At 72.2% G+C, this 55,028-nt stretch carries 55 protein-coding genes and 2 pseudogenes (2 of these 57 only partly in view); 26 read left to right on the top strand and 31 right to left on the bottom strand.

What is annotated here, in order from left to right; all coding sequences use genetic code 11:
- Positions 1-389, top strand: the 3' portion of a protein-coding gene (locus tag LH62_RS02605) for a histidine phosphatase family protein (protein WP_052213639.1). 205 nt of this gene lie to the left of the window's left edge; only the last 389 of its 594 coding nucleotides appear in the window; the start codon falls outside the window, past its left edge; its stop codon occupies positions 387-389.
- On the opposite strand, the gene LH62_RS02600 is transcribed toward LH62_RS02605, so the two are convergent.
- Entirely contained in the window at positions 361-2,982 is a 2,622-nt protein-coding gene (locus LH62_RS02600; RefSeq protein WP_043359045.1) for a DUF2339 domain-containing protein, read from the bottom strand. The two genes, LH62_RS02605 and LH62_RS02600, sit on opposite strands and share 29 nt — an antisense overlap.
- Positions 2,983-3,202: 220 nt before the next feature.
- Between LH62_RS02600 and LH62_RS02595 the strand changes: the two genes are divergently transcribed.
- Genes LH62_RS02595 through LH62_RS02575 form a run of 5 tightly spaced genes read left to right on the top strand, consistent with a single transcriptional unit; the run spans position 3,203 to position 6,500 of the window.
- On the top strand, positions 3,203-3,892 hold the full coding sequence (locus tag LH62_RS02595; protein WP_043359044.1) for a 50S ribosomal protein L25/general stress protein Ctc: 690 nt from the start codon (positions 3,203-3,205) through the stop codon (positions 3,890-3,892).
- 12 nt (positions 3,893-3,904) lie between these two features.
- Positions 3,905-4,480: an aminoacyl-tRNA hydrolase gene (gene pth / locus LH62_RS02590; RefSeq protein WP_043359043.1), complete on the top strand. Its 576-nt coding sequence runs from the start codon at positions 3,905-3,907 to the stop codon at positions 4,478-4,480.
- Complete coding sequence (locus LH62_RS02585) at positions 4,480-4,938, top strand: hypothetical protein (RefSeq protein WP_043359042.1); 459 nt, start codon at positions 4,480-4,482, stop codon at positions 4,936-4,938. Before pth ends, LH62_RS02585 begins: the two co-directional genes overlap by 1 nt.
- Positions 4,939-4,950: 12 nt before the next feature.
- The gene (gene ychF, locus LH62_RS02580; RefSeq protein WP_043359040.1) at positions 4,951-6,045 is read left to right on the top strand and encodes a redox-regulated ATPase YchF; all 1,095 of its coding nucleotides are present in this window, start codon (positions 4,951-4,953) and stop codon (positions 6,043-6,045) included.
- 11 nt (positions 6,046-6,056) lie between these two features.
- A complete protein-coding gene (locus tag LH62_RS02575; RefSeq protein WP_052213638.1) occupies positions 6,057-6,500 on the top strand; it encodes an MgtC/SapB family protein in 444 nt (147 codons plus the stop codon).
- Positions 6,501-6,518: 18 nt separating this feature from the next.
- On the opposite strand, the gene LH62_RS32280 is transcribed toward LH62_RS02575, so the two are convergent.
- From LH62_RS32280 to LH62_RS02565, 3 genes are all read right to left on the bottom strand, one after another.
- On the bottom strand, positions 6,519-6,641 hold the full coding sequence (locus tag LH62_RS32280; protein ID WP_255359978.1) for a hypothetical protein: 123 nt from the start codon (positions 6,639-6,641) through the stop codon (positions 6,519-6,521).
- Between the two features lie 84 nt (positions 6,642-6,725).
- Positions 6,726-7,169: a hypothetical protein gene (locus tag LH62_RS02570; protein ID WP_043359038.1), complete on the bottom strand. Its 444-nt coding sequence runs from the start codon at positions 7,167-7,169 to the stop codon at positions 6,726-6,728.
- 38 nt (positions 7,170-7,207) lie between these two features.
- Positions 7,208-7,447, bottom strand: a complete 240-nt coding sequence (locus tag LH62_RS02565; RefSeq protein WP_236552456.1) for a DUF4169 family protein — start codon at positions 7,445-7,447, stop codon at positions 7,208-7,210.
- Between the two features lie 2 nt (positions 7,448-7,449).
- On the opposite strand from LH62_RS02565, the gene LH62_RS02560 reads away from it, so the two are divergent.
- From LH62_RS02560 to LH62_RS29010, 5 genes are all read left to right on the top strand, one after another.
- On the top strand, positions 7,450-8,115 hold the full coding sequence (locus tag LH62_RS02560) for a dienelactone hydrolase family protein (protein ID WP_043359035.1): 666 nt from the start codon (positions 7,450-7,452) through the stop codon (positions 8,113-8,115).
- 93 nt (positions 8,116-8,208) lie between these two features.
- A complete protein-coding gene (locus LH62_RS02555; protein WP_043359031.1) occupies positions 8,209-9,201 on the top strand; it encodes a TRAP transporter substrate-binding protein in 993 nt (330 codons plus the stop codon).
- Positions 9,202-9,251: 50 nt separating this feature from the next.
- A complete protein-coding gene (locus tag LH62_RS02550) occupies positions 9,252-9,761 on the top strand; it encodes a TRAP transporter small permease (protein WP_052213637.1) in 510 nt (169 codons plus the stop codon).
- Positions 9,761-11,080, top strand: coding sequence for a TRAP transporter large permease (locus LH62_RS02545; RefSeq protein WP_043359029.1), 1,320 nt, complete (start codon positions 9,761-9,763; stop codon positions 11,078-11,080). The genes LH62_RS02550 and LH62_RS02545 overlap by 1 nt, the downstream gene beginning before the upstream one ends.
- Before the next feature lie 72 nt (positions 11,081-11,152).
- Positions 11,153-11,308, top strand: a complete 156-nt coding sequence (locus tag LH62_RS29010; RefSeq protein WP_043359027.1) for a DUF3309 domain-containing protein — start codon at positions 11,153-11,155, stop codon at positions 11,306-11,308.
- A gap of 42 nt (positions 11,309-11,350) precedes the next feature.
- Here the strand turns inward: LH62_RS29010 and LH62_RS31775 are convergent, their stop codons facing one another.
- The 4 genes and pseudogenes from LH62_RS31775 to LH62_RS02525 all read right to left on the bottom strand — a co-directional run bounded on the left by LH62_RS31775 (position 11,351) and on the right by LH62_RS02525 (position 13,092).
- A complete protein-coding gene (locus tag LH62_RS31775) occupies positions 11,351-11,728 on the bottom strand; it encodes a 3-hydroxyacyl-CoA dehydrogenase family protein (protein ID WP_369796819.1) in 378 nt (125 codons plus the stop codon).
- Positions 11,729-11,791: 63 nt separating this feature from the next.
- A pseudogene (locus LH62_RS31770) lies at positions 11,792-12,273 on the bottom strand (3-hydroxyacyl-CoA dehydrogenase NAD-binding domain-containing protein); the annotation flags it as partial.
- A gap of 4 nt (positions 12,274-12,277) precedes the next feature.
- Positions 12,278-12,655: a rhodanese-like domain-containing protein gene (locus LH62_RS02530; RefSeq protein ID WP_043359025.1), complete on the bottom strand. Its 378-nt coding sequence runs from the start codon at positions 12,653-12,655 to the stop codon at positions 12,278-12,280.
- A 29-nt stretch (positions 12,656-12,684) separates the two neighbouring features.
- Positions 12,685-13,092 (bottom strand): MAPEG family protein, encoded by a 408-nt coding sequence (locus tag LH62_RS02525; RefSeq protein WP_043359023.1) that lies wholly within the window; start codon positions 13,090-13,092, stop codon positions 12,685-12,687.
- Positions 13,093-13,156: 64 nt separating this feature from the next.
- On the opposite strand from LH62_RS02525, the gene hemW reads away from it, so the two are divergent.
- Positions 13,157-14,308, top strand: a complete 1,152-nt coding sequence (gene hemW / locus LH62_RS02520; protein WP_043365036.1) for a radical SAM family heme chaperone HemW — start codon at positions 13,157-13,159, stop codon at positions 14,306-14,308.
- Here hemW and LH62_RS02515 read toward each other — a convergent pair.
- Together LH62_RS02515 and rsmI are read right to left on the bottom strand one after the other, a co-directional pair.
- Positions 14,305-15,168: a hypothetical protein gene (locus tag LH62_RS02515; protein WP_052213636.1), complete on the bottom strand. Its 864-nt coding sequence runs from the start codon at positions 15,166-15,168 to the stop codon at positions 14,305-14,307. The two genes, hemW and LH62_RS02515, sit on opposite strands and share 4 nt — an antisense overlap.
- Complete coding sequence (gene rsmI, locus LH62_RS02510) at positions 15,155-16,000, bottom strand: 16S rRNA (cytidine(1402)-2'-O)-methyltransferase (RefSeq protein ID WP_369796818.1); 846 nt, start codon at positions 15,998-16,000, stop codon at positions 15,155-15,157. The genes LH62_RS02515 and rsmI overlap by 14 nt, the downstream gene beginning before the upstream one ends.
- A gap of 41 nt (positions 16,001-16,041) precedes the next feature.
- Between rsmI and LH62_RS02505 the strand changes: the two genes are divergently transcribed.
- The 3 genes from LH62_RS02505 (at position 16,042) to LH62_RS02495 (ending at position 19,266) form a co-directional block, all read left to right on the top strand.
- Complete coding sequence (locus tag LH62_RS02505; RefSeq protein WP_052213634.1) at positions 16,042-17,184, top strand: penicillin-binding protein activator; 1,143 nt, start codon at positions 16,042-16,044, stop codon at positions 17,182-17,184.
- A gap of 6 nt (positions 17,185-17,190) precedes the next feature.
- The gene (locus LH62_RS02500; RefSeq protein ID WP_043359021.1) at positions 17,191-18,594 is read left to right on the top strand and encodes an ATP-binding protein; all 1,404 of its coding nucleotides are present in this window, start codon (positions 17,191-17,193) and stop codon (positions 18,592-18,594) included.
- 255 nt (positions 18,595-18,849) lie between these two features.
- Positions 18,850-19,266, top strand: a complete 417-nt coding sequence (locus LH62_RS02495; protein ID WP_236552455.1) for a response regulator — start codon at positions 18,850-18,852, stop codon at positions 19,264-19,266.
- Between the two features lie 146 nt (positions 19,267-19,412).
- Here the strand turns inward: LH62_RS02495 and LH62_RS02490 are convergent, their stop codons facing one another.
- The 3 genes from LH62_RS02490 to LH62_RS02480 all read right to left on the bottom strand — a co-directional run bounded on the left by LH62_RS02490 (position 19,413) and on the right by LH62_RS02480 (position 22,655).
- Entirely contained in the window at positions 19,413-19,928 is a 516-nt protein-coding gene (locus LH62_RS02490) for an SRPBCC family protein (RefSeq protein ID WP_043359019.1), read from the bottom strand.
- A gap of 61 nt (positions 19,929-19,989) precedes the next feature.
- On the bottom strand, positions 19,990-22,203 hold the full coding sequence (gene uvrB / locus LH62_RS02485; RefSeq protein ID WP_043359017.1) for an excinuclease ABC subunit UvrB: 2,214 nt from the start codon (positions 22,201-22,203) through the stop codon (positions 19,990-19,992).
- 80 nt (positions 22,204-22,283) lie between these two features.
- Positions 22,284-22,655, bottom strand: a complete 372-nt coding sequence (locus LH62_RS02480; RefSeq protein ID WP_043359016.1) for a hypothetical protein — start codon at positions 22,653-22,655, stop codon at positions 22,284-22,286.
- Positions 22,656-22,739: 84 nt separating this feature from the next.
- On the opposite strand from LH62_RS02480, the gene LH62_RS02475 reads away from it, so the two are divergent.
- On the top strand, positions 22,740-23,930 hold the full coding sequence (locus tag LH62_RS02475; protein WP_052213632.1) for a TIGR03862 family flavoprotein: 1,191 nt from the start codon (positions 22,740-22,742) through the stop codon (positions 23,928-23,930).
- Between the two features lie 3 nt (positions 23,931-23,933).
- On the opposite strand, the gene LH62_RS02470 is transcribed toward LH62_RS02475, so the two are convergent.
- The 4 genes from LH62_RS02470 to LH62_RS02455 all read right to left on the bottom strand — a co-directional run bounded on the left by LH62_RS02470 (position 23,934) and on the right by LH62_RS02455 (position 28,736).
- The gene (locus tag LH62_RS02470) at positions 23,934-24,890 is read right to left on the bottom strand and encodes an esterase-like activity of phytase family protein (RefSeq protein WP_052213631.1); all 957 of its coding nucleotides are present in this window, start codon (positions 24,888-24,890) and stop codon (positions 23,934-23,936) included.
- Positions 24,891-24,944: 54 nt separating this feature from the next.
- Positions 24,945-26,813: a cobaltochelatase subunit CobT gene (gene cobT / locus LH62_RS02465; RefSeq protein WP_043359014.1), complete on the bottom strand. Its 1,869-nt coding sequence runs from the start codon at positions 26,811-26,813 to the stop codon at positions 24,945-24,947.
- 216 nt (positions 26,814-27,029) lie between these two features.
- The gene (cobS, locus tag LH62_RS02460) at positions 27,030-28,040 is read right to left on the bottom strand and encodes a cobaltochelatase subunit CobS (RefSeq protein ID WP_043359013.1); all 1,011 of its coding nucleotides are present in this window, start codon (positions 28,038-28,040) and stop codon (positions 27,030-27,032) included.
- A gap of 90 nt (positions 28,041-28,130) precedes the next feature.
- On the bottom strand, positions 28,131-28,736 hold the full coding sequence (locus LH62_RS02455) for a J domain-containing protein (protein ID WP_082012313.1): 606 nt from the start codon (positions 28,734-28,736) through the stop codon (positions 28,131-28,133).
- 86 nt (positions 28,737-28,822) lie between these two features.
- Between LH62_RS02455 and LH62_RS02450 the strand changes: the two genes are divergently transcribed.
- From LH62_RS02450 to LH62_RS02440, 3 genes are all read left to right on the top strand, one after another.
- Positions 28,823-29,107, top strand: a complete 285-nt coding sequence (locus LH62_RS02450; RefSeq protein WP_043359012.1) for a BolA family transcriptional regulator — start codon at positions 28,823-28,825, stop codon at positions 29,105-29,107.
- A 72-nt stretch (positions 29,108-29,179) separates the two neighbouring features.
- Positions 29,180-29,398 carry a DUF3126 family protein gene (locus LH62_RS02445; RefSeq protein WP_043359010.1) on the top strand — a complete coding sequence of 73 codons (219 nt, stop codon included), beginning with the start codon at positions 29,180-29,182 and terminating at the stop codon, positions 29,396-29,398.
- A 31-nt stretch (positions 29,399-29,429) separates the two neighbouring features.
- Positions 29,430-29,711, top strand: a complete 282-nt coding sequence (locus tag LH62_RS02440; RefSeq protein WP_043359008.1) for a hypothetical protein — start codon at positions 29,430-29,432, stop codon at positions 29,709-29,711.
- Position 29,712: 1 nt separating this feature from the next.
- Here LH62_RS02440 and bcp read toward each other — a convergent pair whose 3' ends face one another.
- Entirely contained in the window at positions 29,713-30,186 is a 474-nt protein-coding gene (bcp, locus tag LH62_RS02435) for a thioredoxin-dependent thiol peroxidase (protein WP_043359006.1), read from the bottom strand.
- Positions 30,183-33,125, bottom strand: coding sequence for a bifunctional [glutamine synthetase] adenylyltransferase/[glutamine synthetase]-adenylyl-L-tyrosine phosphorylase (locus LH62_RS02430; protein ID WP_043359004.1), 2,943 nt, complete (start codon positions 33,123-33,125; stop codon positions 30,183-30,185). Before LH62_RS02430 ends, bcp begins: the two co-directional genes overlap by 4 nt.
- 17 nt (positions 33,126-33,142) lie before the next feature.
- Here LH62_RS02430 and LH62_RS27990 point away from each other — a divergent pair, with 17 nt between their 5' ends.
- A complete protein-coding gene (locus LH62_RS27990) occupies positions 33,143-36,838 on the top strand; it encodes a DUF3971 domain-containing protein (RefSeq protein ID WP_144404354.1) in 3,696 nt (1,231 codons plus the stop codon).
- Between the two features lie 162 nt (positions 36,839-37,000).
- On the top strand, positions 37,001-38,146 hold the full coding sequence (locus LH62_RS02420; protein WP_160299765.1) for a sensor histidine kinase: 1,146 nt from the start codon (positions 37,001-37,003) through the stop codon (positions 38,144-38,146).
- Positions 38,147-38,154: 8 nt separating this feature from the next.
- Here the strand turns inward: LH62_RS02420 and LH62_RS27985 are convergent, their stop codons facing one another.
- Positions 38,155-39,699: a diguanylate cyclase gene (locus tag LH62_RS27985; protein ID WP_052213626.1), complete on the bottom strand. Its 1,545-nt coding sequence runs from the start codon at positions 39,697-39,699 to the stop codon at positions 38,155-38,157.
- 84 nt (positions 39,700-39,783) lie between these two features.
- Positions 39,784-41,019: a tyrosine--tRNA ligase gene (tyrS, locus tag LH62_RS02410; RefSeq protein WP_043359002.1), complete on the bottom strand. Its 1,236-nt coding sequence runs from the start codon at positions 41,017-41,019 to the stop codon at positions 39,784-39,786.
- 63 nt (positions 41,020-41,082) lie between these two features.
- Here tyrS and LH62_RS02405 point away from each other — a divergent pair, with 63 nt between their 5' ends.
- Positions 41,083-42,231, top strand: coding sequence for an anhydro-N-acetylmuramic acid kinase (locus LH62_RS02405; protein ID WP_144404631.1), 1,149 nt, complete (start codon positions 41,083-41,085; stop codon positions 42,229-42,231).
- A 126-nt stretch (positions 42,232-42,357) separates the two neighbouring features.
- Positions 42,358-43,251, top strand: coding sequence for a DMT family transporter (locus tag LH62_RS02400; RefSeq protein WP_043358998.1), 894 nt, complete (start codon positions 42,358-42,360; stop codon positions 43,249-43,251).
- 115 nt (positions 43,252-43,366) lie between these two features.
- Here LH62_RS02400 and LH62_RS02395 read toward each other — a convergent pair whose 3' ends face one another.
- From LH62_RS02395 to LH62_RS02380, 4 genes and pseudogenes are all read right to left on the bottom strand, one after another.
- Entirely contained in the window at positions 43,367-44,209 is an 843-nt protein-coding gene (locus LH62_RS02395) for a DMT family transporter (RefSeq protein WP_201445410.1), read from the bottom strand.
- 231 nt (positions 44,210-44,440) lie between these two features.
- A pseudogene (locus LH62_RS32845) lies at positions 44,441-44,929 on the bottom strand (methyl-accepting chemotaxis protein); the annotation flags it as partial.
- Between the two features lie 1,007 nt (positions 44,930-45,936).
- On the bottom strand, positions 45,937-46,281 hold the full coding sequence (locus LH62_RS02385; RefSeq protein ID WP_043358994.1) for a hypothetical protein: 345 nt from the start codon (positions 46,279-46,281) through the stop codon (positions 45,937-45,939).
- A gap of 78 nt (positions 46,282-46,359) precedes the next feature.
- Positions 46,360-46,953: a DUF2889 domain-containing protein gene (locus LH62_RS02380; protein WP_043365023.1), complete on the bottom strand. Its 594-nt coding sequence runs from the start codon at positions 46,951-46,953 to the stop codon at positions 46,360-46,362.
- Between the two features lie 173 nt (positions 46,954-47,126).
- Here LH62_RS02380 and LH62_RS02375 point away from each other — a divergent pair, with 173 nt between their 5' ends.
- From LH62_RS02375 to LH62_RS02365, 3 genes are read left to right on the top strand one after another with little or no spacing between them, the layout of a single operon-like run.
- Entirely contained in the window at positions 47,127-48,014 is an 888-nt protein-coding gene (locus LH62_RS02375; protein ID WP_043358993.1) for a cation diffusion facilitator family transporter, read from the top strand.
- Positions 48,011-48,904 (top strand): energy transducer TonB, encoded by an 894-nt coding sequence (locus tag LH62_RS02370; protein WP_052213625.1) that lies wholly within the window; start codon positions 48,011-48,013, stop codon positions 48,902-48,904. Before LH62_RS02375 ends, LH62_RS02370 begins: the two co-directional genes overlap by 4 nt.
- An 11-nt stretch (positions 48,905-48,915) precedes the next feature.
- On the top strand, positions 48,916-49,476 hold the full coding sequence (locus LH62_RS02365; protein WP_043358992.1) for a cob(I)yrinic acid a,c-diamide adenosyltransferase: 561 nt from the start codon (positions 48,916-48,918) through the stop codon (positions 49,474-49,476).
- Between the two features lie 148 nt (positions 49,477-49,624).
- On the opposite strand, the gene LH62_RS02360 is transcribed toward LH62_RS02365, so the two are convergent.
- The 6 genes from LH62_RS02360 to LH62_RS27980 all read right to left on the bottom strand — a co-directional run.
- Positions 49,625-50,008: a nuclear transport factor 2 family protein gene (locus LH62_RS02360; protein WP_043365021.1), complete on the bottom strand. Its 384-nt coding sequence runs from the start codon at positions 50,006-50,008 to the stop codon at positions 49,625-49,627.
- Positions 50,009-50,041: 33 nt separating this feature from the next.
- The gene (locus LH62_RS02355) at positions 50,042-50,434 is read right to left on the bottom strand and encodes a RidA family protein (protein ID WP_043358989.1); all 393 of its coding nucleotides are present in this window, start codon (positions 50,432-50,434) and stop codon (positions 50,042-50,044) included.
- Positions 50,435-50,613: 179 nt separating this feature from the next.
- A complete protein-coding gene (locus LH62_RS02350; RefSeq protein WP_052213624.1) occupies positions 50,614-52,407 on the bottom strand; it encodes a transglycosylase domain-containing protein in 1,794 nt (597 codons plus the stop codon).
- A 329-nt stretch (positions 52,408-52,736) separates the two neighbouring features.
- Complete coding sequence (locus LH62_RS02345; protein ID WP_043358988.1) at positions 52,737-53,282, bottom strand: cytochrome b; 546 nt, start codon at positions 53,280-53,282, stop codon at positions 52,737-52,739.
- Positions 53,279-54,334, bottom strand: coding sequence for a catalase family peroxidase (locus LH62_RS02340; RefSeq protein WP_043358987.1), 1,056 nt, complete (start codon positions 54,332-54,334; stop codon positions 53,279-53,281). Before LH62_RS02340 ends, LH62_RS02345 begins: the two co-directional genes overlap by 4 nt.
- Before the next feature lie 129 nt (positions 54,335-54,463).
- Positions 54,464-55,028, bottom strand: the end of a protein-coding gene (locus LH62_RS27980; RefSeq protein WP_052213623.1) for a molybdopterin biosynthesis protein. The gene runs 1,391 nt beyond the window's last position; the window shows 565 of its 1,956 coding nt (coding positions 1,392-1,956); its start codon lies beyond the right edge, outside the window — the gene reads right to left on this strand; the stop codon is at positions 54,464-54,466.

Genomic DNA, 55,028 nt, shown 5'->3' with positions numbered 1-55,028 from the left:
GCGCCAAGGTGACGGCCGAAATCGCCGCCGAGGCGCTCGGCCTGCCGGTCGAGTTCGACGAGGGGCTGCAGGAGGTCAATTTCGGCGAGCAGGAAGGCCAGCCGATGGGCGACTGGTACGACGACTGGATCGCCGGCCACTACACCCCGGACCGCGCCGAGCCCTTCGACGCGCTGCTGGCCCGCGCCGTCGCCGCCATCAACCGGGCGACGGCGAGGCCGGGGCCGGTGCTGGTCGTCGCCCATGGCGCCCTGTTCCGCGCGCTGCGCCTCGCCTTCGGCCACGAGCCGAATGTGCGGACGCCGAACGCGCTGCCCATCCGCTGCGAGCCGCCCGCGGATGGCGGCACCATGTGGGTCGTCACCCCGGCGGAACTGGCGCCGGAGTGACGACGAAGCGCCGATAGACCGCGCCCAGCGCGATCAGCGCCAGGCCGAGCCCGAGGAAGCTCAGCACCCGCCACAGCCCCTCGAGCTCGGCCATGTCGACGAAGAAGGCCTTGAGGATGGTCAGTCCGATCACCCCGAGCGCCGCCAGCCGCAGCGACGCCACCCCCTGCCGGATGCCGAGCGCCAGCAGCGCCGCGCCGAAGCCGAGCCAGGCGATGCTGTAGGCATAGAGCTCCGACCCTTCGACATCGCCGAGCCAGAGCGGCATCGCTTCCGGGTGGAAGCGGTGCCGCACCTCCAGCGTCACCCAAGCGAAGCCCGCCACCAGGGCGTAGAGCGCCAGCAGCCGCGCGATCCAGCGCGGCACCAAGCCTCGCACCGCCAGCCCCGCCAGCGCCGCCGGCACCAGATAGGCGAGTGCGAGCTCGTTGAAGACCGGCACCGGCAGCAGGTCCCCCCAGCGGTCGATGGCCGGGTTGTCCAGCACCAGCCCGACGCCGAACCCCACGACGCCGAGGAAGAGCAGCCGCCACCCCCAGCCGAGCACCCGCCTGCCGCCGAGCCGCCGCTCCAGCCAACGGACTAGGCTTGCCAGTAGCGCCAGCGCGCTTAGTTGCAGCCCCGCCTCGGCAAGGCTCCACTCCGCGCGCCCGGTCCAGTCGCCACCGGTCATTGCATGGCGAATCTCGAGCAGCACCAGCACGGTGACGAAGCCGAGCGCCCCTGCCTCCAGCACGCCGACCAGCGCATCGTCACGCCGCCGCCGGAACATCGCCGCCGCCAGGGCGAAGCAGGCGGCCGGCACGCCGTACGCCGGCAGCAGCCCGTTCAGCACCGGGGTCGCCCCGACCGCGTAGTCGGCCACATGCCAGTTCAGCAGCAGCCGCACCAGCACCACGCCCGCGACGGCCAGCGCCACCCGGCGCAGCGGATCGAGCCCGCTCCGGCCCTCGACCCAGGCGAGCGGCGGCAGGAAGAGCGCGACGGCGAGCGTCAGCCATTGGTCGGTGAGCACCATCGCCGCGCCGAGCGCCAGCGCCGCCATCGCCCCCGCCGCATGGGCGCCTGCGCGTTGCACCTCGCCCGCCCGCGCCGCCAGCACAGCGAGCCCCGTTGATGCCGCCGCCAGGGCGAGCGCCGCCAGCGCCCAGCGCCCATCGAGCGCGAAGCCCCGCACCCGCGCATAGGCGACCAGCAGCACCAGCACCGGCACGGCCGCCGGCAGCGCCGCCCAGGCGACCGGCCGCACGCCGCGCCGCTCCCGCCAGGCGCCCATCAAACCATGCATCGCGGCCAGCGCCGCCGCCGCGCCGAGAAAGGGCAGCAGCGCCTCCGGCGGCCAGGGGCGCGTCGGCAGCAGCGCCTGCACCACCCCATCGATGGTCACCGCCTCCTCCGGCATCAGCCAGTCGGGGATGGTCCAGCCGAGCAGCATCAGCAGCCCGGCCAGCGCGGCAAGGAAGGGCAGGGGCATCAGCCGCCCCTCGCGCGCCGCCGCCGCCAGCCCGACCACCGAGAACAGCAGCACCCCGACCGCCGGCCCGAGCCCCGTGGCCCCCGGCACCAGCACCAGCCCCGCCGCCGCCAGCAGCGCGAAGGGCAGCAGCGCCAGCCGCCGCCCGATGCCCCTGTCCAGCGCCGCGCCTGGCAGCAGCCCGACATGCAGCGCCGCCGCCATGGGCGCGAAGAGGGCAGGGGCCCAGACCGCGCCCGTATCCCCGGCAATCATCCCACCGACCAACACCCAGGCCGCCGAGGCCCCGGCCGCGCACCAGCCGAGCCAGGCCGCACCCACTTGCCGCAGCACGCCGAGCGCCGCCACCGTCACCGCCAGCAGATAGAGGAAGAGCCCCGGCAGCGACGGGTCCTGCGTCTCCACCAAGGCGGGCGTCCCATAGGCGCCCGCGATGCCGATCGCCGCCACCACCGGCCCGAAGACCAGCGCGAGCGCGATCCCCCCCAGCGCCACCGCCGCCAGCAGCCCGAAGCCGAGGAGCGGCGGCAGCAGCCCGTACATCGGCCCCGCCGCATAGGCAGCGCCGAAGAGGATGGCGAGCCCGCCCGCCGCCAGCGCCGCCGGCGCCTGGTCCGGCCAGGGGATGCCGGGCCGCTCTTCCGCCGGCCGCCGCCGCATCCAGGCCGCGCCGCCGATCAGCGCCAGGCCGAGCAGCCCGGCCAGCACGCAGCGCGGCCCTGGCCCGAGCCAGCCCTCCTCCACCGCCGTCCGCACCAGGAAGACGCCCGCCAGCAGCAGCGCCGCCGCCCCGAGCCACACGCCCCAGCGAAGGGTCAGCAACTCCTCGATACCCGGCCGCGCCGGCTTCGGCGCTGCCGCCGCGGCCGGTTCCGGCTCCGCGACCGGCTCCGGCACGGGCGGCGCCTCCGCTGCCGGCTGCGGCGCTGGCGCCTCCACGGGCCGGTCCCAGGGCGATGGCGGCCGTGGCGCCGGCGCGGCGAGCGGCGCCCCGGTCCGCACCGCCTCCTCCAGCGCCGCCACCCGCCGCTGCAAGGCGCTCGCCTTGCGATACCCGGCGATGCCCAGCGCCCAGCCCAGGAAGAAGCCGAGCACGAGCAGAATCAGGAAGCCTTCCATCCCGGAACGCTCCATGCGCGCACCGGGCAGGTCAAGCCACAGCCTGTTGCGGTTCCAAGCCGGTTTTCACAAAGCGGCGGCACCATCCGCCGCAGTTGCGCCCGGCCCCCCGATCCGCTAAGGCCCGCTCCGTCGCGGGCACCCCTGGAGGCCCGCGCCCTTGGCGTTGGGCGATCGGCCCCACGCCGGGTCCATATCCTGAGCAGACGGAGCACCGACCATGGTCCAAACCATCCGGATCGAGGCCGAGGCGCGTGAGCAGGCCGGTAAGGGGGCGGCGCGCGCAACTCGGAGGGGGGGTCTTGTCCCCGCAGTCATCTACGGCGCGAAGCAGGAGGCGACGCTGATCGCCCTCGACCCGCGCGACGTGATGAAGGAATTGCACAAGGGCGGCTGGCAGAGCCACCTGTACGAGGTCGCGGTCAAGGGCGGCGGGACGGAGCGCACCCTGATGCGCGACATCCAGTTCCACCCGGTCACCGACCGGCCGATCCATGTCGACTTCCAGCGCCTTGCCGCCGGCCAGCGCATCCGCGTCCGCGTGCCGGTCGCCTTCCTCAACGAGGACACCTGCCCCGGCCTCAAGGCCGGCGGCGTGCTGAACCTCGTCCGCCGCGAGGTCGAGGTGCTGGCCGATCCGGACGCCGTGCCGGAGGCCTTCCAGATCGACCTGGCCGAGGCCGGCATCGGTGACAGCCTGCGCTGGTCCGCCGTGCAGGACAGCTTCGGCACCCAGGCCGTGCTCGACCGCGACTTCGTGGTGGCGACCATCGCCGCCCCGACCGTGGTGGAGGAGGTGATCGCCCCGGCCGCCGCCCCCGCCACCGAGACGGCGCCGAAGGGCAAGGCCGCCAAGGGCGGCGCCGCTGCCGCCCCGGCCGCCGCCAAGGCGCCCGCGAAGAAGAAGTAAGGACGATTGGCGATGCTGCTCTGGGTCGGCCTGGGCAACCCCGAGCCCTCCCAGGCGCGGCATCGCCACAATATCGGCTTCATGGCGCTGGACGCGGTCGCCCGGCGCCATGGCTTCTCCCCCTGGCGCAGCCGCTACAAGGGCCTCGTCGCCGAGGGCAGCATCGCCGGCGTGAAGGTCCTCGCCCTCAAGCCGCAGACCTACATGAACGGCTCCGGCGAGTCGGTGCAGCCCGCCGCCGCCTTCCACAAGATCGCGCCCGGCGACATCTGGGCCTTCCATGACGAGCTCGACCTCGCCCCCGGCAAGGTGCGGGTGAAGCGCGGCGGCGGTGCCGCCGGCCATAACGGATTGCGCGACATGCAGCGCGCCCTCGGCACGCCGGATTTCTGGCGCGTCCGCCTCGGCATCGGCCATCCCGGCCACAAGGACCGCGTCACCGGCCATGTGCTCGGCAATTTCGCCAAGGTCGATACCTGGCTCGAGCCGCTGCTCGACGCCGTGGCCGACATCGCCCCCCTGCTCGCCACCGGCAAGCCGGAGGAAGCGATGACCCGCATCGCCCTGCTGACCCAGGAAACGCGCTGATGCAGCCCGAGGACGAGGCCGAGTTCGCCGCCGGGATGATGGGTGGCCCTGGTCCCGAGGATTTCGCCAATGGCGCCGCGGCGCTGGCCGCCGCCCTGGTGCGCGAGGCCGGTGCCCTGGCTGCGGCCGCCGCCTCGCTCCGCAGCGCCGCCGCGGTGACGCCCGGCGACCCGATGGGCGGCCCGCTTTCCGACATCCGCCGCCAGCGCCTCGCCATGGCCGCCGCCGGCGAGGCCGCGCTGAAGGCCGCGCTGCTGCTGGAGGCCGCTGACCTCATCGCTCCGGGCGGCAATGCGGCCGAGCCGGTCGCCGCCGCCGCCCGCCGTGCCGGCGCCGCGCCCGCGCTGCTGGTGCCGGCCATTCGCGCCGCCGCCCTTTCCCTCCCCACCGATGACGGCGCCGCCCGCATCGCCGCCGCCACCATCGCCGAGGCGCTGGCCCAAGCCCTCGCCGCCTAGGAGTACCGCCCCATGGGTTTCAACTGCGGCATCGTCGGCCTGCCCAATGTGGGCAAGTCCACGCTCTTCAACGCCCTGACCGAGACCGCCGCCGCCCAGGCCGCGAATTACCCCTTCTGCACCATCGAGCCGAATGTCGGCCGCGTCGGCGTGCCCGACCCGCGCCTCCAGGCCCTGGCGAAGATCGGCAAGAGCCAGAAGATCGTGCCCACGACGCTGGAATTCGTGGACATCGCCGGCCTCGTCCGCGGCGCCTCGCGGGGCGAGGGCCTCGGCAACCAGTTCCTCGCCAACATTCGCGAGGTGGACGCGATCGTCCACGTCCTCCGCTGCTTCGAGGATGGCGACATCACCCATGTCGAGGGCAGCGTCGACCCGGTGCGCGACGCCGAGACGGTCGAGACCGAGCTGATGCTCGCCGACCTCGACGGGCTGGAGAAGCGCCAGGTCGGGTTGCAGAAGCGCGCCCGCAACGGCGACAAGGAGGCGACGCAGCAGCTCTCGCTGATCGACCCCATCGTGCGCGCCCTGCAGGACGGCAAGCCGGCCCGCACCGCCGTGCCGAAGGGGGAGGAGGAGGCGGCGAAGCGCCTCCAGCTGCTGACGACCAAGCCGGTGCTCTATGTCTGCAACGTGGAGGAAGCCTCGGCCGCCTCCGGCAACGCCCATTCGGAGCGGGTCTTCGCCATGGCCCGTGCGCAGGGGGCCAGCGCGGTGATCGTCTCGGCGGCCATCGAGGCCGAGATCAGCCAGATGGCGCAGGAGGATCGCGGCGACTTCCTCGAAAGCCTCGGCCTGACCGAGGGCGGCCTCGACCGCGTTATCCGCGCCGGCTACGCCCTGCTCGGCCTGCTGACCTACTTCACCGTGGGCCCGAAGGAGACCCGGGCCTGGACCATCACGCGGGGCATGAAGGCGCCGCAGGCCGCCGGCGTCATCCATGGCGACTTCGAGCGCGGCTTCATCGCCTGCGAGACCATCGCCTATGACGACTACGTCGCCCTCGGCGGCGAGCAGGGCGCCAAGGAAGCCGGCAAGATGCGCGTCGAGGGCAAGGAGTACGTGGTGAAGGACGGCGACGTCCTGCTCTTCCGCTTCAACGTGTAGCGTCGCGGCGGATGCTTCCCGCCGATTTCCCGACCAGCGCTCTCGCCGTCATCATCGCCTTCGGCCTCGGCGCGCTGATCGGGGCGGAGCGGGAGTGGCGCCGCCATCCGGGCGGCCTCCGCTCCTCCGCCATCGTCGCGGCCGCGGCCTGCGTCTTCGCCCGCATCGCGGTCGGGCACGGCGGCGCCAACCCTGGCCCGGCGCTCGGCGCCATCGCCTCGGGCGTCGGCTTCCTCGGCGCCGGCGTCATCCTGCACCATGGGATGACGGTGCGCGGCCTCTCCACCGCCGCCACCTTCTGGGCGGTCGCCGCCATCGGCACCGCGGCCGGGCTCGGCGACTACGGCATGGCGCTCGGCCTCACCGCGCTGGTCTTCTTCGCCCATGTGCTGCTGCGCCGCGCCTCCACCTGGATCGAGCGCCGCGCCCCGCCGCTGGAGGACGGGCCGAAATAGCCATCGGGCTGCCGCACCTCAGTCCCGGTGCGCCACCGCCTCGATCTCCACCACCGCGCCAAGCGCCAGCGCGGCGCAGCCCTCCGGCAGCGGCGCTGCCGGATCGTCGAGCTTCCGTCCGAGCTGCCCGGTCAGACTCACCCAGCCCTCCGCCTCCACCGCATGGCTATTCGACGAGACGCTCGGCGGGAAGCCGGCGAGGCGACGCCGGGCGGGTGGGCGGCATCAGGAACCCCGCTTCACCATGCGCACCGCATAGGCGCAGAGCCCGTTGCGGTACTCGCCCTGGAACACCCCATCGGCGAAGAGCCCCGTGGTGGCGATGGTCCGGTCCAGCGAATCCACCATGCGGATGGAGCCGTCGGCGTTGACGAAGCCGCTCTGGCTCTGGCGGATCTGCTGGTCGAGGACGAACACCGCCTGCCCCTGCGTCACGGCGATCTCACGATCGCCCGAGGGTGCCCGCGGGCATTCCCGCGTCCGGTCCGGCTGGAGGGTGATGGTGCCGACCCAGCGGCCGTCAAAGGTCGCCACCCTCGTCGTCGGCGCCGCGGGCCGCGCGGGGGCGGTGCTGTTGCGCGCCTGGACGGAGGTGGCCTCCGGCAGGGCGGTTTCATTGGCGCAGGCCGCCAGCAGCAGCAGGCCGATGGCGGGAAGGTATTGGCGCATGCATGTCCCCGGGCGATGGCGTTGCGCGAGGAAAACCCTCAACCCTCATCCTGGCAAGCCTCTGGCCCCCGCTGCGCGCCATCGAGCAGCGCCTGCCGCCGTGCCTCGGCCCGCCGGTCATTGGCCTTCTCGGCTGCCGTCCGGCCGTGCTTCGCCCGATTCGCCGCCGCCTCGGCCGAGGCCCGCTCGCGCGCCTGCCGCTTCTTCACCTGCTTCAGGTTGACGATATCGCCCATCCCCGCAGCATAGGCGCAGCAGCCCAGAAGGGGAGGGTCCATCCATGCCGACCATCGAGCTTACCGCAGCCGACGGCCATGTCCTCAGCGCCTACACCGCCGGCCCGGCCGACGCGAAACGGGCCCTGGTGGTCGTCCAGGAAATCTTCGGCGTGAACCGCCACATGCGCCGGGTCTGCGACGATTTCGCCAGGGAGGGCTACGCCGTCGTCTGCCCCGCCCTGTTCGACCGCAGCGAGCGCGGCGTCGAGCTCGGCTACGAGGCCGCCGACGTTGCCTGTGGCCGCGACCTGCGCGGCACCATCGATGCCGGCAAGACCCTGCTCGACATCCTCGCCGCCGCCGCTGCCCTGCCGCGCGGGGCGCGGCGCGGCATTGTCGGCTATTGCTGGGGCGGCACCGTCGCCTGGCATGGCGCGACGCGCAGCAGCGCCTTTGCCGCCAGCGTCGGCTGGTATGGCGGCGGCATCGCCGCGGCGAAGGCGGAGCAGCCGGCCTGCCCCGTGCAGCTGCATTTCGGCGAAACCGACGCCTCCATCCCGCTCGCCGATGTCGAGGCCATCCGCGCCGCCCAGCCCGGCGTCGAGGTCTTCGTCTACGGAGGCGCTGGCCATGGCTTCGGCTGCGAGGAGCGGGGCAGCTATGTCCCGGCCGACGCGGCCAGGGCACAGGAGCGGACGCTGGCCTTCTTCGCCAAACACCTCGGTTAGGGCGGCCGGGAGGCTGTTCCCACCCCGGATGATTTGCGGCTAGTCTCCCCTCCACCAGTCCGGCACCAAGCCGGCCGTCCAAGGGGGAGAATGATGCATCGTAGGTCCCTGTTCGGCGCGGCCCTCGCCGCGCCCGCCCTCCTCGCCGTCCCGGTCCGCGCCCAGGGCACCATCACCCTGAACGGCGCCTCCCAGTTCGGTGACGAGCATCCCTACACCAAGGCCCTCGTCCGCTTCGAGGAGCTGGTGAAGCAGTACTACGGCAAGCCGATCAATTTCGTGCTGCACAAGAATTCGTCGCTCGGCCTCGAGAAGCAGTATTTCGAATACATGGCGCAGGGCCGGGCGGTGGACTACGCTATCGTCTCCCCCGCCCACATGTCGACCTTCTCCAAGGCCGCGCCCTTCGTCGATGCGCCTTTCCTGTTCCGCGACGTCGCCCACTGGAACGCGGTGCTCGACCAGGACATGTTCAAGCCGGTCGCCGACGAGGTCGAGAAGCGCGCCCGCGTCGCCATGATCGGCTATGGCGGCGGCGGCGTGCGCAACATCTTCTTCAACAAGCGCGTGGCCAACCTCGCCGCGCTGAAGGGCCTCAAGGTCCGCGTCCAGGGCGCGCCGATCTGGTCCCGCACCTTCTCGGCCATCGGCATGTCTCCGACGGTCATCGCCTATAACGAGATCTACAACGCCATCCAGAACAACGTCATCGACGGCGGCGAGAACGAGGCGGCCGGCGTCGAGCAGATGCGCTTCTACGAGGTGGCGCCGCAGCTTTCGATGACGCAGCACGCCATCACCATCCGCCCGCTCTGCGTCTCGGTGCAGACCCTCTCGAAGCTGCCGAACGACCTCCAGGCCGCCATCAGGCGGGCAGGCAAGGAAGCCAGCGCCTTCCACCGCACCGCGGAGGCCGGCGCCGACAGCCAGATCCTCGAGACGCTGGAGAAAGCCGGCCGCCTGCACCGGGTCGAGTTCACCGACCGCGCGGAGATGAAGCGCCTGGTGGACCCGGTGATGGCCACCTATGCGCGCGAGATCGATGCCGAGGGCATCCTCAACCGCATCAACGCCCTCACGGCCTGACCGAGGCCGCGGCGCCGGGCCTGCCCCGGCGCCGCCTGCAAGGACGCCCCATGCCGAATACGTCGCCCGGCGCGCCGGCCCTGCTGCGCCGCGTCAACGGCGCGCTCGCCAGCCTCATCGCCTTCCTGCTGATCCTGAGCGTCGCCATCCTCGTTCTCCCGGTGACGCTGCAGATCCTCTCCCGCTACACGCCCCTCATCCCCGCCTACATCTGGACGGAGGAGCTGGCGCGCTTCTGCCTGGTCTATGCGGTGATGCTCGGCGCCATGCTGGCCGTCCGCGAGGGCACGCATTTCGTCGTCGACGTCTTTCCCCGCCTCTCGCCCATCGGCGAGGCGCGGGTCGAGCTGATCTCCGGCAGCTTCGTCCTGATCTTCGCCTTCGTCTTCCTCTGGTGGGGCTGGGAGTTCACGGAGTTCGCCATCTACCGCATCAGCGAGCTGGCGGAGCTGCCGCTCTGGATCATCCATGCCGCCTGGCCGATCGCCGGCGCGGTCTGGCTGCTCTTCGAGGCGGAGCGGATGCTGAATGCCATCGCCGTGCTGCGGAGGCCTGCGTGATGGGCGGCAATGTCCTCGACGCCGGCAGCGCGGCCGCCATCCTCTTCGGCATCTTCTTCACGCTGCTGGTGCTGCGCGTCCCCGTCGCCGTTTCGCTCGGCCTCGCCTGCCTGCCGATCCTGCTGATCGAGCCGCGGCTCTCGCCCATGATGCTCGCGCAGGAAACCTTCAACGCCTACAACTCCTTCATCCTGCTCGCCGTCCCCTTCTTCCTGCTGACCGCCAACCTGATGAACATCGGCGGCATCACCGACCGGCTGATGACCCTCTCGCGCTCGCTCGTCGGGCATTTCCCCGGCGGCCTCGCGCAGATCAACGTCGTGCTTTCCTTCTTCTTCGCCGGCATCTCCGGCAGCAGCACGGCGGATGCCGCGAGCCAGTCGAAGATCTTCATCGAGGCGCAGCGGAAGGAGGGCTATGACGACAGCTTCTCCGTCGCCATCACCGCCGTCTCGGCGGTGCTCGCCGTCATCATCCCGCCCTCCATCTTGATGATCGTTTGGGGCGGAGTGCTGACCGTCTCGATCGGCGCGCTCTTCCTCGCCGGCGTCATCCCCGGCGCGCTGATCGCCGGCGTGCAGATGGCGACCGTCCATGCCTATGCGAAGGCGCGCGGCTACCCGACCTATCCGCGGGCGACGCTCGGGCAGATCGGCCAGGCCTTCTTCGTCGCCATCCCGGCCCTGCTGACGCCGCTCATCATCATCGGCGGCAAGATCTTCGGCTGGTTCACCGCGACGGAGAGCGCCTGCATTGCCGTGCTCTATGCCGGCATCCTCTCCCTCCTCGTCTACCGCGAGATGGACTGGAAGGGGCTGATCAACGCCCTCGGCGATACCGGGCGGCTGGCGGGCGTCACCCTCTTCTGCGTCGGTACCGCCTCGGCCTTCGGCTGGCTGCTCGCCTTCTACCAGATCCCGGAATATCTGCTCTCCGGCGTGCAGGCCTGGGGGATGGGGCGGATCGGCACCGGCTTCTTCATCGCCGCGGTCTTCCTCGTGGTCGGGTGCTTCCTCGATGCCATCCCGGCCATCATCATCGTCGGCGCCATCCTGCAGCCGCTGACCCAGGCCGTCGGGATGGACCCGGTGCATTTCGCCATGATCGGCATCGTCTCGCTGGCCTTCGGCCTGGTGACGCCGCCTTACGGGCTGTGTTTGATGATCGCCTGCTCGGTGGCCGGCATGCGCGTCGGCGATGCGCTGAAGGATACGATGATCATGCTGATGCCAATGTTTGCGGTGCTGGCGCTGATCATCCTCTTCCCCTCGATCGTGCTGGTGCTGCCGAACCTCGTCTCGCCGGAGTTTCTGCGTTGACGTGATCGAAACCGGCCCCATGTGCCAACGTTCTCCCTCCGCACCGGCACGGTGCCGGACGGAGGGCAAGCGATGAACTCGACGATCCTTTTGATCATCCTGATCGTGGTGCTTCTGGGCGTGCTGCCGACCTGGCCCTACAGCTCGGGCTGGGGATACTACCCGAGCGGCATCCTTGGCATCATCGTCATCGTGCTGCTGGTCATGGCCCTGACCGGCCGCTTGTGACCAACCCCCGCGAGGCCGTGCCGCGGCCTCGCGGGTGCCGCCTCAGCCAGCCTTGGCGGCCAGCAGCCGCACCAGCGCGGCATCCCGCTCCGCCGCCAGGGCGGGGATCGGCCGTCCACCGGTTTCCTGCGCGACGCCCTCGATCAGCGCCCGCTGCAATTCCGGCGTCAGCACCGGGTTGCCGAGGCTTTCCCACCAGCTCGTCACCGCCGGCATCAGGTGGTGCATGAAGTGCTCGTAGCCACCCTCGCCACCCGCCAGGTGGAAGGTGGCATGCGGCCCCATCAGTGCCCAGCGTAGCCCGGGCCCCTGGGCGATCGCCGCATCCACATCGGCGACGCTGGCGACGCCTTCCGCCACCATATGCACCGCCTCGCGCCAGAGCGCGGCCTGCAGGCGGTTCGCCAGGTGCCCCGGCACCTCCTTGTTCAGCACGATCGGATGCTTGCCGATGCCGCGGTAGAACCCGACCGCCGCTTGCACCGCCTCCGCGCTCGCCGTGCCGCCGCCGACCACCTCGACCAACGGGATGAGGTGCGGCGGGTTGAAAGGATGTCCGATCACCACCCGCCCCGGATGCGTGCAGCCCTCCGACAGCCGGCTCACCAGCAGGCCCGAGGAGGAGCAGAGGATCAGCACATCCTCCGGCAGCACCACGCTGATGGCGCGCAGCAGGGGCTGCTTCACTCGTAGCGCTCCGGCGCGCTTTCCTGCACCGCATCGCAGCCGGCGACTGCCTTCACCGGATCCGGCTCGAAGGACCATCGCCCCGGATCGGCCCCCTCCACCGCGCCGAGCTGCTGCAGGATGGGCCAGGCCCCCTCCACCATGCGCCGGATCAGCTCCGGCGCGCCCGGCGAAGGGTCGCTCGCCACCACCTCCAGCCCGCGGCTGAGGAACCAGGCGGCCCAGCTCGCGCCGATCGTCCCGGCGCCGATGACCGCGATGCGGCGGACGGGCCGCATGGTCTCAGCCCTTCTCCACCGGCCCGCCGCCTTCGGCCCAGTCCTTGAACCCGCCGAGGTTGCGGACATCGGCATAGCCGAGCTCCTGCATCATCTGCCCGGCCAGCGCCGCGCGCCCGCCCGAGGCGCAATAAGTGACGACCACCGGCTTGCCGAGCGCCGGGTCGCGCGCCGGGCTCTCCGGATCGACGCGGAATTCCAGCAGGCCCCGCGGGATGGCCAGCGCCCCCGGCACCTTGCCCGAGGCGGCGATCTCGGCCGGCTCGCGCAGGTCGATGAACACGGCTTCGCCCTTGGCATGCAGCGCCTGCGCCTCGGCGGCGCTGATCCGCGGCACCGCGGCATTGGCGGCGGCGACCATCTCCTTCACGGTCTTCGGCATCGGCCTTCCTCCTCGTTGAAGGGAGGAGGCTAACCCAACACGCTGGTCGCCGTAAGCGCCCGCCCCAGCACCGCGATGCTGGCCGCGATCAGCACCACGAGCGTCAGCACCGCCCCGCCGCCCCGCGCCGCGCGCAGGTCCGGCTCCCGGCTGATGCCGATGGCGTGCAGCACCCGCGCCACGACCAGCGCCGCCCCCAGCAGGTGCAGCAGGAAGGAGGAGAGCCGCATCCCCTCGCCGAGCGCCATCAGGACCAGGACCAGCGGCACGTATTCGGCGAAATTCGCATGCGCCCGGACCGCGCGGAAAAGCCCCTTATCCTCGCCGGTGCCGAGCATCACCCCGCTGCCGAAGCGCCCGCGCACCACCAGGAGGGTCAATGCTGCGTAGAGCAGGCCGAGCAGCGCGGCATAGAGGGCCGTGACCGGAAGCGCCATGAATGAGGTCCCCCATGGCTCCGCGTTCGACAAGCCGCCCGCGCATCGCCATATCGGGCCCATCATGGAACCCCTCGCGCTCTACATCCACTGGCCGTTCTGCCTGCGCAAATGCCCCTATTGCGACTTCAACAGCCATGTCCGCGAGGAGATCGACCAGGCCGCCTGGCGCGATGGGCTGCTGCGCGAACTGCGGCACGAGGCGGCACGGCTCGGCCCCCGCCCGCTCGCCAGCATCTTCTTCGGCGGCGGCACGCCGAGCCTGATGCCGCCCGCGACCGTCGCCGCCCTGGTCGAGGAAGCCCGCCACCTCTTCGCCGCTCCGCCCGACCTCGAGGTGACGCTGGAGGCCAACCCCACCAGCGTCGAGGCCGCACGCCTCACCGAGATCAGGGCCGCAGGCGTCAACCGTCTTTCCCTCGGCATCCAGGCGCTCGACCCGGCGGCGCTCCGCTTCCTCGGCCGCGAGCACAGCGCGGCGGAGGCGGTGGCCGCGCTCGAGACCGGCCGCGCCATCTTCCCCCGGCTCAGCTTCGACCTGATCTATGCCCGCCCCGGCCAGCCCGAGGCAGCCTGGCGCGCCGAGCTTCGCCAGGCCCTCGCCTTGGCCGCCGACCACCTGTCGCTCTACCAGCTGACCATCGAGCCCGGCACGCGCTTCGCCACGGAATACGCCCGCGGCGCCTTCACCCTGCCCGACCCGGACGAGGCCGCCCGCCTCTACTGGGCGACGGTGGAGGAGGCCGCCCGCTTCTCCCTCGCCCCCTACGAGGTCTCCAACTACGCCAGGCCCGGCGCCGAGAGCCGCCACAACCTCGCCTACTGGCGCTATGGCGATTACCTGGGCATCGGCCCCGGCGCCCATCAGCGCCTGCTGCTGGACGGCGCCATGATCGCCACCCGCCGGCACCGCGCGCCGGAGGAATGGCTCGCCCGCGTCACCCGGCAGGGCCACGGCACGGCCGGGGAGGAGGAACTCACCCCCGCCGACCGCGCCCGCGAGGCCCTGCTGATGGGCCTCCGCCTCGCCGAGGGCATCGACCCCGCCCGCATCGAGGCCCGCAGCAGCCTGCCGCTGGCCGAGGCGCTCGACCCGGCGATGCTCCTCGCCTGCATCGAGGAAGGCTATCTCGAATGGACCGGGGCCGGCCGCCTCCGCGCCACGGACGAGGGCCGCATGCGCCTCGACGCCATGCTCCCCGTCCTGCTGCGTTAACCCTTGGCTCGCGCCCGGCGCTTTGGCGCCGCCGTCGGCTCTCCCGGCACCGCCCGCGCCAGCCATTCCAGCGCCCCCGGTGCCGCCCGCCAGCCGGCCGCCCCGGTCTCGCAATAGACCGCCGCCTCATCCGCATCGCCCGGGCTGTAATACTCTGGTGACTCCGCCGGCATCGGCACCCGCCCGAGCAGCAGCCCCGGCACATGCGGATTGGTCCCGAGCGCGGCCGGAAGCGCCTCCGCCGCCTTCGCCTCGCCACCCTGGCGGAAGGCGAGCAGCACCGCGCCGTAATGCCAGGCCGCGCTGCTGTCCTCGTCATAGGCCTGGTGCAGCGCCGCCGCTTCGGCCAGGGCATCGGCCTCCAGCAGCCAGTCGAGCAGGATGTAGCGTAGGCCCTGGTTGTCGTTCGGGTTCAGCGCCAGCGTGCCGCGCAGCGTGTCGATCGCCTCCGCCACCATCCCCTGCCGGTGCAGCTCGAAGGCGAGCCCCTGCCGCGCCCGCATATAGGGCCGGGTCTCGATGACGGACCAGAACTCGCCGCGCCACTGCGCCATCCGCCAGGGACCGATGAACACCTCGCCCGCCGCCACCGCCTGGCGCCACAATTCCAGGGTGAAAGGCAGCCCCTCCGGCGCCTCGCTCGCCAGGATGCCCCAGGCATCGACGCAGAGCGGGCTGGCCTGCAGGGCCTTGGCGGCGAGGTCCAGGCGCTCCTTGCCGGTGGCCTCCATGGCGTCGAATGCGATGTCCTGCGCCCCGTTGACCTGATGGTCGATCTCGGTGGTGCTATCCTCCAGCACCCGCATCACCCGCCGCTCCTGCGCCGCGACCGCCGCCTTGCCGCCCTTAGCCTTCGCCATCGCCGCCCCCGAGTTCCAGCGCCCGCCGATAAACCTGCTTCCGCGGCAGCCCGGTCGCCGCCGCCACCGCCGCCGCGGCGTCGCGCAGGCTCATCCCCGCCGCCTGCGCATCGCGGAGTGCCCGGTCCAGCTCCGCCTCGCCGGTCGCCTCCTCCGGCGCCGGCCCGATCACGACCGCGATCTCCCCCCGCGCCGCCTCCGCCGCATAGTGGCCGGCGAGCGCGGCGAGGCTGCCCCGCCTGACCTCCTCGAAGCGCTTCGTCATCTCCCGCGCGACCGCGGCCGGCCGCTCTCCCCCGAGCCCCTCCGCCAGCGCCGCCAGCGTCTCCGCCAGCCGGTGCGGCGCCTCGTAGAACACGATGCTGGCGCTGAGCCCGGCCCGCTCCGCAGCCCGCAGCCGCGCGATTTCCGCCGCCCGCGGCCCCGACTTCGACGGCAGGAAGCCGTGGAAGAGGAAGGGATGCGGCGGCAGGCCGGACAGCGTCAGTGCCATCACCGCCGCGTTCGGCCCCGGTACCGCGCCCACCTTCAGCCCCGCCGCGATGGCCGCCCGCACCAGCCGATAGCCAGGGTCGGAGACCAGCGGCGTTCCGGCATCGGAGACGAGGGCGATCCGCTCCCCCGCCCGCAGCCGCTCCAACACCCGTGGGGTCTGGTCATCCTCGTTGTGCTCGTGCAGAGGAAGCAGGGTCACCGAAACACCATGCCGTGCCAGCATGGCGCCGGTTACCCTGGTATCCTCGCAGAGCACGGCATCGGCGCCGCGCAGCGTGGCCAGCGCGCGGGGCGAGAGATCGCCGAGATTGCCGATCGGCGTCGCCACCAGGGTCAGCCCTGGCAGCGCACCATCGGGGGAAGGGTCAGGAGGTTCGTTTGCCGGTTCCGTCACGCCGCACCCCGCTTCGCCACCTGCTGCGGCTCGCCTTGCTCTTTCCCCTTGCGGCCTGCGTCGCGCAAGCCCCGCCGGCCTATGTGACCCCTGGCTACCCGGCCCAGGCCGCGCCGCTGCCGGAGATTCCGCGCACCCGCGTCGGCCTGCTGCTGCCGCTCTCGGGCTCCAACCGCCCGCTCGGCCAGGCGATGCTGAACGCCGCCCAGCTTGCCCTCTTCGACCAGAACGACCCGGGCATCGAATTCCTCCCCCGCGACACCGCCAGCACGCCCTCCGGTGCCGCCCAGGCCGCGCAATCCGCGCTGGGGGAGGGGGCCCGGGCGCTCGCCGGCCCGCTGACCCTGAATGAGACCGCCGCCGTCGCCGGCCAGGCCCGCGCCTCCGGCGCCCCGGTGATGGCCTTCACCAGCGATGCCGCCCAGGCCGGCAACGGCGTCTGGGTGCTCGGCACCACGCCTGCCGAGCAGGCCGAGCGCGTGGCCGCCGCCGCCGCCGAGGCCGGCGCGCGCCGCTTCGGCCTCATCGCCCCGGACGATGAATTCGGCCGCCGCCTCGCCGCCGCGCTGCGTTCCCGCCTGCCCGCCCTCGGCCTTCCCGCGCCGGTCGTCGTACTCCAGGCCCGGCTCGGCGACAGCGCCGCCGCCGCCCGCGACCTCGCCGCCCAGGCCGGGCCGGAGGGGGTGGACGCCGTCCTGCTCGGCCTCGGTGGGGAGCGCGCCCGCGCCGCCGCCCAAACCCTCTCGACCGCGCTGCCAGCGAAGCCCCGCCTCCTCGGCACGGTGCTCTGGGCGCAGGACCCGGTGGTCGCCCAGGAACCCGCCCTTGCCGGCGCCTGGTTCCCCGCCGCCGACCCGGCGACGCGGGCCGGCTTCGACCAGCGCTACCAATCAGCCTTCGGCGACCGGCCGCCCCGCCTCGCCGGCGTCGCCTATGACGCGGCGGCGCTCGCCAGCCGCGCCGCCCGTGTGGGCATGGCCCCGGTCGGCGAGGCGATGCTCGGCGCCGACGGCCCCGTCCGCCTCGGCCCGGACGGGATCGCCCAGCACGGCCTCGCCATCTTCGCCGTCGACCCCTCGGGCGAGCCCCGCCTCGTCCAGCCGGCCCCCATCCCCGGCGCCAGCTAGCCGGGGATGCCCGCCCGCGCTCCGACCGGCCGGATCTTCGCCGCCGCCGGCCTGATCGGCGCCGTGCCTGCGCTCACCCTGCTCCTGCTCCTGGCCGAGGGCGAACTCGCCCCCGGCCCCGGCCTGCTCGCCTTCGTCAGCTGCAGTCTCGGCGCGCTGGCCATCGCCCAGCTCTGGATCGGCAACCTCGCCCGCCTCGCCGAGGCGCTGCGCCGCGCCGCCGCCGCCGATGGCCGCCTCGTCCCGCCCGACGGCACGCCCCTGCTGCCCGCCGTCGCCGAGATCGCCGAGGGCGTCGCCCGCCTCGCCCGGACGCTCGCCGACCAGGGCGAGTTGGTCGGCCGCCTCCGCCGCGCCGACGAGGCGATCGTCGAGCGCCTGCCCGACCCGCTCCTGGTCCTTTCGCCGGGGCGCCGCCCGCTGCGTGCCAATGCCGCCGCCCGCGCGCTCTTCGGCGCGGCCGACCAGGGTCCGCCGCGCGACGGCGATGTCGCCGCCCTGCTGCGCCACCCCATGCTCGCCGATGCCGTCGACCGGGCGCTGGCCGAGGGCCGCCCGCAGACCGCCGACATCGCCCTCCCCGTGCGGGTGACCCGGGAGATCGCCGCCCAGGTCATCCCGATGGACCCGCCGCTGGCCGATGGCGGCCGCATCGTCATCGTCCTCTCCGACCGCTCGCGCGAGCGCGCGGTGGAGCGGATGCGCGCCGATTTCGTCGCCAATGCCAGCCACGAGCTGCGCACCCCGCTCGCCAGCCTGATCGGCTTCATCGAGACGCTGCGCGGCCCGGCCGAGGACGACCCCGCCGCCCGCCAGCGCTTCCTCGGCATCATGGCCGAGCAGTCGGAGCGCATGCGCCGGCTGATCGATGACCTGCTCGGCCTCTCCCGCATCGAGATGGCCGAGCACCAGCCGCCGACCGGCCAGGCCGATCTCGCCGCCATCGCCCGCGCCGAGGCCGATGCGCTGGAGCCGCTCTTCCGCGCCCGCAAGGCGAGCCTCGCGGCCGAGCTGGAGCCCGGCGCCCTCGCGGCGCCGGCCGATGCCGAGCAGCTGGCCCAGGTGCTGCGCAACCTGCTCGAGAATGCCATCCGGCATGGCCGCGAGGGCGGCGCCGTGCGCCTCGCCGTCGCCCGCTGCACCGGGGGCGCGCGCCTGCCCAACCGCGCCGGCGTGCTTGTCTCGGTGCAGGACGACGGCCCCGGCATCCCGCCCGAGCACATTCCCCGCCTCACCGAGCGCTTCTACCGCGTCGACCGCGGCCGCTCGCGCAGCGCCGGCGGCACGGGGCTGGGGCTTGCCATCGTCAAGCACATCGTCAACCGCCACCGCGGTCTGCTGCTGATCGAGAGCGAGCCGGGCAGCGGCGCCTGCTTCAAGGTCTGGCTGCCGGCTGGCCCCGCCGCCTGACGCATGACGGCGCGTCGAAACCGTACCCACACCGCCAGGACCGGCCCTTGACGACTGCTCTTCCCACGCCGCAATGCCGCGCCGCAGCTATGACCTGACCGGGATTCGGCCAGAGGAACCATAAGCCGCAGCAGGGTCCGTGAGCCGGTGCGAGCGGAAGTCGCTCCTGAACCGTGGCGGTGTTCAACCGTACAGACCGACAGGGCCGAGGTGTGCTGTTCTCACTCGGTTGCCCTTGAAGGATGCATGATAACCGTGAGGCTCTCGGACGATACCCAGGCCAGCCTTGGTGCGCTCCGCCTCCTCATCATCGAGGATGAGGCGCTGGTCGCCATGCTGGTCGAGGATGAGCTGGCGGCAGCCGGCGCCACCGTGCTCGGTACCGCCAGCTCGGTCGAGGAAGCGCTCTACCGCATCGAAATCGCCTGTGCCAATGGCGGGCTGGATGCCTGCCTGCTCGACATGAATCTCGGCGGTCGCAGCGCCCTGCCAGTGGCGGACCAGCTGGCCCGACGCGCCGTGCCCTTCGTCTTCATGACGGGCTATGGCGACGATCCCGGTCAGGGACGTTATGCCGGCGTCCCGACCGTGCACAAGCCCTTCGATCCGCAGAATCTCCTCCGGGTCCTGCGCCGCACCGCACTCCGCCAGCCGCTCGGGCCTGACCGGTAGAGCAAACCCCGATCGGATGGACATCATCCGATCGAAGGTATTTGCTCGCCAACACAACGAGCCAGAGCGGGGTCCATGGGCCGGTGCGAACGGAACCCGCTCCAGCGGCCCGAAGGCGAAATCCGGCGGACCTTCGATCCAACCCGTCAGATGTCGGGATTGAGGGTCGCGCTGCTGCCGAAGGGCCGGCTGTCCGGCAGGTCGTCGCCACTGCGCGATCCATCCGGCGCCGGGTCGCCACCGCCCTCGCAAGCCGCCTTGATGGCGCCCAGGGTCCGCTCCATCGCAATCCGCATGGCATGGTCGACGGCGCCCGACTCCCGCTCCATCCGCTCGGCAACCTTCGGCTCCGGCACGATGCTGAGGCGGATCGACACCTCGGCCCCGCCCTCGGCCTCGGTCACCACCATCTCCCCGCCGTAGTCCTTGAGACTGTCGGAGCCCCAGCGCATCCGCCGCGCCTCCGCCTCGACCTGGATCCAGCCCTCGTCGCGGTAGGCGTGCCCATGCGACTCGCCCTCCATGGCGATGCGCCCCGGCCCCTGCTGCTCGACGCGCTGCACGGTCTCGAGGTAGCGCGGCATGGCGGTCGGGTCGGAGAGGAAGGCAAAGACCTCCGCCGCGGGACGGTCGATCCTGATCCTGCCGGTGAACTCGCCCATTTGGGTTTCCTCCTGCCTGTGCCTGGCAAAACGTCAGGCAGGGCAGGGCCGTTCCCCGGCCTCAGGCGCGGGCGCGCTTCCGCCCGCCCCGCCGCTTCTCCGGGTCGTAGCCGCCGCCGCCGGGGCCAAGCGGCTTCGGCTTCCAGTCGGCCTTGGGCCGGCCTGGACCCTTGGCCGGCGCCTTCGGCGCGCTCTCCTGCAGGCTGCGCCCGGCGAGGTTCGGCTCCAGCCCGAGGTCGAGCGCCTCCATGCGCTTGATCTCGTCGCGCAGCCGGGCCGCCTCCTCGAACTCCAGGTCGGCCGCCGCTGCCCGCATGCGCTTCTCCAGATCGGCGATGGTGGCCCGCAGGTTGCTGCCGATGAACTGCGCGGAGGCATCGCCCTCCACCGCCTCGACCGTCACGTAATCCTGCTCGTAGACCGACTGCATGACATCGGCGATCTGCCGCTTGATGGTCGTCGGCGTGATGCCGTGCTCGGCGTTCCAGGCCATCTGCTTGGTGCGGCGCCGCTCGGTCTCCTCCAGCGCCTTCCTGAGGCTGTCGGTCATCCGGTCGGCATAAAGGACGACGCGGCCCTCGGCGTTGCGCGCGGCGCGGCCGATGGTCTGGATCAGCGAGGTGGCGGAGCGGAGGAAGCCCTCCTTATCGGCATCGAGGATGGCGACCAGCGTGCATTCAGGGATGTCGAGCCCCTCGCGCAGCAGGTTGATGCCGACCAGCACGTCGAAGACGCCGCGGCGGAGGTCGCGGATGATCTCGATGCGCTCCAGCGTGTCCACGTCGGAGTGCAGGTAGCGGACCTTGATGCCCGCTTCCGTCATGTAGTCGGTCAGGTCCTCGGCCATGCGCTTGGTCAGCGTCGTCACCAGCACGCGGCCGCCCTTGGCGATCTGGTCGCGGCATTCGGCGAGCAGGTCATCGACCTGGCCTTCGACGGGGCGGATTTCTGTCACCGGGTCGATCAGGCCGGTCGGGCGAATGACCTGCTCGGCGAAGACGCCACCCGTCCGCTCCATCTCCCACGGGCCCGGCGTCGCGCTGACGAAGACGGTCTCGGGGCGGTAGGCTTCCCATTCCTCGAATTTCAGCGGGCGGTTGTCGGTGCAGGAGGGCAGGCGGAAGCCGAATTCGTTCAGCACGCTCTTCCGCGCGAAGTCGCCGCGGTACATGCCGCCGAGCTGGCCGACGGTGACGTGGCTTTCGTCGACAACGAGCAGCGCGTTCTCGGGCAGGTACTCGAAGAGCGTCGGCGGCGGCTCGCCGGGGCGGCGGCCGGTCAGGTAGCGGCTGTAATTCTCGATGCCCTTGCAGGAGCCGGTGGTCTCCAGCATCTCGATGTCGAACTGGGTACGCTGCTCCAGGCGCTGCGCCTCCAGCAGGCGGCCGGCCTCGTGCAGCTCCGCCAGGCGCTGCTTCAGCTCCGCCTTGATGGAGATGATGGCCTGCTGCATCGTCGGTCGCGGCGTGACGTAGTGGCTGTTGGCGTAGATATGGACGCGCTGCATCTCGGCCGTGATCTCGCCGGTCAGCGGGTCGAACTCCTTGAGCCCGTCGATCTCGTCGCCGAAGAGGTTGATGCGCCAGGCGCGGTCCTCGAGGTGGGAAGGCCAGATGTCCACCGTCTCGCCGCGGATGCGGAAGGTGCCGCGGGCGAAGAAGGCGTCGTTACGGCGGTACTGCTGCTCGACGAGGCCTTTGACGAGCACGTCGCGCTCGATCTGCCCGCCGAGCTCGAGCTTCACCACCATCCGCGAATAGGTTTCGACCGAGCCGATGCCGTAGATGCAGGAAACGGAGGCGACGATGACCACGTCGTTCCGCTCCAGCAGGGACTGGGTGGCGGAGTGGCGCATGCGGTCGATCTGCTCGTTGATCTGCGCGTCTTTTTCTATGTAGGTGTCCGTCCGCGGCACATAGGCCTCGGGCTGGTAGTAGTCGTAGTAGGAGACGAAGTACTCGACGGCGTTCTCGGGGAAGAAGCTCTTCATCTCGCCGTAGAGCTGCGCCGCGAGCGTCTTGTTCGGCGCAAGGATCAGCGTCGGGCGCTGCAGCTGCTCGATCACCTTCGCCATGGTGAAGGTCTTGCCCGAGCCGGTGACGCCGAGCAGCACCTGGTCGCGCTCGCCGGCCTTGAGGCCCGCGGCGAGCTGCTTGATGGCCTCGGGCTGGTCGCCATTCGGCTCGAGGGGGGAGACGCCCTTCAGCCGCCGCTCCGGCGGCGGGGCGGGCCGCTTCGGCGGGTAGAACATCACGGGCGGGAGGATCTGGTTCATCGCCCACTTAAATTGGACTTCGCGGCGGCTAAATCCAGCAAAAAACCTGCAACAAAGGGGGGCCGAAGCCCCCCCGGGCCTTACCGGCGGCTGCGCAGCATGGCGCTGATCGCCCAGGTCGCCGCCACCGCGACGCCGATCGCCAGCAGCGGGCGCGACCGCGTCACCTCGCGGAGCTGGTCGGCCATGTCATAGGCCGCCTCACGGCCGTCGCGGGCGTAGTAGCTGGCGCGGTTGGCGACGTCGTTGGCCGCCGGGCCGAGGCGGCGCTCGACGAGATCCTCGAGCTGGCCCCAGAGGCGCGACAGCTCGCCGCGGGCGTCGTCGCCCCGGTCGCGGAGGCGCTCGCCGGTGTCGCGCAGGCTGCTGGACGCGCGGCGGCCATAGCGCTCGGCGTCGTCGCGCACGTCATCGGCGCGGGAGCGGAGGCTGGACAGGAAACCATCGGCCATCGGAACTCTCCATTTCGGTTGCGCCCTCTAACGGCGATCGCCCCCGCGGGTTCACCGGCCACCCCCATGGCGTTACAAGCCGGCATGAACCCCCGTGAAGTCGCCGTCATCGGCGCCGGCCCGGCCGGGCTGGTGGCGGCCGAGACGCTGGCCGCCGCCGGCCTTGCCGTCACCGTCTTCGACCGCATGCCGAGCCCCGGCCGGAAGCTGCTGATCGCCGGCCGCGGCGGGCTGAACCTGACGCATTCGGAGCCGCTGGAGCGGTTCATCGCCCGTTATGGCGCGGCCGGCGCGCGGCTGGAGCCGGCGCTGCGCGCCTTTCCACCGGCCGCGCTGATGGCGTGGGCGGAGGGGCTGGGGCAGCCGCTCTTCACCGGCACCAGCGGCCGCATCTTCCCCCGCGCACTGAAGGCCTCGCCCCTGCTGCGCGCCTGGCTGGCGCGGCTGGCCGGGCAGGGGGTCATCCTCCGCCCCCGCCACCGCTGGGAGGGCTGGGACGAGGATGGCGCCCTACGCCTCGCCACCCCCGACGGCCCGCTGGCGCTCCGCCCGGCGGCGACGCTGCTCGCCCTGGGCGGCGCCTCCTGGCCCCGCCTAGGCTCGGACGGCGCCTGGACGCAGCTGTTCCCGGATGAGGTCGCCCCCCTCCGCCCCGCCAATTGCGGCTTCCTTTGCGCGTGGTCGGATGTTTTCCGCCGCCGCTTCGAGGGCCAGCCGCTGAAGCGCATCGCCCTCGAATTCCATGGCGAGCGGGTGAGGGGAGAGGCGCTGGTGACGGCGAGCGGCCTCGAAGGCGGCGCCCTCTACGCCCTTTCCGCCTCCCTGCGCGAGGCCATCATCGCCGAGGGCCATGCCACCGCGGCCATCGACCTCCGCCCCGACGACCCGCCCGGAACCCTGGCCGCCCGCCTCGACGGCCCTCGTGGAGGCCTCTCGCTTTCGAACCACCTCCGCCGCGCCGGTCTTCCGCCCATCGCCATCGGCCTGGTGCAGGAAGCGCTGCATGCCGGCGCCACCCAGCCCCTTTCCCGGCTGGTGAAGGCGCTGCCCCTCCGCCTGACCGGCACCGCTCCCATCGAGCGCGCCATCTCCACCGCCGGCGGCCTGCGGTGGGGGGCGGTGGACGAGCATTTCATGCTCCGCTCCCGCCCGGGTACCTTCCTCGCCGGCGAGATGCTGGACTGGGAGGCGCCGACCGGCGGCTACCTGCTCCAGGCCTGCTTCAGCACGGGCGTGGCGGCGGCAGGCGGCATCCTCCGCCACCTCGGTGGCTGAAACTCACTCGTCCAGCACGGCGAATACCAGCAGCAGCGTCCGTTGCAGCATGTTCTCGTTGTCGTCGGAAACGAGCGCCAACAGCGTCCGCCCCCCGGCGCGGAAGACGGTGATCCCCTCGAAATTGTCCCGCGGCAGCGGCGCCTCCAGGCGAAGGACTTCCTCCCCCTCCAGCACCCCGGCCTCCAGCTGCGCCGCCGAGAGCCGTACCACCCGCCCGCCGAAGCCGCCGAAGATGGAGAAGCTCCGCTCCAGCACCAGCGCCCCGCCTTCCGGCAGCGCCGCCACATCCGCCGGGTCGAACCCATCCTCCGGCCGGTAGGCGATCCGCTGCCAATTCCCCGGCCCGCCGATCCAACCGCGCCGCAGCGTCTCATCCCTGCGGGGGTGGAATTTCTCGGCGATCGCCAGCCACCGCCCGTCGCGGAGCACGGTCAGCGATTCCAGCCCGCCGTTGCGGGGCGCGAATTCCAGCCCCGGCGGCGCCTCGACATACTCGCCCGGCCCGTCGATCTCCCGGTAGCGCCTGATGCGCTGCCACCGCTCGAAGCCGATCAGCCATCCCCCGTCCGGCAGCCGGGCCAGGGATTCGGCATCCCCGCCATAGCCGCGCCGCAAGGGCGCGCCGCTGCCGTCGCGCAGCGGCCCGGTCCGCAACTCGTCCAGGCCCTGCGGCCGCCCTTCGCGCAGCACCAGCCGCGCCGTCACCCAATGACCAAGGTCGCTGATGGCGGTCAGCCGCAGCTCGTCGTCGATATGCAGCGCCGACAGCCCGCCGAAGCCCAGCACCTCGTCGCTGAGCTGCAAGGCCCCGAGCGCTTCGAAGCGGCTGCCGGGCGGCAGCGGGTCGAGCGCCAGCGGCCGCGACACGGATTGCGCGCCACCGCTGGAGCAGCCGGCGAGGGCCAGCGCCGCCAGCAGCGTGCGACGGGAAAGGCGGTGCGGAGCCCGCGGGGGCATGGGGGTTCAGATCCTCAGGGAGCGCCTGGAGATAGTCCGAAACCCCGGCCGTTGTCACACAAGAACGGCGGAGCGCTCCGCCGAGGCCCGCTGCCAGGCCTCCGCCGCATCCTCGTCGAAGAGCTCGGCCAGCTTCTTCATCATGGTGCCGCCCAGCTCCTCGGCATCGACGATGGTGACGGCCCGGCGGTAGTAGCGCGTCACGTCATGGCCGATGCCGATGGCGATCAGCTCCACGTCGCCGCGGCCCTCGATGTCGCCGATCACCTTGCGGAGGTGCCGCTCGAGGTAGTTGCCGGGATTGACGGAGAGGGTGCTGTCATCGACCGGCGCGCCGTCCGAGATCACCATGAGGATGCGCCGGTGCTCCGGCCGGACGCGGAGGCGCTTGTAGGCCCATTCCAGCGCCTCGCCGTCGATGTTCTCCTTGAGCAGCCCCTCGCGCAGCATCAGCCCGAGATTCTTGCGGGCCCGGCGCCAGGGTGCGTCGGCCGCCTTGTAGACGACGTGGCGCAGATCGTTGAGCCGGCCCGGGTTGCGCGGCTTGCCCTCCTGCACCCAGCGCTCGCGGCTCTGGCCGCCCTTCCAGGCGCGGGTGGTGAAGCCGAGGATCTCGGTCTTCACCGCGCAGCGCTCCAGCGTACGGGCCAGGATGTCGGAGCACATCGCGGCCACCGTGATCGGCCGCCCGCGCATGGAGCCGGAATTGTCGATCAGCAGGGAGACGACGGTGTCGCGGAAATCGGCCTCGCGCTCGCGCTTGTAGGAGAGCGAGAGCATCGGGTTGGCGACGATGCGGGCGAGGCGGGCGGCATCGAGCTGGCCTTCCTCGAGGTCGAATTCCCAGGCCCGCTGCTGCTGCGCCAGCAGGCGGCGCTGCAGGCGGTTGGCGAGCTTGGAGACGACGCCCTGGAGGTGGCTGAGCTGCTGGTCGAGCTGCTGGCGCAGCCGCCCGAGCTCCTCCGGGTCGCAAAGATCCTCCGCCTCGGTGATCTCGTCGAAATTCGTGGTGAAGGGGTGGTAGCGGCTGGCGTCGTCGGTCTGCGGGACCTCGCGGCGCTGCTGCGGGCCGCCGGGCTTGTCGTCACCCTCGGCGGCGGCGCCCTCGTCCTCGGTTTCCTGCGCCTCCTCCTCGGCCGCCTCGCCCTGCATGGTCTCGGGCTGGGCGCCGAGCATGCTTTCCTGGTCCTGGGACTGGGCCTCGCCCTCGCCGGACTGGTCCTGCTGGCTGGACTGCTCGCCGCTCTCCTCGCCGTCCTCCTGCTCCTCGGCCTCGCTCTCCACCTCGGCCTCGGCCAAGTCGAGCGCGGTCAGCAGCTTGCGGGCGGCTCGTGCGAAGGCGTCCTGGTCGTCGGTGGCGTGGGCCATCTCCTCGAACGCCGCGTCGGCACCCTCGCCGAGGCTGTCGCGCCAAAGGTCGAGGACGCGATGGGCGGCCTGGGGCGCCGGCTCGCCCGAGATGCGCTCGCGGGCCAGGAGGGACAGCGCCGCCGGCAGCGGCAGCTGGTCCTTCCGGGTCATCCGGTCGTAGCCCTCGGTCTCGCAGAGGTCGTTCAGCCGGGCGCGGAGGTTGGCGGCGACGCCGGCCATGTGCTTGCTGCCCACGGCCTCGACGCGGACATCCTCGAGCGCGTCATAGACCTCGCGGGCCTCGCGGCGCTGCGGCACCCGCGAGGCATGAACGGCCTCTGAGTGGTGGCGGATCTTGAGCGCCGCGGCATCCGCCGCGCCGCGCAGCTTCGCCATCTCGGCCGGCGGCAGGGCGCGGGTCGGCAGTGGCAGGCGGACGCGCTTGCCCGCGACACCGCCCGGCCCCGGCTGGAAGGCCACCTGGACCTCCGCATTGGCATGGGCAATGGCGCGCAGCGTGCCCGCGGTGGCGCGCTTGAACTCTTCCTGGCGGGTCAGGTCCTGCTTCGACATGCTTCTATGACTTCCGCTTCAGTCCCCGGGCTTTAGGGCGTGTCCGCAAAGGGCTGCGGCGCGTCTCGGCGGGTCTTTTCCGTCATGGCGGCGTCACCGGACTTGCCGATGCAACCAGCATCGGCTGCGTCCGCTTCCTGGCCCCGCCGAAAAATCCCTCGCCGATCCATCGCCGGTCCCTTCGCGCACACGCCCTGATCGCTGAAAGGGCGGGGCTCAGCCCGCCTTCTTCAGCAGGCCCGTGCTCGGCAGGTCCTCGTTGAAGCAGCGCTGGTAGTATTCGGCCACCGTGCTGCGCTCCGCCTCGTCGCACTTGTTGAGGAAGGTAAGGCGGAAGGCGAAGCCGACATCGCCGAAGATGCGGGTGTTCTCGGCCCAGGTGATGACCGTGCGGGGCGACATCACCGTGCTGATGTCGCCGGCGATGAAGCCGGCGCGGGTGAGGTCGGCGAGCGCGACCATCGCCTCGACGCGCTTCCTCATCTTGGCGTCCTGCGGGTCGATGCCGAGCTTCGCCAGCACGATCTGCGTCTCCTGCGCATGCGGCAGGTAGTTCAGCGTGGCGACGATGTTCCAGCGGTCCATCTGGCCCTGGTTGATCTGCTGGGTGCCATGATAGAGGCCGGTCGTATCGCCCAGGCCCACCGTGTTCGCCGTGGCGAAGAGGCGGAAATAGGGGTTCGGCCGGATCACCCGGTTCTGGTCGAGCAGCGTCAGCTTGCCCTCGACCTCCAGCACGCGCTGGATGACGAACATCACGTCCGGCCGGCCGGCATCGTACTCGTCGAAGACGAGCGCGCAGGGGTGCTGGAGCGCCCAGGGCAGGATGCCCTCGCGGAACTCCGTCACCTGCTTGCCGTCCTTCAGGACGATGGCGTCCTTGCCGATCAGGTCGATGCGGCTGATGTGGCTGTCGAGGTTGACGCGGATGCAGGGCCAGTTCAGCCGGGCCGCGACCTGCTCGATATGGGTGGACTTGCCGGTGCCGTGGTAGCCCTGGATCATCACGCGGCGGTTGTTGGCGAAGCCGGCGACGATGGCGAGCGTCGTCTCGCGGTCGAAGCGGTAGGTGTCGTCCACCTCCGGCACGTGCTCGGTGCGCTGCGAGAAAGCAGGCACCTGCATGTCGATGTCGAGGCCGAAGGCCTCCCGCGCGCTCACGCTGGTGTCCGGGGCTTCGATCGCCGAGGTGGGACGGATTTCGGCGAGGTTGGCGACCTTGTTCATCGGCATCCGCTCAGGTTCTTGAGGAAAGTCTAGGACAGGGGAAGGCGGCAGGCTACCCGGCTTCCGGCGATTTCAACACGGCGCGCCGCCTCACCGGGCGGCGCCCGCTTCGGCCGGCGCCGCCTGGAAGCCGCCCGTGCCGGCCCGCTGGCGCAGCAGGCTGTAGGCGCGGTTGACATCCTTCAGGCGGTCCTCCGCGCCGCGGTCGCCGCCATTGGCATCCGGGTGCAGCTGCTTGGCCAGCGCATGGTAGCGGGCGCGCAAGGTCGGCTGGTCCAGCGGCCACTCGAGGCCCAGAACGTCGAGCGCGGCCCGTAGTTCGGGCGGGGCCTGCGGCCTTTCGGGCTGTTTCGTCCGCTTGGCGTGCAGCGGCGTCGCATAGAGCAGGCCGAGCGGGTCGCGCAGGAACTCGGCGCTGAAGCGCTGGCTGCCGCCGAGCCGGCCGAGCGGCCAGGTCGGGCGCTGCCAGGCGGTGTCGTGGCGGAGATTGGCCTCGATCTCGTTCGGGCCCATGCCTTTGTAGTAGTCCCAGGAGGCATTGTACTCCCGGACATGCGGCAGGCAGAACCAGCGGTACTCGTTGAGGGTCGTGCGGGATTTGGGGGCCCGGTACTCGGCTTGCGCCTCGCAGCCCGGCATCTCGCAGGGGCGGGGCGGGCTCAGGGGCTCGGGCTTGGCACCACGTCGGGGGGGCATCGGTGAGTTATGGGCGCCCACCCCGGGCTCTGCAAGGCGAGGCGGCCCCGCTTGCCCGATCGGGCGAAAGAGGGGAGAACCCGGCCATGCAGACCCGCGCCAGCCGCATCGAGGCGGCCCTCCTCGCCGCCTTCCCCGGCGCCAGCATCGCCGTCGAGGATGACAGCCACCGCCATGCCGGCCATGCCGGCGCCCGCCCCGGCGGCGAGACGCATTACAGCCTGCTGGTGGTGAGCCCGGCCTTCACCGGGATGGGGCGCCTCGCCCGATCGCGCGCGGTCCATGCCGCGCTCGACGCCGAGTTCCAGGGCGGCCTGCACGCCCTCTCCCTCCGCCTACTGACGCCGGAAGAAGCCGGATCAAAGGGGTAGCGGCGGGGCGCCAGTGGGTCTATGCGTCGGGTCCATGCCTCCGCGCTCCCGTCTTTGTCAGGATCTGCCAGAATGACCCCAGCCGAACTCGCCGCGGTGCAGGCGCATCTCCGCCGGCTGCTGGGCAACGACAAGATCAAGCTCAGCACCCCGCAGCGGAAGAACGCCTCGGTGGAGCTCTTTGTCGGCTCGGAATTCGTCGGCACCGTCCATCGCGACATGGAGGATGGCGAGGTCTCCTATGCCATCCAGATCGTCGTGCTGGCCGAGGACCTGTCGCAGATCAACTGAACCCTGCCCAGCCTCGCGCATTGAGGCCGGCATGAGCGACAGCGCCCCCCCGCCCGCCTCCCCGCGGCTCGAAGCCATCCAGTGCCCGCATTGCGAGGAGGTGACGATGCCGAACCTGCTGCCCGACGGCAGCACGGTCTGCTCCTGCACGGCCGAGCGGGCCATCCCGCTTGCCGAGGACGGTCCCCTTCAGGCAGTCCCCATGCAGGCCGCGCCAATGGATACCGCCGGCGGGAGCCAGCGCGGTCCGCTGCCCGAGGACAAGGGGCAGTTCGGCGAGGACATCGCCACGGAGGACTACAAGCGGATGTAGCTCAGAGCGCCTGCGCCGCCTTCAGCACCTCGGCCGCATGCGCCTCCGGCTTCACCTTGCGCCAGACCTTCGCCACTTTGCCTTCGGCATCGACGAGGAAGCTGCTCCGCTCCATCCCCATGTACTTTTTGCCGTACATGGACTTCTCGACCCAGACCCCATAGGCCTCGGCCACCGTGTGGCCCTCGTCCGAGGCCAGCGGGAATTCCAGGCCGAATTTCGCCGCGAATTTCTCGATCGGCGGCAGTTTGTCCGGGCTCACCCCGATGACCGTCAGCCCCAGCTTGCCGAGCTGCGGCAACGCCTCCTGGATGCCGCAGGCCTGCTTCGTGCAGCCGGGCGTATCCGCCTTCGGGTAGAAGTAGAGCAGGAATGGCGCCCCCTTCAGCCCGTCGAGGCTCACCGTCCGCCCCCCGCTCGCCGGCATGCTGAACGCCGGGGCCGCCTGCCCCTCCACCAGTCCCGCCTCGCTCATCCTGCACCCCCCAGCACGCCGACCCGCCGCTCGAAGATCGCGCGGACCGTTCCGGCCATGTCCTGCATCTGAGCGCGGAGCGCGGCGAGGTCAACCGGCCGCGGGTCGAGCAGCGGCGCCACGGCCCGCAGCAGGGCCGCCTCCGCCGGCGCCGGCAGCGCCACGTCGCGCGACTTGCCGATGGTCAGCCGCACCAGCCCCAGCACGGTCCGCCACAGCCGGTCGGCGGCGATCAGCGTGGCGGCCTCCTCCGCCGGCAGGACGCCGTGCTGGCCGAGCCGGGCGAGGGCCGTCCGCGTCGTCGTCGCCAGCACCCGCGGCTCGCGCGGCGCATGGGCCAGCTGCAGGGCCTGGGCGATGAACTCCACCTCGATCAGCCCGCCTGGCATCGCCTTCACGTCCCAGGGGCCCTCGGCCGGCAGATCGCGCAGCATCCGGGCGCGCATCGCCGTCGCATCGGCCAGCGCCACCTCGGCCGCGCCGGGCTTCAGCATCGCCGCCCGCAGCACCTCGTTGATGCGGCGCTTGAGGGCCGGCGGCCCCGCCACCGGCCGCGCCCGGGTCAGCGCCATCCGCTCCCAGGTCCAGGCATTCTCCCGGTGATACTGCTCGAGCCCGGCCAGGCGGATCGCCACCGGCCCCTTGTTGCCCGAGGGCCGCAGCCGCATGTCGACCTCCCACAGCCGCCCCTCCGCCCCCGGCGCGGTGATGGCGCCGACCACCTGGGGGGCGAGGCGGATGAAGTATTCGGAGGGGGCGAGCGCCTTCCGCCCGCCGATGCTCTCGGTGGCGTCCGGGTCGTGGTCGTAGAGCAGCACGAGGTCGAGGTCGGAGCCCGGCAGCATCTCCCGCCCCCCGAGCTTGCCGAAGGCGACGACGGCCAGCGCCCCGCCCGGCACCCGCCCGTAGCGTTCGGCGAAATCCGCCGAGACCCGCGGCAGCAGCGCCGCGATGGCCGAATCCGCCAGGTCCGCCCGCAGCTCTCCCGCCGCATCCCCGTCGAGCTGGCCCTCCAGCTCCGCCGCGTCGATCTCGAATTTCCGCTCGGTGGCCAACCGCCGCGCCGCCTCCAACGCCTCCTCCAGGTGCCGGGCATCCTTCACCAGCGCCGGCAGCCCGGCCGATGGGTCGGCCCCGGCGGGCGACAGGCTGCCGGCGAGCAGCCCGTCGAGCGCCGCCGCGTTGTGGGCCAGATGATCCGCCAGCTGCGGCGCCGCGCCGAGCAACCCCGCCACCCGATCCAGCAGCGCCGGGTTGCGCCGGAACAGGCTCAGCACCTGCACCCCGGCCGGCAGCCGCGCCAGCACCCGGTCGAAGCGCGCCAGCGCCTGGTCGGGGTTGGACTGCTTCGAGAAGGCGGTGAGCAGCGCCGGCATCAGCTCGGTCAGCAGCTCCCGTGCCCGCTCGCTCCGCGTCGCCCGCGGCCTTCCGTGGTGCCAGGCGCGGATCATGGCCGAGACCGAGGTCGGGTCGGCGAAGCCCATCCGCTTCAGCGTCGCCGAGGTCCCCGGGTCGTCCTCCACCCCGGTGAAGACGAGGTCGCCCCGCTGCGCCTCCTCGCCGGCGAGCGAGAGCGAGGGCGAGGTCTCGAAGAAATCGCCGTAATGCCGCTCCACCCGCTCCAGGTGCCCCATGAAGGCGGCCGAGAATTCCGCGAGCGAGCCGTAGCCCATGAAGGAGGCGATGCGCGCGAGCCCCGGCTCGTCCTCCGGCAGCCTGTGCGTCTGCCGGTCCGCCACCATCTGCAGCCGGTGCTCGAGGTTGCGCAGGAAGACATAGGCATCGGCGAGGTCGGCCGCCGCCCGCCGGTCGATGCGCCCCGCGCCGGCCAGCGCCGCCAGCGCGCCGAGCGTCGTCGGGTCGCGCAGCCCCGGGTCGCGGCCGCCCCAGATCAATTGCAGCACCTGCGCGGTGAACTCGATCTCGCGGATGCCGCCGCGGCCGAGCTTCACGTCATGCCCGGCGAGCGCGATGGTGGCGCCGGCGCCCTTCGAGCCCTTGTGCGCGTGGATCTGCCGCTTGATCGAATGGATGTCGGTGACGGCGGCGAAGTCGAGGTGCCGGCGCCAGACGAAGGGCCGGATCTCGCGCAGGAATTGCTCGCCGAGCGCGCGGTCGCCGGCGACGGGGCGCGCCTTGATCATGGCGGCCCGCTCCCAGTTCTGCCCCATGCTCTCGTAATAGGTGATCGCCGCCTCGATCGAGACGGCGAGCGGCGTCGCCGCCGGGTCGGGGCGCAGGCGCAGATCGGTACGGAAGACATAGCCCTCCGCCGTCCGCTCCTCCATCAGCCGCACCAGGTCGCGCGCCAGCCGGACATAGGAGGCGCCCGCCCGGTCGCTATGATAGGCTGCCGCCTCCGGGTCATAGAGCACCATGAGGTCGACATCCGAGGAGTAGTTCAGCTCCCGCCCCCCGAGCTTCCCCATCCCCAGCAGGACGAGGCCGCTACCCGAGGCCGGGCTCTTCCCCGCGATGCGCAGCTCCCCGCGGGCGGCGGCGGCGAGCAGCAGATGGGTGCAGGCGAAGTCGATCACCTGTTCGGCCACGGTGGAGAGCGCCCCGGTCACCCGGTCGAGCGTCCATTGCCCCGCGATGTCCGCGACGGCCGCGATCAGCGCCGCCTGCCGCTTCGCCTGGCGCAGCAGCACGCCGACCGCCTCCCGCGACGCCGCCGGGTCGGCCCGGCCCAGTGGGTCGAGGGCGAGGGCGAAGGCCTCGTCCGGCCCGCGCTCCACCAGCCGCAACAGGGCAGGGGCCTCGCGCACCGCGAGATCGGCGAGATAGGGGCTGTGCCCGCCCAGCGCCCCGAGCAGCGCCGCCCCCTCGGCGCTGGCGGCGAAGGCGCGGCAGGCGGCATCCCGCTCGGCGAAGCGTTCCACCAGCCGCGCGGCGGCCTCGGGGTCGAAGGGGCGGGGCAGGCGGTCCGGGGTCAGCATCACCCCCGAGGGAAGGCGTGACCGCCCCCGCAGGTCAAGCACCGCGTCGCATCGGCTGGCGCTGGCTGGGTTCCGCCTGCCGCATGGTGCTCGCCGCCCTGCTGCTGCTGGCCCTCGCCCTCGGTACGCTGGCCTGGCGCCTCGGCGAGGGACCGCTCGAGATCCCCTTCCTCGCCAGGCAGATCGAGGCCGGGGTGAATGACCGCAGCGATGGCCTCCGCCTCGGGATCGGCCGCGCCGCCATCGCCTGGGAGGGCTTCCGCAACGGCTTCTCCGCACCGCTCGACATCCGCCTCGACGATGTCCGCCTGCATGGCCTGGCCGGCGCCCCGGTGGTCGACCTGCCGGACGCCGCGGCGACGCTCTCCCTCCGCGCCCTCCTCCGCGGCACCGTCGCCCCCTCCGCCATCACCCTGCTGAACCCGCGCCTCGAGGCCGTGCTCGGCGCCGATGGCAGCATCGCCATCGGCCCGCCCGGCGAGGCAGGGACAACCGGCGGCGACCCGCTCGCCCCGCTGCGGGACCTGATGCGCCCCGCCTCGGACCGCAGCGCCGCCACCTCGCTCCGGCGCCTGCGCATCCGGGACGGCAGCCTTTCCCTGCTCGACCCGGCGACCGGCCGCCGCTGGACCCTGGCCGGGTTGCAGCTCGACCTCCGCCGCGCCGCCGCCGGCGGGCTCGCCGGCGAAGGCGCCGCCCGGCTGGAATCGGGCGATGCCTCCGTCCAGGTCCGGCTCGAGGCCCGCGCCGAGGGCGAGCCGATGCGGCTCAGCGCCAGCATCAGCCTGCCCGCCCTCCGCCCACCCGAACTGGCCGCGCTCTGGCCGCCGCTCGCCCCGCTCGGCCTGGTCGATGCGCTGGTGAGCCTCACCGCCCATGCCGAATTCGACGCCGAGGGCCGGCCGCAGCGCCTGCGCGCCGCCCTCGGCGCCGGCGCCGGCGCCTTCGACCTCGGCCCCGGCCCGGACGGCACCCCCCGCCGCCTGCCCTTCGCCAGCCTCGCCATCGCCACCAGCGGCAGCGGCCGCGCCCTCCGCCTTGAGACCGCCCACCTGACCCTGCCCGGCCCCGGCCCGTCGCTGACCGCCCGGGGCGAGCTGCTGAACCGCGACGGCGCCTGGCACGCCGCGCTCGACCTCGCCGCCGGGCCGATCGAGGCCGCCGACCTGCCGCGCAGCTGGCCGGCCGGCCTCGCCCCCGAGGCCCGTGCCGCGACGCTCGCCGCCCTCCCCGCCGGGCTGCTGCACGAGGCCCGCCTGCAGGCCCGCTTCCGCGTCCCCGAGGCGATGGACGACCTGATGCTGGAGGATGCCCAGCTGGCGCTCGCCATCCGCAATGCCGTGGTCGATCTCGGCCGCGGCCGCCGCATCGCCGCCGAGGGCGCCGAGGTCACCCTCTCCGGCACCCCCGACCATCTCCGCCTCGACCGCGCCACCCTTCGCCTGCCCCGCCTGCCGCGCGGCGGCCCCGCCCCCGTCCTCCAGGCGAGCGGCGCCGCCAGGCGCGAGGCCGGCCTCTGGCGCGGCGCGCTCGACCTTTCGCTCGACCGCCTCGCCTTCGCCGACCTGCCGGGCTACTGGCCGCGCGGCCTCGGCAGCCCCAAGGGCGGCGAGCGCGACTGGATCACCCAGAACATCACCGCCGGCGAGGTCCGCAACGGCCGCTGGCATGTCGAGGCCGAAGCCCCCGCCGGCACCCCCGACGACCTCCGCGTCATCGCCCTCTCCGGCACGGCGGAGGCGAGGGACGCGACGGTCCACTGGCTCCGCCCCATCCCGCCTGCCACCGGCGTCGCCGGCACCGCCGAATTCTCGCTCAGCGCCATCACCCTCCGCGCCCGTGCCGGCCGCCAGGGCATCGCCGAAGGGGGCCGCGCCGGCCTCGACCTGCGCGAGGGCACCGTCCGCTTCCTCAACCTCGACGGCGAGCCAGGCAATGCCGAGATCAGCCTCGGCGTCGCCGGCGCTCTGGCCGATGCGCTGGTGCTGCTGAAGCACCCCCGCCTCAAGCTCTTCGAGCGCCAGCCGCTGAAGCTCCAGGTGGCCGGCGGCACCGCCGAGGCGCGCGTGGAGATCGCCTTCCCCCTGCTCGAGGACCTCCCCGTCGATCTGTTGAAGATCAAGGCCGCCGCCCGCATCGCCGAGGCCCGGCTGCCCGGCCTGATCCTCGACCAGGACCTCGACCGCGCCGCCGTCGAGCTTTCGGTCGATACCGACGGCCTCCGCGCCAGCGGCCAGGGCAGCCTGCTCGGCAGCCCGGTGAAGGTTTCCGCCGAACTGGACTTCCGCCGTGGCGCCCCGACCCAGGTGAGCGAGCGCGCGACGCTCTCCGGCCGGCTCGATGCCCGCCAGATCGCGGTGCTGGGCTTCGACGCCATGCCCATCCTCACCGGCCCCGTCGCCCTCGAGGCCCGCAGCGAGCGCCGCCGCAACGGCCAGGGCCAGGCGACCGTACGCGGCGACCTCGTGGACGCCCGCCTCGGCATCGAGGCGCTGAACTGGGCCAAGCCCCCCGGCACCCCCGGCACCGCCGAGGCCACGCTCCGCCTCCAGGGCGAGGCGCTGGTCGCCGCCGACAGCTTCCGCGTCGAGACCAGGGGCCTTTCGCTCCGCGGCGCCGTGCGCTTCGCCGCCCAGTCCCGCCTGCAACGGGTGGAGATCACCGAGAGCCTCTTCGCCGGCTCCCGCCTCACCGGCGAGGTGCTGCCGCCAGAGCGGGGCGGCGCCCCCTGGACCATCGCGCTGCGTGGCCCGCTGCTCGACCTGCGCACCGCGCTCGGCCCGCCCGACCCGGCCGCCCAATCGCCGCCCACGGCCGCGGACGGGCAAGGCCCGCCCCTGCTGCTCGACCTCCGCTTCGACCGGGTGACGATGGGCGAGGACCGCAACCTGCTCGGCCTGCAGGCCCGTGCCCGTACCGATTCCCGCGGCGTGGTGCGCGAGGCCCGCGCCACCGGCCGCACCGCCCCGCGCGGCCTCGGCCCCGCCGCCGGCCGCGCCCCGCCCGGCGCCTTCGAGGCCTCGCTCACCCCGCGCGGCGGGCAGCGCGTGCTCAGCCTCGTCGCCGAGGATGGCGGTGGGTTGCTCAACGCCCTCGACCTGGTGAACGAGATCCAGGGCGGCCGCCTCACCGTCACCGGCCTCTACCCGGAGTCCCGCCCCGGCGCCCCGCTTTCCGGCACGGCCGAACTTACCGGCTTCGTCCTGCGCGACGCCCCGGCGGCGGCGAAGCTGCTCCAGGCGATGACGCTCTACGGACTGGTCGATGCCGCCCGCGGCAATGGCGGCCTCGTCTTCAGCCGCCTCGTCGCCCCCTTCACCCTGACGTCCGAGGCGCTGGCGCTGACCGATGCCCGCGCCTTCTCCGCCTCGCTCGGCGTCACGGCGAAGGGCCGCATCCTGCGCGAGCGCGCGGTCGCCGAGATCGAGGGCACCATCGTCCCGGCCTATGTCTTCAACACGCTGCTGGGCAACCTGCCGCTGGTCGGCCGGCTGTTCAGCCCCGAGGCCGGGGGAGGGGTCTTCGCCGCCACCTACCGCATCCAGGGCCCGCTGACCGACCCCTCCGTCACGGTGAACCCGCTCGCGGCGCTGACCCCGGGCTTCCTGCGTGGCCTCTTCGGCTTGTTCGACAGCGGCAGGGAGGACACGGCCCGCAGCGGCGGCGCCCCGCCCGAGCCCGCCTGGGACGGCCGCGGCCCGCCGCCACGCTGACCGGCCCGGCCGTGCCCGGCGGCACCGCGCCCGCCGCCGCATCGCCGGTCGTTCCGCTGCGCCAGACGGATCGGGATGCAACCCTCGAGCGGCCCGTGATTTTTCGTCCCCATGCCGGGACAGTCCGAAGCCGATCAGACCCAACTTCTTGAGCAACAGCGCGTGCTCGCCCGCTTCGGCGAGTCTGCGCTCGCCTTGGAAAATCTGGACCAGATTCTCACCGAGGCGTGCCGGCTCGTCGGCACTGCGCTCGGCACCGAACTTGCCAAGGTGGTCGAGGTGCAGGCGGACGGGCACACGCTCCTGGTGCGCGCCGGCATCGGCTGGCGGCCTGGCGTCGTCGGCCATACGCGGACGGAGCTGGACGACCCCGCCCCCGAAGGCCTGGCCCTCCGCACCAAGGGCCCGATCGTCTCGCCCGATCTCGACCGGGAGGAGCGCTTCGGCGTGCCTCCCTTCGTCGCCGAGCACGGCGTGCGCGCCACCGTCTGCGTCCCGATCATCGGCGCCGACGGCCAGCCTCCCTACGGCGTGCTGCAGGTGGATGCCCGCGAGCCCCGGCCCTTCGGCGAGGCCGAGGTCGACTTCCTGCGCACCTACGCCAACATGCTGGCCTCGGCCGTCACCCGGCTGCGCGCGAATACGGAGCTGCGCCGCCGCGCGGAGGACAATGAGCGGCTGCTGCGCGAGCTGCAGCACCGGGTGAAGAACAACCTGCAGGTCATGGTGGGCTTGGTCGAGGTGCAGGCGCGCCGGGCGCATGCGGCCTCGGCCAAGGCCGCCCTGCGGGCCGTCGCCCGCCGCATCGAGGCGCTGCGCCTGCTTCACGACAAGCTGCATCTGGCGGGCGAGGTGGACCGGCTGGACCTCGGCGACTATCTCGGCCAGCTCGCGGGCGGGCTGCTGCGCTTCCACGAGGGCGAGGCGGCGCGGATCGCCCTGATCCTGGAGGTCGACCGGGGGATCGTCACCACGCCCGACGCCGCGGCGCCGCTCGGCCTCGTGGTGAACGAGTTCGTCACCAACAGCCTCAAGCATGCTTTCGGCAACGGGCCGGGGTCGGTCGGCATCCGGCTCGGGCCCGATGCCGGCCGCGTCGGGCTGGAGCTGTGGGACGATGGCCGCGGGCTGACCGCGGGGGCGACGTCGGTCGGGCAGGACACCACCGGCACCGGCATGCGGATGATCGGGAACCTTGCCCGCCAGCTCGGCGCGGTGCCGGTCTGGGGCGCCGGCCCGGGCGGCCGCGGCACGCGGCTGGCGCTCACCTTCTACCGGCCGGCCTCCCCGCGCCTCGGCGGGGACTGAGCAGCGCCTCAGGCCGCCGCCACCTCCACCCGGTTCCGTCCCCGCTCCTTTGCCGCATAGACCGCAGAATCGGCCCGCCGCATCAGCCCATCGAGCGTGCGGTCCGCCGGCCCCGCCTCGGCCGCGCCGAAGCTGGCGCTCAGCCAGGACTCGCCATCGTCCCAGGGCATGTCGCGGATGGCAGCCCGCAGCCGCTCCGCCACCTGCGCCGCCTCGGCGAGGCCAGCCCCCGGCAGCAGAACGGCGAATTCCTCGCCCCCCATGCGGAAGAGGAGCGGCGCCTCGCGCAGCACGGCCTTGCAGGCGCGCACGACGCCGCGCAACGCCGCGTCCCCCGCCTCGTGGCCGGCGCGGTCGTTCAGCGCCTTGAAGTGATCGAGGTCGAAGAGGACCATGGAGAAGGCCTCCCCCCGCTGCCGCGCCCGGTAGAGCGCCGCGCCGCCCGCATGGTCGAAATGCCGCCGGTTGCCGGCACCGGTCAGCGGGTCGGTCAGCGCCTCGCGCGCTAGGGTCTCGGTCCGCGCCATGCTGCGCGCGAGCGTGCCCCGCGTCTCCGCCAGCCGCGCCCGTGCCTCGCGCCCCTCGCTGGTGAGCGCGATCAGCGTCAGCGCATCCATGGCGAAGAGCACCGTCATCAGCCCGACCGATTGCAGCGGGTTGGCGACGCCATGCCCCTGGAACGGCCCTTCGCCCATCACCGTGCCGACCGTCGCCGTGATGCAGATCGCCGTCAGCAGCGTGTAGGCCGCCCGCAGCGAGATCCGCAGCGTGATCCAGGACAGCGGCACGGTCAGCAGGAAGACGGCATCCGGCCGCACCAGCAGCCCGGCCCCCGGCACGGCGAAGAGCGCCGCCGCCCCCAGCACCGTCGCCGCCAGCACGAGGTGATCGACCACCCCCGGCCCCCTGTCCACCGGCGCCGCCCGCCGCTCCGCCCCGAGCCAGAGCAGCAGGGCGGGCGCGAAGAAGAAGGTCCCGCCGCTGTCGCACAGCCACCAGGCGGAGAAGACGGCATAAGCCTGCCCCGCCGTCATCGACCCTGCCAGCGACAGCGCCAGCGTCCCGACCGTCGCCGTCACCGCCGCATGCAGCAGCACGCCGCCCAGGATGAAGCCGAGCACGCCGATGAAGCGGGTGAACAGCCCGGTCTGCGGCCGCATCGCCCGGGTCAGCGCCACGCCCGCCCAGGGCCCGAGCGTGTTCCCCGCCGAGATGGCGAGGGTCAGCCAGGGCCCGCTGCCGAAGAACAGCCCGTTGACCAGGCAGGAGCCGAGGAAGATGCCCGGCAGCAGGCCCGCCCCGCCGACCATGGCGGCGACGCAGGCGATGCCGGAGGGCAGCCATATCGGCGCCGGGAACAGCCCGTAGGCCCCGAAAAACCGCCCCACCACCACGCCGAGCCCGGCATAGAGGAGCGCGACGACGAGATTCCCGACCACCCACCGCGCGGCCCCGCCGCGGGCCAGCCAGGGCAACATCCAGGGATTGGCAGGCGCCTGCGCCTCGGCCGGGAGGCCGTAGTCGGGAGCCGCAGCAGACTGAGCCAGTGACATCAACGCTGCCGCATTTCCCAGGTTCACGCGGGCGTGAATCTAAGCCAAATGCCGCTCCCGCTCAAGCAATTGGCATCGCGCCCCTCAGCCCGGCCGCACCAGCACGTGCCGCTTCCGCCCGAGCGAGAGCTTCGCCGCCCCGTCCCGCAGGTCCCCGGCCGTGACCTCGCGCGCGGGATCGTCGACGGGGGCATCGTTCAGCCGCACCCCGGCCTGGGCGATGAGCCGCCGCGCCTCGCCCTTGCTCTTCACCAACTCGGCCGCCAGCAGCAGGTCGAGCAGGCCCGCCGGCAGCGCGGCCGTGACGGAGGGCAGCGTTTCCGCCGCCTCGCCCTGCTCGAAGGCGCGCCGCGCCGTCTCCGCCGCCGCCTCCGCCGCCTCGCGCCCATGCAGCAGCGCGCAGGCCTCCGTCGCCAGCACCTTCTTCGCCTCGTTCACCTCCGAGCCCGCGAGCGCACCCAGCCGCCGCACCTCCGCCATCGGCAGCTCGGTGAAGAGGGCGAGGAAGCGGCCAACATCCGCATCCTCGGTGTTCCGCCAGAATTGCCAGTAGTCGTAGGGCGAAACCCGCTCCGCGTTCAGCCAGACGGCCCCCGCCGCCGTTTTCCCCATCTTGGCGCCCGAAGCGGTGGTGAGCAGGGGCGTCGTCACGCCGAAGGCTTCGGCACCATCCATCCGCCGGCACAGCTCCACCCCCATGACGATGTTGCCCCACTGGTCGGAGCCGCCCATCTGCACGGTGATGCCGTGGCGCCGCCTGAGCTCGGCGAAGTCGTAGCTTTGCAGCAGCATGTAGTTGAATTCGAGGAAGGAGAGGTTCTGCTCGCGGTCCAGCCGCAGCCGCACGCTGTCCATGGTCAGCATGCGGTTGACGCTGAAATGCCGGCCCACGTCGCGCAGGAAGGGGATGTAGCGCAGCTTGTCCAGCCACTCGGCGTTGTCGAGCATGATCGCATCCGACACGCCCTCGCCGAAGCGGAGGAACTTGTCGAATACCTTGCGGATACCGGCCTTGTTGCGCTCGATCGCCGCATCGTCGAGCAGCGGCCGCGCTTCGTCGCGGAAGGAGGGGTCGCCCACCTTGGTCGTCCCGCCGCCCATCAGCACCACCGGCCGGTGGCCCGAGCGCTGCATCAGCCGCAGCAGCATGATCTGCATCAGGCTGCCGACATGCAGGCTGTCCGCCGTGCAGTCGAAGCCGATATAGCCCGAGACCACCCCCTCCCGCAGCCGGGCCGAGAGCGCCTCGGCGTCGGTCACCTGATGGATGTAGCCGCGCTCCTGCGCCTGGCGGAGGAAGTCGCTGTCCGGGCCGGTCATGGGGCTGTGCGTCACATTCGGGTCTTGTGGAGGGGGCCGCCCCCGTAGCACACGATCCGGATGCTGAGAACGATCGGGCTGATGAGCGGCACCTCCCTCGACGGCGTGGATGCCGCCTGGGTCGAGACGGATGGCGAGGCGATCGGCCGCATCGGCCCGACGGTCACGCTGCCCTACGAGCCGGGCTTGCGCCGCGACCTCCGCCGCCTGCTCGACCTCGCCCCGACCTTGGCGCCTGACGACCCCTTCCTCGCCGATTGCGTCCGCCGCCTCACCGATCGCCACGCCGACGCCGTCGCCCGCATCCGGGAACTGGCCTGGGAGAGCTTCCGCGAGGGGGCGGACCTCATCGGCTTCCACGGCCAGACCATCCTGCACCGCCCGCCGCCCATCCGCCCCGGCCGCAATGCCGCGATGGCGGCCGAGGCGCTGCCGCGCGAGCCGGGCTTCACCTGGCAGGTGGGCGATGCGGCGCTGCTGGCGCGGCTGAGCAATCTGCCAGTCGCCTACGACTTCCGCTCGGCCGATGTGGCGGCCGGCGGGCAGGGGGCGCCGCTGGTGCCCGTCGTCCATGCGGCGATGGCGGCGGCCCTCCCCAAGCCGCTCGCCGTGCTGAACCTCGGCGGCGTCGGCAACGTCACCTGGATCGGCGAAGGGGATGAGCTGATCGCCTTCGATACCGGTCCTGCCAACGGCCCGCTCGACGACTGGGCGCGGAAATCCACCGGCCGCGACTACGACAAGGACGGTCACCTGGCGCTCGCCGGGGAGCCCGACGCCGCCGTGCTCGGCCGCCTGATGGCTCACCCCTACCTGGAAGCCCCGCCGCCGAAGTCGCTCGACCGGCTCGACTTCAGCCGCGCCTTGCAGGAGGCGGGCGCCGACCGCCTCACGCCCCAGGACGGGGCGGCGACGCTGGCGACCTTCTGCGCGCTGTGCGTCGCGGCGGCCGGGCGGCACTTCCCGGCGCCGCCGCTGCAATGGCTGGTCGGGGGCGGCGGGCGGCGGAACCCGGCGATCATGCGGGCGCTGGCCGGCGCCCTCGAAGCCCCCGTCCGCCCCGTCGAGGTTGCCGGCTGGAACGGCGATGCGCTGGAGGCGCAGGCCTTCGGCGTGCTCGCGGCGCGAGTGCGGCGCGGGTTGCCGATCACCTTCCCCGGCACGACGGGGGTGGCGGAGGCGATGACGGGGGGGCGCGTGGTCGCGCCATAGACATCATCCGGGCGACCTGAAGCCCATTTCACGGTAACGCCGGGGCGGCCGCTTCGACCCCAGATGGACCTTGGAATTTGAACGAAAGCGGCCGGAAGGTTTCGTGCCTCCCCAAGGAATTATTGGATGAACCATGTCCTTGCTTTCAGCGTGATGGCATTGATTTGGGGTCTGACTTGGCTCCCAATGAAAATGGCTTCCGAGGCTGTGCCGCCGATTTTCCTCGCCACGGTGCGATTCTTCATGGCGGGGATTTTATTTTTTGTATTTATTAAAATACGTGGTTTGCCGCTGAGAACACCGGTTTTTGGCCGTGTCATCGTAGCATCACTTCTCATCACGACAGGCTGCTACGGACTTCTGTTCTGGGGGGTGGCGTATGCGCCCAGTGGTTTGTCGGCGATCGTGAACCTGGCGCTGATGCCGATATTTCTCGCGCTCATCGGGTTCGTCTACCGGCAGGAACACATTACCGGGCGCCGGGCTTGTGCCATTGGGCTCGGTGCCGTCGGCCTCGTGCTCCTGTTCTCCAGCCGTACCGGGGCGGCACAGAACAGTGCCTCAGCAGCGTTCGGCCTTGCGGCGGTGGCGCTGGGCACGGCCAGCTACGCTTGGGGCTCGATCGTCAGCCGGCCGCTCATGCAGTCCATGCCGCCCATCGTCCTCGCATTCTGGGAGACGACCATCGGCGCGGTCGGTCTTCTGCCCGTGTCCCTCCTTGTGGAAGGCTACGACCCGGACCGCTTCGCCGCCCTTGCGGATGAGCGGGCACTGATCGGCCTTGGGGTGCTGGTCCTTGGTGGCTCGCTCGGCGCGTTTTCCATCTACCTCTGGCTGGTACGGGAATGGGGTGCCTTCCGCGCCGGGCTCTATGCTTTCGTCAGCCCTGTGATCGCGGTCGCCGTCGGCGTTGTTTTCGCCCACGAGCCCTTTGGCTGGACGGAAGCGGCGGGCATGGGGATCATGTTGGCGGCCACTGCGCTGTCGCTCGCCTCTCCCAAAAGTGTGGTTGCGCGCTGAGCCATCCCAACGCGGATGCAGAACGGGTGGTCCGCTCCCACCCAGTGCGGACGGTCCGCAGGCGCCGCGAAGCCGGCCCTTTCCCCGTCCTGGGCCTCGACCCATTCGGGCCGCCCTAACCTCCCACCCGCCCCCTCAGCTGCTGCTCCCGCATGAAGATGAACAACCCCGCCCCCACGATCACCGCCGCCCCCGCCAGCGTCAGCGGCCCGACCATCTCCCCGAAGAACAGGTACCCGAACAGCATCCCCCACAGGATCAGCGTGTACTGGTAGGGCACCACCGCGGAGGCCGGCGCCATCCGCAGCGCCTGATTCACGCAGAGATTGCCGCTCAGTGAGCCGAGGCCGAGGCAAAGCATCAGCGCGAGGTCGAGCGCCCCGGGCGGCGTCCAGCCCTGCATCAGCACCAGCACGGCGCCGAAGAGCAGCGCGGCGACGAGTTGCGCCGTCATCAGCACCGTCCCCGGCGTGCCCGCCAGCTTGCGCGTGGCGACCATGAAGCAGGCGTAGCTGAAGCTGCCCACCAGCGCGCAGACGGCCCCGGCCGAGAAGGAGCCGGGCGAGGGGCCGAGCGCCAGCACCACCCCGCCGAACCCCACCGCGACCGCCGTCCAGCGCCGCCAGCCCACCCGCTCGCCGAGCAGGAAGGGCGACAGCGCCGTCACGTAGATCGGCCCGGCCATGTAGTAGGTCATGACCTCCGCCAGCGGCAGCTCCGTCAGCGCCCAGAAGAAGAGCGAGCCCTCGAGCGTAGAGAAGGCCACGCGCAGCAGCTGCAGGCCGGGCCGCGGCGGCCGCAGGAAGGGCTCGGGGCCGGTGCGCCAGATGAAGGGCGCCATGAAGCAGAGCCCGGCGATGCTCCGCACCAGGAAGAGCTGCCCCACCGTATAGGCGCCGACCAGCCATTTCCCGAGCGTGTCGTTGACGGCGAAGAGCAGCACGCCGAGCAGCATCATGGCGATGCCGCCCGTGGCGCGCGCGGTATCGGCCCCGGTTTGTGGAGCTGCGGTTCTGGCGATGATCCACCCCTCGCGGCCCGCTCTTCCCGGCTTGGATGGGCCGCGCCGCACCAGTAGCCATGCGCTGGCGGGTTGCAAAGCCCGTGGCGGGTGCGGGCCGCCCATCCTGGCTCCCTCCTACGTTCCGGCGGCGCCGATGGAGGCCGGGTTTCGAGGGTGCGCTGCCGCTCAGGCCGCCTGCAGGCCGCGCACCGTGGAGTCGAGGGCCGCGCGCAGCTCGGTCCCGCCGGCATCGAGGTCCACCGCCGTCGCCTCAAGCGGACGGGCGGCCTCCGCGGTCGCGGACATGGCGGCGCTGGCGCGGGCCACGGCGGCCGAGGCATGGGCGGTGCTCGTGGCGACGCGGGCGGCGGCGTCGGCGATCTCGTGGATTGTCGAGCCCTGCTCCTCGACCGCGGCGGCGATGGTGGCGGCCACCTTGTCGAGGTCGCCGACGACGGCGACGATGCCGCCGATCGCCTGCACCGCGCCTGCCGTGGCGTCCTGGATGCCGGCGACCTGCTGGCCGATCTTGTCGGTTGCGCGGGCGGTCTGCTGGGCCAGGGCCTTCACCTCGTTCGCCACCACGGCGAAGCCCTTGCCCGCCTCGCCGGCCCGCGCTGCCTCGATCGTGGCGTTCAGTGCCAGCAGGTTGGTCTGGCCGGCGATGTCGCTGATTAGGCGCAGCACCGTGCCGATGCGCTGGGCGCCGTCGCTCAGGCCGGTCACGATGGCATCCGTCGCGCGCGCTTGCGACGAGGCCTGGCCGGCGACGCGCGCCGCCTCGGCGACCTGCCGCGTCACCTCGGCGACCGATGCGGCCAGCTCCTCGGCCGCCGCGGCCACGGTCTGGACGCCGGCCGAGGCCTCCTGCGTGGCGCCGGCGGCCGTCTCCGCGTCGAGGCAGCCCTCGCGCGCCGCGCGGCCGAGCTGCTCGGAGGCGGAGCCCAGCTGCCTCGCCGCGGCGGAGACATGGCCGGCGACGCCGCCGATGCGCTGCTCCACCTCGACGGCCAGCTGCCGCCGCGCCTCCCGTGCGGCGGCGGCGAGCCCCTGCTCCTGCTGCCGGCGGCGCTCGCCCTCGGCCGCCTCGGCGGAGCGGGCGGCCTCGGCCTCGGCCAGGGCGGCGGCCGCCGCCGCCGCGGCGCGCTCCAGCTCGTGGATCAGCAACAGCAGGGCGGCCGCCTCCGCCACCAGGATCACGGCATGCAGGGTGACACGCCCGAGCGTGCCGGACTCGCCGAAGACGACAACCGGGGCGATCTCGTTGAGGACGGTGTGGTGGAGCGCGACCGTCAGCGTGGCCAGCACGATGGCGCGGCGGTCCACCAGCCCGGCCAGCACGGCGAGGGCCGCGAAGTAGAGCATGTGCAGATCGAGACGCGTCTCGAGCGGGGACAGCCAGACCAGGACCGAGACCTGCACCATCAGCGCCACCGCGACGGTCTGCCGGGCGGTGGGTTTGGTCGCGCCGCCACGGGCTGCCGCCAGTGCCGTGAAGGCCGCCGCGGCCGAGAGCGCGGTGCCCGACAGGCATTCGGCCATGCCATGGCCCGAGAGCCAGCCGATGAGCGGCGCCAGGGCGGGCATCGTGCCGATGACGGCCAGCAGCGTATGCGCGATGCGGCGACGCAGCAGGTCGAGAGTCATGGTGGTCCTTGGGCTTCTGCGGGGATCGGGGGGCGTCAGGGGCGGGCGCCGCAGGGCATGCCGCCGGGCAGGTGCAGGGCGGCCCAGGCGCCGGCCGGCCGGCGCAACGTGCCGGTGGCCGCCGCGGCGGTGTCCGGTGCGGCCAGGACGAGGGCGAAGGGGCCGGCGGAGGCGACCCCGATCAAGTCCCAGCCCGGCTCCGCCAGCACGGCCAGCAGGGCGTCCGTGGCGGCGAGGCCGGGCGGGAACAGCAGCGCTACGGGCCGGCCGGGCTTCGGCCAAGCCTGCAGCAGGGCAAGCGCGAGGGTGGCGCCGACCAGCAAGGCGGCCGCGCCACCCTGGATGCCTGGCACTGCAAGCGAGGTCGTGGATGCGCTCATGCCGGCAGCCTTGCATGCCGCCCATAAGATTCGGTTAAGCGGCGAGGCGCCCCGCCCGCCGCCGGGGCCAGCCGGGGGTCAGCCGCCGCCCGCCTTCGCCTCCTCCTTCAGCCAGGGCCACCGCGCCTGCGCCACCGGGCTGTCCGCCGCATAGGCGAGGCAGCTCCCGAGCATCGCCGGCCGGCGCCGCTCGACCGCGCCGCCCTCGGCCATGATCCGGGCCGTCTCCTCGCGCTCGCGCCTGGCCCGGATCGGGTAGAGCGTTTGGAAGGCGACGGTCGCCATCTGCCCCAGCACCTCCCGCAGATGGGTGCAGCCCTCGACGCCGCCGACCCGCTCCTGCACCGCCCGGTTGAAGCCCGGCCCGATGCGCAGCCCCGCCAGCCGGGCGAAATTCGGCGCCGCCTGCGGGCAGACCGCATAGGGCGTGAAGTCCGAGGAAGCCTCGCAGGCGACGATCTCCATGTCCTCCCGCACCGTCAGCCGCAGCCACATCCCGTGCAGCGCCTCGCCCGGCTCGATCGTGCCGCGGTCGTCGTTGACGAAGGGGTAGGACTTCGTGTCGACCAGATGCGCCTCGATGTCGAACAGCCCGTCCTCCCGCCGGTAGCCGCGGATGTCGATGGCGCGCCGGTGCAGCGGCTCGCGCGGGGCAGGGGAGGAGAGGGGCATCGGGGCCAATTCCATTGTGCAGCGCGGCATCATGCCATGAACCGGCCGGGGCGGAAAACCTAGCCAGCTAAGGAAAGCCCCTGCCGCCCCCTTGCCCCGCCGCCGCCGCGCAGTCCAAAACACCCCCCATTCCGGAGCCCCCGCTTGCCCGCCACCCCGCCCCGCCACCGCCGATGAGCAGCACCCTCCGCTTCGCCATCGGCAGCGTCGTCATCGCCGCCCTGGTGCTGGCGCTGAAGCTCGGCGCCTGGGCGCTGACCGGCAGCGTCGCCCTGCTGGCCGACGCGCTGGAAAGCGTGGTGAACGTCGCCGCCGCCGCCGCCGCCCTCATCGCCGTCCATTACGCGGCGATGCCGGCCGACGCCAACCACCCCTACGGCCACACCAAGGCGGAATACTTCTCCGCCGTGCTCGAGGGCGCGCTGATCGTCATCGCCGCCGTCGCCATCCTGAACGAGGCCTGGGGCGCCTGGCGCAGCCCGGTGGCGCCGGAGCAGCCTGGCCCTGGCCTCGCCATCTCGGCGCTGGCCACCGCGATCAATGCCGGCTGGGCCAGCCTGCTCTTCCGCCAGGGCCGCCGCTCCCGCTCGCCCGCGCTGCTCGCCGACGCCCGCCACCTGGTCACCGATGTGGTCACCTCCCTCGGCGTGCTCGCCGGCGTCACCCTGGTCGCCCTCACCGGCCGCCTCTGGCTCGACCCGCTGCTCGCCGCGCTCACCGCGCTCAACATCCTCTGGTCCGGCGGCAGGCTGGTGCGCGAGAGCGTCGGCGGGCTGATGGACGAGGCGGTGGAGCCCGGCCTGCTCGCCCGCATCCGCGGCGCCGTCTCGACCCATGCCGAGGGCGCGATCGAGGCGCACGCCCTCCGCCCCCGCCATGCCGGCCGCCTTACCTTCATCGAATTTCACCTGGTCGTGCCGGGGACGATGACGGTCGACGCGGCGCATGCCATCTGCGACCGCATCGAGGCGGCGTTGAAGGCGGAGATCGAGGGCGCCACCATCACCATCCATGTCGAGCCGGAGGGCAAGGCGAAGCATCACGGCGTCCTCGTGCTGTGACCCTGGACGGGTCCCCGCTCGGCCGCGCCGCCGCCGCCTCCCTCACGCTCCATGCCGCGGCGCTGGCCGCGATGCTCCTCCTCCTTAACCGCCCGAAGCAGCCCGGCCCGCACGCCGAGCAATCGGTCGAGGTCGTCTGGCAGGAGCAGACCGGCACGACCGAAGGCGAGCCGGCGCCCCCCGATGCCCCCACCCAGCCGGAGCCGCCCCCGCCACCTCCGCCGGCCGCCCCCGCTCCGCCGCCGCCGAGCCTCGCCCCGCCGCCCCCGCCGCTCGCCGCGCTCCTGCCGCCCCCCGCGGCGCCGGATGCCGTCCCCCTGCCGCCCCCGCCACCCGAGGACCGCCCGCCGTCCACGGCCCTGCCGGCCCCGCCCGCACCCCCCGCGCCGCAGCCCGAGCCTGAGCCCGAGCCCGAGCCGGAGCCGGAGCCACTGCCCATCCCGCCACCTGAGCCGCCGCCCCCTCCGCTGCCCCAGCCGCGCCCCCGCACCGCCCCCGCGCGCCCGGCCCCCGCCGCCCAGGCCGCCGCGCCATCCCCCGCCCCGCCGCCCGCCGGCCCGGCGAGCCAGCAGCCGCTGACCACCGGCGCCGCCCCCGCCCTCGGTGCCATCACGCCTCCCGGCCTCGCCGAGGGCATCCGCAACCCCACGCCCGACTATCCCGACGAAGCCCGCCAGCGCGGCCAACAGGGCGTCGTCGGCCTCGTCATCCGCGTCACCCCGAACGGCACCGTCGAGGAGGTCGAGGTCCTCGCCAGCTCCGGCTTCCCCGCCCTTGACGAGTCGGCGAAGCGCGCCGTCCGCCGCTGGCGCTTCCGCCCGGCCATGCGCGACGGCATCCCCATATCGGGCAATATCCGCACCTCCATCCATTTCCAGCTGAACCGGTAGAAGGACGCCCCATGGTCAGGCTCGACGTCATCACCACCCGCGGCGGCGATGCCGGCGAGACCTCGCTCGGCGACGGCACCCGGCTGCGCAAGGATTCGCTCCGCATCGAGGCGATCGGCACGGTGGACGAGACCAATGCCGTGCTCGGCCTGCTCCGCCTGCATACTGCTAACGATGCGGAGGCCGACCCCATCCTTGCCCGCATCCAGAACGACCTGTTCGACCTCGGCGCCGATCTCTGCGTGCCCGGCGAGGCGGGCGAGCGCCTCCGCCTCGCCGCCGCCCAGACTGCCCGGCTGGAGGCGGAGGCGGCGGCGCTCAACGCCCCCCTCCCGCCGCTTCGGAGCTTCGTCCTGCCCGGCGGCACCCCCGGCGCCGCGGCGGCGCATCTCGCCCGCACCGTCGCCCGGCGCGCCGAGCGCGTCACCGTCGCCCTCGCCGCGGCGGAAGCCGTGAACCCGGAGGCGATCCGCTACCTCAACCGCCTTTCCGACCTGCTCTTCATCCTCTCCCGCCGCCTCAACGGCAACGGCGCCGGCGACGTGCTCTGGACGCCCGGCGCCACGCGGTAAAGGTCGAGGCTCGGCGTTGGGTGCTTGTGACGTCGTGGCCGCTCCTCGCCGACAGCGGACCGTCCGCGTCCAGGTCAGGAGGCGGAGAAGCGGATGCCTGGGCAGGCTCCGCCCCGGCACGCCGACCCAACTGGACCTCCCGGGCAGCTCAGAACATGCCGTTCGGGTTGGCCGACTGTTCGGACACAATTTGCAGCACGTCCCAGTGCTCGACGATTTTACCCGCCTCATCGAGCCTGAAGATGTCGATGCCCGCATAATCGTTGTTGCCGGGCCAGTGCTGGAAGCAATGCAGCACGACAAGGTTGCCTTCGGCGACCGAGCGCTTGACCTCCACCCTCTTGCCCGGCCACTCGCGTGCCATGCGCTCGAAATAGTCGATGAAGCCTGCCTTGCCGGTAGGGACGTGAGGATTGTGCTGGATGTAGTCGTCGCCCGCGTAGCGCGCGATGGCCTCACGCGGCCGGCAGTCGTTGAACATCAACTCGTAGAAGGCGATCACATTCGCCTTGTTGCGCTCGAGCTCGGCCATGCCCATCGCCCTGAAGCTCCAACTTGCCGGCGATCAACCAGGAATGCGGGCGATGACCTTGATCTCGAAGTCGAACCCCGCGAGCCAGTTGACGCCGACCGCCGTCCAGTTCGGATAAGGCGCCTCCGTGAACACCTCGCCCTTCACCATCATGACCGTGCTGAACTGAGTCTCGGGATCGGTATGGAAGGTCGTCACGTCAACGATGTCATCGAACCCGCAGCCACCCGCCTGGAGGGTCGCCTTGAGATTGGCGAATGCCAGCCGGACCTGGGCCGCGAAATCCGGCTCAGGCGAGCCATCGTCGCGGCTGCCGACCTGGCCGGACACGAACAGCAGGTCACCTGACCTGATCGCTGCTGAGTAGGCCTGTGACGTGTAGAGGTCATGCCGGCCGGCGGGGAAAACGGCATCACGCCCGGTCATGTGGATTTCTCCCGTTGCGGTCCGCTGAAAAGCGGCGATGGCGGATCATTGTCTGCTTGTGCGACCGCAAGCAAATCCATTTGATGTCCGTTGCGGGCGCGAAGCCGCCGGCCCTGGGGCATGGCGCCCTCGGTCGCTGTCCCATTCGAGCGGCCGAGGAGCCGGAACACGTCCTGTGTTCAGGCGCTTCTGGCAGCGTCGATCATGACCGAGCGCCATATCTGGGCAGGCAGGCCACCACCCGACACGCCGACCATCGGTTTGCTGTCGCTGTTTCCCAGCCACACGCCCGCCACGTACCGTTCGGTGAAACCGACGAACCAAGCATCGCGGCTGGCGGTCGTTGTTCCGGTCTTCCCTGCCGCCCAGAAACCCGGGTCAGCGGCGCTCCCGGTGCCCCGCTGCACGACACCCGAAAGCATTTGCCGCATCAACTCGGCATGCCGAGGCTCCATGGCCTGCCTGACGTCCGATCGTGCCGGGCGCACCCGCACCAGTGTTTCGGCGCCTGCTGGATCCTGGACCCGCTGTACTGCATAGGGCACGACCATCCTGCCGTAATTGGCCACGCAGGCGAAAGCCGCCGTGAGATCGACCAGCCTCGCCTCATAGGTCCCAAGCGCCAGGTCGCCGGCCTCGCCTTTGGGATCGCTTCCCACATTCAGCGCCTCGATGAGCTCTCTGACTGCGCTGGTGTTCTGCATGGCAAGCCGAACGGCAGCCGTGTTGGAAGACTTCTCCAAGGCCGCGGCCAGCGAGATGTCGCCGAGATACCTGTCGTCGAAGTTCCTGACGGGGCGTCCACCGAGCGTCAGGGCAGCATCGCTGACCTTCGTATCGGGCGTGCTGCCTTCCTGCAGTGCAGCGAGATAAACGAAAAGCTTGGCTACGGAACCTGGCTGCCGTCTGGCCTGGGTGGCGTGATCCCATTCCTTCTGCTTGTAGTCACGCCCGCCGACCAAGGCCACCACCGCGCCATCATACCGCATGACAACCACGGCGCCTTCCTCGATCTGCCGTGCCCGGGCGTGTTGACGAAGGGCTTGCTCCAGGTGCCTCTCGGCGGCTGCCTGGATCTTCAGGTCCAATGTGGTTGTGACGGTTCTCGTGCCGCGTCGCGCGGATGGCGCGGAGTTCGCATTGGCTTCGTTCTCGGCCCAACGGGCGAACCAGCCGATCTGCGTGCTTCGGGGGTAGAATCCCCCCCATGCCGATTTCGGGGCCGCTATCGTGACGTTTTGCGCCTTGGCACGATCTGCGGCAGATCGGGTGAGGTAGTCGGCGTCAACCATCTGCTCGATCACCCGGAAGCCCCGGTCGCGCGACAGCTGGAAATTCCGATGGGGGTTGAACCGGTTGGGTGCGGGGAGCAGCCCAACCATCATGGCCGACTCCAATATGCTGAGGTTGCGCGCGTACTTGTTGAAGTAAACCCGGGCGGCCGCTTCAATTCCATACGCGCCGCCGCCAAAGAAGACCCTGTTGAAATAAACGAACAGGATGTCCTCCTTGCTCAGGTTGAGCTCCAGGATCGGCGCAAGCACCGGTTCTTCCAGCAGCTTCCGTACGATCGGGCTATGTTCCTTGAGGTAGATCTCCTTGATGGTCTGCTGGGTCAGCGTGCTGCCGCCCTGGGTGCGCCCCGTGAGCGTGGACCACACCGCGCGTGCCATCGCCCTCGGATCCAGCCCCCAGTGTTCGTAGAAGCGGCGATCCTCACTGGCCACCAGCGCGCCGATCAGATGCTGGGGGAGCCGGGCGAAGGGGACGGGTGGACCGTAATACGCTCCGCGCGCGCCAATGAACTCACCCTCCGCGCTGAGAACCCGCACCCCGTCCTCGCGGTTGTCGGCGATCAGCTGGTTGGCATCGATGAGTTCCAGCGCCCTGGCATCGTGCGGAGCCGCGGCCGCCAGGCCCAGCAGCGCGAGGAATTGCCTCCGGTCCAGGGTGCTTTCAGTTGACGTGGGCACTGCCGGGTTATGCCTCCTGGCCCGGTGGGATGGGCTCGGCGACAACCAACAACATGCAGTCTGCCGGCGGCAGGCGCCATTTCGGCGGCTGAGCGCTTCGTGATGCCGGTAACGGTGGATCGAGGTCGGCTTTCAAGCGTCAGCGACGCCCGGGATCGCTGCCACGGCGTCACGACCGGGTCCGGCCGGAAACGGAATGGCCGCACTCGTCCCGCCCTGGGCACACTCACAGGATCTCGCCCAGCCGGCAGCGCCCGGTACGGGTCGTCCGTCCGCCAGGCGGCGGGCCAGGCCAGCCTCCGCTCGCGCCACCGAGCGGAAGCCCAGCCTCAATCCTCCACCCGGCCCGCCACCGGCGCCATCGCCTCGAACACCCCGTCGCGCCGCACCAGCGCATGGAACAGCGCGGCGCCGAGATGCGCGAGGATCACCGCGAAGAAGGCATAGCCGAGCAGCCCATGCGCCTGCCGCAGCAGCGCATAGGTTTCGAGGCTCTGCGGCAGGATCGGCGGCAGCCGCATCCCCTCCCACAGCACCACCGGGTAGCCTTCGGCCGAGAGCATGGCCCAGCCCAGCAGCGGCATGGCGACCATCAGCCCATACAGCACGACGTGCGAGAGATGCGCCGCGAGCCGCATCGGCTCCGGCAGCTCGGCCGGCAGCGGCGGCGCGCCCCGCCGCAGCCTGAGCCCCAGCCGCAGCAGCGCCAGCAGCAGGATGGCGATGCCGAGCGGCTTGTGGATGGAGACGAGCGTCAGGTAGCGCGTCGATAGGGTCGAGACCATGCCGACGCCGATGAACAGCATCGCCAGGATGCAGGCTGCCATGAGCCAGTGGAGCAGCCGCTGCATCGGGCTGAAGCGGGCGGCGGTCATGGGCGGCCTCCGGGCGCGCTGTGGGGATAGGCGGCCGCCTCGGCGGCACGGCGCTGGTAGGACAGGGCGTAGGCGGAGGACCGCGCGGCGGGGAAGGGGTCCGCCGAGGTCCGCATCCCCGGCGGCAGCACCGTCGGGTCGTAGTTGATGTCGCGGCACGGCCCGTCCTGCTCCTCCTGCACCGCCTCCGCGGTCAGCGTGCCGACCTCGATGGTGCGGCGCCCCTCCGGCCAGGCCTTGCTCGGGTCGGCCACCGGGTCCTCCGGCCCGGCCTCCGTCACCGTCACCGTCCAGCGCACCGGCCCCGCGGCGATGCGCGCCTTGATCTCGCCGTCGAGGAAATCCGGCGGCTTTGCCGCGAGCTGCTCGTGCGGCACCGGCACCGGCCGGGCCTCCGGCCGCACCGACCAGCGCACCGCATGGTCGTGCCCCTCGGCATCGGTGAAGAGGAAGGCGTTGAGCGCGTTGTAGCGCTCCTCCGCATAGCTGCCGGTCCAGGGCGCGCTGCCCGCCCAGCGGCCGAAGGCGGCGATCTCGGGATGGGCCGCGGCGAAGGCCCCCATCGCCCCCGGCTCCTTGCTCTTCGCCGCCATCTGGAGGGCGTAGAAGGCCTCCACGTTGGAGACGGGGAAGACCGGCGCGGTGATCATGGCCGTCCGCCACTCCGACCCGTCCGGGCCGGCGATGCTGAGGCTCAGCCCGCGCACCCGCGCCTGCCCGTCCGGCTGCGCCAGCACGGCCGAGGCGAGGTTGAACCGGCCGATCACCGGGTAGCGGCCCGCCGCCAGCACCGGCGCGCGCGAGAGGGCGGCGCCCGCCCCGTTCGCCTCGAAGCTGCCGGTGAAGCAGAGGCCCTTGGTGTGGTTGCGCCGGTGGCCGGGCGCCGGCCCCCCCGGCGGGCTCAGCGCCGCCAGCACCCGCTCGCGCGACAGGCGCTCGGGCGAGAGCCAGCCGGCGGTGTAGGCGAAGGCCGCCGCGCCCCCGCCCAGCACGGCCGCGATGACGACGAAGGAACCCAGCGGGAAACGCGACGGGCGGGATGGCTGCGCCATGGACACCTCTCATGCATGATCCGGCGGGTTATTCGCCGGACCATTCCTGTCCGTTACCCCGCAATCCGCACCGGCCGCATGACATTGGATTCACGCTAGGGATTCACGCCGGGGCTTCACGCCGGGGCTTCACGCCGCCTCGAACCCCAGCGCCCTGAGCCTCGCCTTGCCTTCCTCGCTGGCAAGCACCCGGAGGAAGGCCCGAACCGCCGCCCGCCCCGCCCGCGCCTCGGGCAGGAAGAAGTCGTAATGCTCGTCCGCCAGCGGCGCGAAGCCCAGCCCGTAGGCCTCGGCGACGCTGCGGATGGCGACCCCCCAATCCGCCCGCCCCTGCGCCACCGCCGCCGCGACGGCGTTGTGCGATTTCGGCTGGTTGGCATAGCCCGCCGGCCTCGCTCCTCCGAGCAGCCCGTCGAGCAGAAGCCGCGTCCCCGACCCCGCATTCCGGTTGACCAGCAACAGCCCCGGCTCCGCCGCGCCCCGCTCGACGGCCGCCCGCCCATCCAGCCCCTCGAACCGTGCATCCCCCGGGCGGTGAACCACCCCCTGCACCCGCCGCCAGCCCGGCACCAGCCGGAGCCCCTCGGCAAGGAAGGGCTGGTTGTAGTCGCCGCTCGCCGCGTCCAGCAGATGCGCCGGCGCCAGGTCGCATTCCCCCCGCCGCGCCGCCGCCAGCCCGCCGAGGCTGCCCACC

This window comes from Belnapia sp. F-4-1 (assembly GCF_000802185.1).
Classification (GTDB): Bacteria; Pseudomonadota; Alphaproteobacteria; order Acetobacterales; family Acetobacteraceae; genus Belnapia.
Note: the sequence above shows the minus strand (reverse complement) of the source record. Positions and strands in the feature narration are given on the sequence as shown.

Coding starts and splice junctions, on each gene's coding strand:
- LH62_RS02545 (WP_043359029.1), top strand. CDS start 9,761: ATGGGCGGCAATGTCCTCGACGCCGGCAGCGCGGCCGCCATCCTCTTC.
- LH62_RS02500 (WP_043359021.1), top strand. CDS start 17,191: ATGCCCGCCCGCGCTCCGACCGGCCGGATCTTCGCCGCCGCCGGCCTG.
- LH62_RS02430 (WP_043359004.1), bottom strand. CDS start 33,125: ATGCTGACCCCGGACCGCCTGCCCCGCCCCTTCGACCCCGAGGCCGCC.
- cobS (WP_043359013.1), bottom strand. CDS start 28,040: ATGAACAAGGTCGCCAACCTCGCCGAAATCCGTCCCACCTCGGCGATC.
- LH62_RS02525 (WP_043359023.1), bottom strand. CDS start 13,092: ATGGCGCTTCCGGTCACGGCCCTCTATGCCGCGCTGCTCGGCCTGCTC.
- LH62_RS02530 (WP_043359025.1), bottom strand. CDS start 12,655: ATGCCGAAGACCGTGAAGGAGATGGTCGCCGCCGCCAATGCCGCGGTG.
- tyrS (WP_043359002.1), bottom strand. CDS start 41,019: ATGACCGGCCCGGACAGCGACTTCCTCCGCCAGGCGCAGGAGCGCGGC.
- pth (WP_043359043.1), top strand. CDS start 3,905: ATGCTGCTCTGGGTCGGCCTGGGCAACCCCGAGCCCTCCCAGGCGCGG.
- LH62_RS02475 (WP_052213632.1), top strand. CDS start 22,740: ATGAACCCCCGTGAAGTCGCCGTCATCGGCGCCGGCCCGGCCGGGCTG.
- LH62_RS02515 (WP_052213636.1), bottom strand. CDS start 15,168: ATGGCGAAGGCTAAGGGCGGCAAGGCGGCGGTCGCGGCGCAGGAGCGG.
- LH62_RS29010 (WP_043359027.1), top strand. CDS start 11,153: ATGAACTCGACGATCCTTTTGATCATCCTGATCGTGGTGCTTCTGGGC.
- LH62_RS02560 (WP_043359035.1), top strand. CDS start 7,450: ATGCCGACCATCGAGCTTACCGCAGCCGACGGCCATGTCCTCAGCGCC.
- LH62_RS27985 (WP_052213626.1), bottom strand. CDS start 39,699: ATGTCACTGGCTCAGTCTGCTGCGGCTCCCGACTACGGCCTCCCGGCC.
- LH62_RS02400 (WP_043358998.1), top strand. CDS start 42,358: ATGAACCATGTCCTTGCTTTCAGCGTGATGGCATTGATTTGGGGTCTG.
- LH62_RS02365 (WP_043358992.1), top strand. CDS start 48,916: ATGGTCAGGCTCGACGTCATCACCACCCGCGGCGGCGATGCCGGCGAG.
- bcp (WP_043359006.1), bottom strand. CDS start 30,186: ATGAGCGAGGCGGGACTGGTGGAGGGGCAGGCGGCCCCGGCGTTCAGC.
- LH62_RS02585 (WP_043359042.1), top strand. CDS start 4,480: ATGCAGCCCGAGGACGAGGCCGAGTTCGCCGCCGGGATGATGGGTGGC.
- LH62_RS02565 (WP_236552456.1), bottom strand. CDS start 7,447: ATGGACCCTCCCCTTCTGGGCTGCTGCGCCTATGCTGCGGGGATGGGC.
- cobT (WP_043359014.1), bottom strand. CDS start 26,813: ATGTCGAAGCAGGACCTGACCCGCCAGGAAGAGTTCAAGCGCGCCACC.
- LH62_RS02595 (WP_043359044.1), top strand. CDS start 3,203: ATGGTCCAAACCATCCGGATCGAGGCCGAGGCGCGTGAGCAGGCCGGT.
- LH62_RS02355 (WP_043358989.1), bottom strand. CDS start 50,434: ATGACCGGGCGTGATGCCGTTTTCCCCGCCGGCCGGCATGACCTCTAC.
- LH62_RS02340 (WP_043358987.1), bottom strand. CDS start 54,334: ATGGCGCAGCCATCCCGCCCGTCGCGTTTCCCGCTGGGTTCCTTCGTC.
- LH62_RS02555 (WP_043359031.1), top strand. CDS start 8,209: ATGCATCGTAGGTCCCTGTTCGGCGCGGCCCTCGCCGCGCCCGCCCTC.
- LH62_RS02470 (WP_052213631.1), bottom strand. CDS start 24,890: ATGCCCCCGCGGGCTCCGCACCGCCTTTCCCGTCGCACGCTGCTGGCG.
- LH62_RS02455 (WP_082012313.1), bottom strand. CDS start 28,736: ATGCCCCCCCGACGTGGTGCCAAGCCCGAGCCCCTGAGCCCGCCCCGC.
- LH62_RS02385 (WP_043358994.1), bottom strand. CDS start 46,281: ATGAGCGCATCCACGACCTCGCTTGCAGTGCCAGGCATCCAGGGTGGC.
- LH62_RS02480 (WP_043359016.1), bottom strand. CDS start 22,655: ATGGCCGATGGTTTCCTGTCCAGCCTCCGCTCCCGCGCCGATGACGTG.
- LH62_RS02490 (WP_043359019.1), bottom strand. CDS start 19,928: ATGGGCGAGTTCACCGGCAGGATCAGGATCGACCGTCCCGCGGCGGAG.
- LH62_RS02450 (WP_043359012.1), top strand. CDS start 28,823: ATGCAGACCCGCGCCAGCCGCATCGAGGCGGCCCTCCTCGCCGCCTTC.
- hemW (WP_043365036.1), top strand. CDS start 13,157: ATGGAACCCCTCGCGCTCTACATCCACTGGCCGTTCTGCCTGCGCAAA.
- LH62_RS02570 (WP_043359038.1), bottom strand. CDS start 7,169: ATGCGCCAATACCTTCCCGCCATCGGCCTGCTGCTGCTGGCGGCCTGC.
- LH62_RS02345 (WP_043358988.1), bottom strand. CDS start 53,282: ATGACCGCCGCCCGCTTCAGCCCGATGCAGCGGCTGCTCCACTGGCTC.
- LH62_RS02445 (WP_043359010.1), top strand. CDS start 29,180: ATGACCCCAGCCGAACTCGCCGCGGTGCAGGCGCATCTCCGCCGGCTG.
- LH62_RS02360 (WP_043365021.1), bottom strand. CDS start 50,008: ATGGCCGAGCTCGAGCGCAACAAGGCGAATGTGATCGCCTTCTACGAG.
- LH62_RS02395 (WP_201445410.1), bottom strand. CDS start 44,209: ATGATGCTGCTCGGCGTGCTGCTCTTCGCCGTCAACGACACGCTCGGG.
- uvrB (WP_043359017.1), bottom strand. CDS start 22,203: ATGAACCAGATCCTCCCGCCCGTGATGTTCTACCCGCCGAAGCGGCCC.
- LH62_RS02550 (WP_052213637.1), top strand. CDS start 9,252: ATGCCGAATACGTCGCCCGGCGCGCCGGCCCTGCTGCGCCGCGTCAAC.
- LH62_RS02380 (WP_043365023.1), bottom strand. CDS start 46,953: ATGCCCCTCTCCTCCCCTGCCCCGCGCGAGCCGCTGCACCGGCGCGCC.
- LH62_RS02600 (WP_043359045.1), bottom strand. CDS start 2,982: ATGGAAGGCTTCCTGATTCTGCTCGTGCTCGGCTTCTTCCTGGGCTGG.
- LH62_RS02575 (WP_052213638.1), top strand. CDS start 6,057: ATGCTTCCCGCCGATTTCCCGACCAGCGCTCTCGCCGTCATCATCGCC.
- LH62_RS02440 (WP_043359008.1), top strand. CDS start 29,430: ATGAGCGACAGCGCCCCCCCGCCCGCCTCCCCGCGGCTCGAAGCCATC.
- LH62_RS02375 (WP_043358993.1), top strand. CDS start 47,127: ATGAGCAGCACCCTCCGCTTCGCCATCGGCAGCGTCGTCATCGCCGCC.
- ychF (WP_043359040.1), top strand. CDS start 4,951: ATGGGTTTCAACTGCGGCATCGTCGGCCTGCCCAATGTGGGCAAGTCC.